This is a genomic window from Streptomyces sp. NPDC004609, assembly GCF_042873655.1.
In the GTDB taxonomy this organism is placed as follows: domain Bacteria; phylum Actinomycetota; class Actinomycetes; order Streptomycetales; family Streptomycetaceae; genus Streptomyces.
Genome location: NZ_JBIALS010000044.1, coordinates 1 through 55904, shown reverse-complemented (window position 1 = coordinate 55904; position 55904 = coordinate 1). Strand labels below are relative to the sequence as shown.

General features: G+C 73.5%; 49 protein-coding genes and 1 pseudogene (1 of these 50 running past the window's edge). 24 read left to right on the top strand and 26 right to left on the bottom strand.

Annotation, left to right across the window (positions count from 1 at the left end):
- Together ACFYT4_RS31490 and ACFYT4_RS31485 are read right to left on the bottom strand one after the other, a co-directional pair.
- Window positions 1-390, bottom strand: the 5' portion of a protein-coding gene (locus ACFYT4_RS31490; RefSeq protein WP_389276692.1) for a TetR family transcriptional regulator. It extends 453 nt beyond the left edge of the window; the window shows 390 of its 843 coding nt (coding positions 1-390); the start codon lies at window positions 388-390; its stop codon lies off the left edge, out of view.
- 157 nt (window positions 391-547) lie between these two features.
- On the bottom strand, window positions 548-2332 hold the full coding sequence (locus tag ACFYT4_RS31485; protein WP_389276689.1) for a 3-hydroxyacyl-CoA dehydrogenase family protein: 1785 nt from the start codon (window positions 2330-2332) through the stop codon (window positions 548-550).
- A gap of 408 nt (window positions 2333-2740) precedes the next feature.
- On the opposite strand from ACFYT4_RS31485, the gene ACFYT4_RS31480 reads away from it, so the two are divergent.
- Complete coding sequence (locus ACFYT4_RS31480; protein ID WP_389276686.1) at window positions 2741-3310, top strand: adenylosuccinate lyase; 570 nt, start codon at window positions 2741-2743, stop codon at window positions 3308-3310.
- A 387-nt stretch (window positions 3311-3697) separates the two neighbouring features.
- On the opposite strand, the gene ACFYT4_RS31475 is transcribed toward ACFYT4_RS31480, so the two are convergent.
- The gene (locus tag ACFYT4_RS31475) at window positions 3698-4288 is read right to left on the bottom strand and encodes a hypothetical protein (protein ID WP_389276683.1); all 591 of its coding nucleotides are present in this window, start codon (window positions 4286-4288) and stop codon (window positions 3698-3700) included.
- A 179-nt stretch (window positions 4289-4467) separates the two neighbouring features.
- On the opposite strand from ACFYT4_RS31475, the gene ACFYT4_RS31470 reads away from it, so the two are divergent.
- A complete protein-coding gene (locus ACFYT4_RS31470) occupies window positions 4468-6204 on the top strand; it encodes a helix-turn-helix domain-containing protein (RefSeq protein ID WP_389276680.1) in 1737 nt (578 codons plus the stop codon).
- 54 nt (window positions 6205-6258) lie between these two features.
- On the opposite strand, the gene ACFYT4_RS31465 is transcribed toward ACFYT4_RS31470, so the two are convergent.
- Window positions 6259-7314 (bottom strand): Rv2578c family radical SAM protein, encoded by a 1056-nt coding sequence (locus tag ACFYT4_RS31465; RefSeq protein ID WP_389276677.1) that lies wholly within the window; start codon window positions 7312-7314, stop codon window positions 6259-6261.
- Between the two features lie 160 nt (window positions 7315-7474).
- Between ACFYT4_RS31465 and ACFYT4_RS31460 the strand changes: the two genes are divergently transcribed.
- The 3 genes from ACFYT4_RS31460 to ACFYT4_RS31450 all read left to right on the top strand — a co-directional run bounded on the left by ACFYT4_RS31460 (window position 7475) and on the right by ACFYT4_RS31450 (window position 11300).
- Window positions 7475-7921: an SRPBCC family protein gene (locus ACFYT4_RS31460; RefSeq protein WP_389276674.1), complete on the top strand. Its 447-nt coding sequence runs from the start codon at window positions 7475-7477 to the stop codon at window positions 7919-7921.
- Between the two features lie 717 nt (window positions 7922-8638).
- Window positions 8639-10333 carry a SpoIIE family protein phosphatase gene (locus ACFYT4_RS31455; protein WP_389276671.1) on the top strand — a complete coding sequence of 565 codons (1695 nt, stop codon included), beginning with the start codon at window positions 8639-8641 and terminating at the stop codon, window positions 10331-10333.
- 142 nt (window positions 10334-10475) lie between these two features.
- Window positions 10476-11300 (top strand): class I SAM-dependent methyltransferase, encoded by an 825-nt coding sequence (locus tag ACFYT4_RS31450; protein ID WP_389276668.1) that lies wholly within the window; start codon window positions 10476-10478, stop codon window positions 11298-11300.
- A gap of 95 nt (window positions 11301-11395) precedes the next feature.
- Here ACFYT4_RS31450 and ACFYT4_RS31445 read toward each other — a convergent pair whose 3' ends face one another.
- Window positions 11396-11869 carry an Lrp/AsnC family transcriptional regulator gene (locus ACFYT4_RS31445; RefSeq protein ID WP_389276665.1) on the bottom strand — a complete coding sequence of 158 codons (474 nt, stop codon included), beginning with the start codon at window positions 11867-11869 and terminating at the stop codon, window positions 11396-11398.
- Between the two features lie 156 nt (window positions 11870-12025).
- Here ACFYT4_RS31445 and ACFYT4_RS31440 point away from each other — a divergent pair, with 156 nt between their 5' ends.
- From ACFYT4_RS31440 to ACFYT4_RS31415, 6 genes are all read left to right on the top strand, one after another.
- Window positions 12026-15550: an indolepyruvate ferredoxin oxidoreductase family protein gene (locus ACFYT4_RS31440; RefSeq protein WP_389276662.1), complete on the top strand. Its 3525-nt coding sequence runs from the start codon at window positions 12026-12028 to the stop codon at window positions 15548-15550.
- A 419-nt stretch (window positions 15551-15969) separates the two neighbouring features.
- A complete protein-coding gene (locus tag ACFYT4_RS31435) occupies window positions 15970-16803 on the top strand; it encodes a M55 family metallopeptidase (RefSeq protein WP_389276660.1) in 834 nt (277 codons plus the stop codon).
- Complete coding sequence (locus ACFYT4_RS31430) at window positions 16796-18166, top strand: M20/M25/M40 family metallo-hydrolase (protein ID WP_389276657.1); 1371 nt, start codon at window positions 16796-16798, stop codon at window positions 18164-18166. Before ACFYT4_RS31435 ends, ACFYT4_RS31430 begins: the two co-directional genes overlap by 8 nt.
- Window positions 18167-18177: 11 nt before the next feature.
- A complete protein-coding gene (locus tag ACFYT4_RS31425; protein WP_389276654.1) occupies window positions 18178-20181 on the top strand; it encodes a S9 family peptidase in 2004 nt (667 codons plus the stop codon).
- Window positions 20178-21110 carry an LD-carboxypeptidase gene (locus tag ACFYT4_RS31420; protein ID WP_389276651.1) on the top strand — a complete coding sequence of 311 codons (933 nt, stop codon included), beginning with the start codon at window positions 20178-20180 and terminating at the stop codon, window positions 21108-21110. Before ACFYT4_RS31425 ends, ACFYT4_RS31420 begins: the two co-directional genes overlap by 4 nt.
- 154 nt (window positions 21111-21264) lie before the next feature.
- Window positions 21265-21516, top strand: a complete 252-nt coding sequence (locus ACFYT4_RS31415; protein ID WP_389276648.1) for a LapA family protein — start codon at window positions 21265-21267, stop codon at window positions 21514-21516.
- Window positions 21517-21663: 147 nt separating this feature from the next.
- Here ACFYT4_RS31415 and ACFYT4_RS31410 read toward each other — a convergent pair whose 3' ends face one another.
- From ACFYT4_RS31410 to ACFYT4_RS31395, 4 genes are all read right to left on the bottom strand, one after another.
- A complete protein-coding gene (locus ACFYT4_RS31410) occupies window positions 21664-22302 on the bottom strand; it encodes a hypothetical protein (RefSeq protein ID WP_389276645.1) in 639 nt (212 codons plus the stop codon).
- A complete protein-coding gene (locus ACFYT4_RS31405) occupies window positions 22289-23590 on the bottom strand; it encodes an ABC transporter permease (protein ID WP_389276642.1) in 1302 nt (433 codons plus the stop codon). The genes ACFYT4_RS31410 and ACFYT4_RS31405 overlap by 14 nt, the downstream gene beginning before the upstream one ends.
- Window positions 23584-24360 carry an ATP-binding cassette domain-containing protein gene (locus ACFYT4_RS31400; protein WP_389276639.1) on the bottom strand — a complete coding sequence of 259 codons (777 nt, stop codon included), beginning with the start codon at window positions 24358-24360 and terminating at the stop codon, window positions 23584-23586. The genes ACFYT4_RS31405 and ACFYT4_RS31400 overlap by 7 nt, the downstream gene beginning before the upstream one ends.
- 66 nt (window positions 24361-24426) lie before the next feature.
- On the bottom strand, window positions 24427-24684 hold the full coding sequence (locus ACFYT4_RS31395; RefSeq protein ID WP_389276636.1) for a hypothetical protein: 258 nt from the start codon (window positions 24682-24684) through the stop codon (window positions 24427-24429).
- Window positions 24685-25241: 557 nt separating this feature from the next.
- Between ACFYT4_RS31395 and ACFYT4_RS31390 the strand changes: the two genes are divergently transcribed.
- Window positions 25242-26135, top strand: a complete 894-nt coding sequence (locus ACFYT4_RS31390; protein ID WP_389276633.1) for an arginase family protein — start codon at window positions 25242-25244, stop codon at window positions 26133-26135.
- 190 nt (window positions 26136-26325) lie between these two features.
- Window positions 26326-28296 (top strand): DUF5107 domain-containing protein, encoded by a 1971-nt coding sequence (locus ACFYT4_RS31385; RefSeq protein ID WP_389276631.1) that lies wholly within the window; start codon window positions 26326-26328, stop codon window positions 28294-28296.
- 400 nt (window positions 28297-28696) lie between these two features.
- Here the strand turns inward: ACFYT4_RS31385 and ACFYT4_RS31380 are convergent, their stop codons facing one another.
- The 3 genes from ACFYT4_RS31380 to ACFYT4_RS31370 all read right to left on the bottom strand — a co-directional run bounded on the left by ACFYT4_RS31380 (window position 28697) and on the right by ACFYT4_RS31370 (window position 31581).
- A complete protein-coding gene (locus tag ACFYT4_RS31380; RefSeq protein WP_389276628.1) occupies window positions 28697-29050 on the bottom strand; it encodes a VOC family protein in 354 nt (117 codons plus the stop codon).
- A 64-nt stretch (window positions 29051-29114) separates the two neighbouring features.
- Window positions 29115-29921, bottom strand: a complete 807-nt coding sequence (locus ACFYT4_RS31375; protein WP_389276625.1) for a class I SAM-dependent methyltransferase — start codon at window positions 29919-29921, stop codon at window positions 29115-29117.
- 148 nt (window positions 29922-30069) lie between these two features.
- The gene (locus ACFYT4_RS31370) at window positions 30070-31581 is read right to left on the bottom strand and encodes a bifunctional phosphatase PAP2/diacylglycerol kinase family protein (RefSeq protein WP_389276622.1); all 1512 of its coding nucleotides are present in this window, start codon (window positions 31579-31581) and stop codon (window positions 30070-30072) included.
- Window positions 31582-31939: 358 nt separating this feature from the next.
- Between ACFYT4_RS31370 and ACFYT4_RS31365 the strand changes: the two genes are divergently transcribed.
- Window positions 31940-33157 (top strand): aminotransferase class I/II-fold pyridoxal phosphate-dependent enzyme, encoded by a 1218-nt coding sequence (locus ACFYT4_RS31365; protein WP_389276619.1) that lies wholly within the window; start codon window positions 31940-31942, stop codon window positions 33155-33157.
- A 12-nt stretch (window positions 33158-33169) separates the two neighbouring features.
- A complete protein-coding gene (locus ACFYT4_RS31360; protein ID WP_389276616.1) occupies window positions 33170-34300 on the top strand; it encodes an MBL fold metallo-hydrolase in 1131 nt (376 codons plus the stop codon).
- Between the two features lie 315 nt (window positions 34301-34615).
- Here the strand turns inward: ACFYT4_RS31360 and ACFYT4_RS31355 are convergent, their stop codons facing one another.
- On the bottom strand, window positions 34616-35284 hold the full coding sequence (locus ACFYT4_RS31355; protein ID WP_389276613.1) for a DedA family protein: 669 nt from the start codon (window positions 35282-35284) through the stop codon (window positions 34616-34618).
- Window positions 35281-36051 (bottom strand): MBL fold metallo-hydrolase, encoded by a 771-nt coding sequence (locus ACFYT4_RS31350; protein WP_389276610.1) that lies wholly within the window; start codon window positions 36049-36051, stop codon window positions 35281-35283. Before ACFYT4_RS31350 ends, ACFYT4_RS31355 begins: the two co-directional genes overlap by 4 nt.
- A gap of 202 nt (window positions 36052-36253) precedes the next feature.
- On the opposite strand from ACFYT4_RS31350, the gene ACFYT4_RS31345 reads away from it, so the two are divergent.
- The 4 genes from ACFYT4_RS31345 (at window position 36254) to ACFYT4_RS31330 (ending at window position 39953) form a co-directional block, all read left to right on the top strand.
- Window positions 36254-36658 (top strand): hypothetical protein, encoded by a 405-nt coding sequence (locus tag ACFYT4_RS31345; protein WP_389276607.1) that lies wholly within the window; start codon window positions 36254-36256, stop codon window positions 36656-36658.
- A gap of 84 nt (window positions 36659-36742) precedes the next feature.
- A complete protein-coding gene (locus tag ACFYT4_RS31340) occupies window positions 36743-39178 on the top strand; it encodes a phage holin family protein (protein ID WP_389276604.1) in 2436 nt (811 codons plus the stop codon).
- A 180-nt stretch (window positions 39179-39358) separates the two neighbouring features.
- Entirely contained in the window at window positions 39359-39739 is a 381-nt protein-coding gene (locus tag ACFYT4_RS31335; protein WP_389276601.1) for a hypothetical protein, read from the top strand.
- Window positions 39740-39797: 58 nt separating this feature from the next.
- Entirely contained in the window at window positions 39798-39953 is a 156-nt protein-coding gene (locus ACFYT4_RS31330) for a hypothetical protein (RefSeq protein ID WP_389276598.1), read from the top strand.
- 78 nt (window positions 39954-40031) lie between these two features.
- Here ACFYT4_RS31330 and ACFYT4_RS31325 read toward each other — a convergent pair.
- Window positions 40032-40199: pseudogene (locus tag ACFYT4_RS31325) on the bottom strand (peroxiredoxin); the annotation flags it as partial.
- Window positions 40200-40450: 251 nt separating this feature from the next.
- Between ACFYT4_RS31325 and ACFYT4_RS31320 the strand changes: the two are divergent.
- Window positions 40451-40870, top strand: a complete 420-nt coding sequence (locus tag ACFYT4_RS31320; protein ID WP_389276595.1) for a hypothetical protein — start codon at window positions 40451-40453, stop codon at window positions 40868-40870.
- Here the strand turns inward: ACFYT4_RS31320 and ACFYT4_RS31315 are convergent.
- From ACFYT4_RS31315 to ACFYT4_RS31275, 9 genes are all read right to left on the bottom strand, one after another.
- On the bottom strand, window positions 40860-41672 hold the full coding sequence (locus ACFYT4_RS31315; RefSeq protein WP_389276592.1) for a helix-turn-helix domain-containing protein: 813 nt from the start codon (window positions 41670-41672) through the stop codon (window positions 40860-40862). The two genes, ACFYT4_RS31320 and ACFYT4_RS31315, sit on opposite strands and share 11 nt — an antisense overlap.
- A gap of 73 nt (window positions 41673-41745) precedes the next feature.
- Window positions 41746-42165 (bottom strand): SsgA family sporulation/cell division regulator, encoded by a 420-nt coding sequence (locus tag ACFYT4_RS31310; protein ID WP_389276589.1) that lies wholly within the window; start codon window positions 42163-42165, stop codon window positions 41746-41748.
- Between the two features lie 107 nt (window positions 42166-42272).
- Window positions 42273-42605, bottom strand: a complete 333-nt coding sequence (locus ACFYT4_RS31305) for a hypothetical protein (protein WP_389276586.1) — start codon at window positions 42603-42605, stop codon at window positions 42273-42275.
- A gap of 519 nt (window positions 42606-43124) precedes the next feature.
- Entirely contained in the window at window positions 43125-43982 is an 858-nt protein-coding gene (locus ACFYT4_RS31300; RefSeq protein ID WP_389276583.1) for an FAD-dependent oxidoreductase, read from the bottom strand.
- A complete protein-coding gene (locus ACFYT4_RS31295; RefSeq protein ID WP_389276580.1) occupies window positions 43979-45397 on the bottom strand; it encodes an MAB_1171c family putative transporter in 1419 nt (472 codons plus the stop codon). The genes ACFYT4_RS31300 and ACFYT4_RS31295 overlap by 4 nt, the downstream gene beginning before the upstream one ends.
- 3 nt (window positions 45398-45400) lie before the next feature.
- A complete protein-coding gene (locus ACFYT4_RS31290; protein ID WP_389276577.1) occupies window positions 45401-45970 on the bottom strand; it encodes a hypothetical protein in 570 nt (189 codons plus the stop codon).
- 186 nt (window positions 45971-46156) lie between these two features.
- Window positions 46157-47617 carry an FAD-dependent oxidoreductase gene (locus tag ACFYT4_RS31285; protein ID WP_389276574.1) on the bottom strand — a complete coding sequence of 487 codons (1461 nt, stop codon included), beginning with the start codon at window positions 47615-47617 and terminating at the stop codon, window positions 46157-46159.
- Window positions 47614-48801, bottom strand: coding sequence for an MAB_1171c family putative transporter (locus ACFYT4_RS31280; RefSeq protein ID WP_389276571.1), 1188 nt, complete (start codon window positions 48799-48801; stop codon window positions 47614-47616). Before ACFYT4_RS31280 ends, ACFYT4_RS31285 begins: the two co-directional genes overlap by 4 nt.
- A gap of 408 nt (window positions 48802-49209) precedes the next feature.
- Window positions 49210-49734 carry a toxin-antitoxin system, toxin component gene (locus ACFYT4_RS31275; RefSeq protein WP_389276701.1) on the bottom strand — a complete coding sequence of 175 codons (525 nt, stop codon included), beginning with the start codon at window positions 49732-49734 and terminating at the stop codon, window positions 49210-49212.
- A 231-nt stretch (window positions 49735-49965) separates the two neighbouring features.
- Here ACFYT4_RS31275 and ACFYT4_RS31270 point away from each other — a divergent pair, with 231 nt between their 5' ends.
- The 4 genes from ACFYT4_RS31270 (at window position 49966) to ACFYT4_RS31255 (ending at window position 54333) form a co-directional block, all read left to right on the top strand.
- Window positions 49966-51504 (top strand): ATP-dependent DNA ligase, encoded by a 1539-nt coding sequence (locus ACFYT4_RS31270; RefSeq protein WP_389276568.1) that lies wholly within the window; start codon window positions 49966-49968, stop codon window positions 51502-51504.
- 378 nt (window positions 51505-51882) lie between these two features.
- Window positions 51883-52188 (top strand): 4a-hydroxytetrahydrobiopterin dehydratase, encoded by a 306-nt coding sequence (locus ACFYT4_RS31265; RefSeq protein WP_389276565.1) that lies wholly within the window; start codon window positions 51883-51885, stop codon window positions 52186-52188.
- A gap of 286 nt (window positions 52189-52474) precedes the next feature.
- Window positions 52475-53476, top strand: coding sequence for a cupin domain-containing protein (locus tag ACFYT4_RS31260; RefSeq protein ID WP_389276562.1), 1002 nt, complete (start codon window positions 52475-52477; stop codon window positions 53474-53476).
- Window positions 53473-54333, top strand: coding sequence for a class I SAM-dependent methyltransferase (locus ACFYT4_RS31255; RefSeq protein ID WP_389276559.1), 861 nt, complete (start codon window positions 53473-53475; stop codon window positions 54331-54333). The genes ACFYT4_RS31260 and ACFYT4_RS31255 overlap by 4 nt, the downstream gene beginning before the upstream one ends.
- Window positions 54334-54520: 187 nt before the next feature.
- Here ACFYT4_RS31255 and ACFYT4_RS31250 read toward each other — a convergent pair whose 3' ends face one another.
- Both ACFYT4_RS31250 and ACFYT4_RS31245 read right to left on the bottom strand, forming a co-directional pair.
- A complete protein-coding gene (locus ACFYT4_RS31250) occupies window positions 54521-54976 on the bottom strand; it encodes an RICIN domain-containing protein (protein WP_389276556.1) in 456 nt (151 codons plus the stop codon).
- A gap of 217 nt (window positions 54977-55193) precedes the next feature.
- A complete protein-coding gene (locus ACFYT4_RS31245) occupies window positions 55194-55634 on the bottom strand; it encodes a hypothetical protein (protein WP_389276553.1) in 441 nt (146 codons plus the stop codon).
- Window positions 55635-55904: the final 270 nt, after the last annotated feature.

The following is a 55904-nucleotide window of genomic DNA, read 5'->3' as shown; positions in this document are numbered from 1 at the left end:
CACGGACACCGCGGGGGAGGAGGCGTACATCCGCATGACCTCCTTGATGCCCCGGCACACGGTGTCGAGCGGGTGCTCGTGGGGCGGCGCCGCGTTCAGCACGGCCTCCGCGCGCACGAGCGTGTCGTCGTGGTCCGGGAAGATCGCCTCCTCCTTGGAGCGGAAGTGGCGGAAGAACGTCCTGCGGGCCACCCCGGCCGCGGCCGCGATCTCGTCCACGGTCGTCGCTTCGTACCCCTTGGTCGCGAACAACTCCATGGCCGCCGCCGCCAACTCACGGCGCATCTTGAGCCGTTGGGCGGCGGCGCGATTGCCCGCGGCACTTTCCGGGGCGTCCGGAGCGGTCTTGGGACGGGAAGATCGACGACTGGGATCAGCGGGCTGGGCCATGCCCCGAACGTACTGCATCCGTGCAGGAGAGCGCGCCTGCGGGGCGGCCGGGCCGATGGCCGGAACAGGGTCCCGGCCGCCGGGCGGAGCCGCCCGGCGGCGAGGGCGGCCGGGGCGGCCCGCCGGGAGGTCCGAGCAGCCCGCCCCAGCCGGCCGATCAGCGCCGGGCATATTCGCGGAAGCCACGCCCCGTCTTGCGGCCGAGGCAGCCAGCGGCGACCAGATGCTCCAGCAGCGGCGCGGGCGCCAGGCCCGGGTCGCGGAACTCGCGGTGCAGCACCTTTTCGATCGCGAGCGACACATCGAGCCCGACGACGTCGAGGAGCTCGAACGGACCCATCGGGTATCCGGCGCCCAGCTTGATCGCCGCGTCGATGTCGTCGACGGTCGCGTAGTGCTCCTCGACCATCTTGATCGCGTTGTTGAGATACGGGAACAGCAGCGCGTTCACGATGAATCCGGCCCGGTCGCCGCAGTCCACCGGGTGTTTCCCGATCCTCGCGGCCACCGCGCGGACGGTGGCGTGGACGTCGTCGGCGGTCAGGACCGTACGGACGACCTCGACCAGTTTCATCGCGGGGGCCGGGTTGAAGAAGTGCATCCCGATCACGTCCCCGGGCCGCGAGGTCGCCCGCGCGCAGGCCACGACCGGCAGCGAGGAGGTGGTGGTGGCGAGCACCGCGCCCTCCTTGCAGACCTTGTCCAGTGTCGCGAAGATCTGCCGCTTGACCTCCAGGTCCTCGGCGACGGCCTCCAGCGCCAGATCGACCTCGGCGAACGCGTCCAGCGAGTCCGCCGGCGTGATCCGGCCCAGGGCCTCCTCCCTCGCGCCGGCCGACATCCGGCCCTTGTCGACGGCGCGCGCGAGGGACGTGCCGATCCGGGCCTTCGCGCTCTGCGCCTTCTCCGGCGAGCGCGCGGCGATCACCACGTCATAGCCGGCCCTCGCGAACACCTCCGCGATCCCGCTCGCCATCGTGCCGGAACCGGCCACACCGACCGACCGGACCTCCCGGCCCGCCGCCTCCCCGGCCGCCTCGGGCGGCGGGGTGAGGGCGTCCGGCACGACGTCCGGGGTGTCGGGGGCCGCGTAGGTGTAGAAGCCACGGCCCGCCTTCCGCCCGGTCAGCCCCGCCTCGCTGAGCTGCTTGAGGATCGGGGAGGGCGCGTGCAGCCGGTCCCGGGACGCGGCGTACATCGCGTCCAGGACCGTCCGCGCCGTGTCGACGCCGATCAGGTCGAGCAGCGCCAGCGGCCCCATCGGCAGCCCGCAGCCCAGCCTCATCGCCGCGTCGATGTCCTCGCGGGAGGCGTACTTCGCCTCGTACATCGCGGCCGCCTGGTTGAGGTAGCCGAACAGCAGCCCGTCCGCGACGAAGCCGGGCCGGTCGCCGACCGCGACGGGCTCCTTGCCCAGCTCACGGGCGAGTGCGGTGACCGCGTCGACGGCCGCCGGCGCGGTGAGCACCGAGGAGACGATCTCGACCAGTTTCATCGCGGGGGCCGGGTTGAAGAAGTGCATCCCGAGCACCCGCTCGGGGTGGCGGGACTCGGCGGCGAGCCTGGTCACCGAGAGCGCGTTGGTGCCGGTGGCGAGGACGGCCGTGGGGCGGACGATCGCGTCCAGCTCGCGGAAGACCTGCTGCTTGGTCTCGTACGACTCGGACACGACCTCGATCACGAGATCGGCGTCGGCGGCCGCCCGGAGGTCGGAGAAGGTACGGAAGCGGGCCAGGGTGTCGGCGCGCTCCTCCTCGGTGATCCGCCCGCGCGCGACGGCCCGGGCGGTGGAGGCTTCGAGCGAGGCGACGGCCCGGCGGGCGGCGGCCTCGCCGACGTCGATGCCGACGACCTCCCGGCCGGCGCGGGCGAGCACCTCGGCGATACCGGTGCCCATGGTGCCGAGGCCGACGACGGCGACGGTGTGGAGAGGGGTGTCCATCGGGGGACTCCAGGGTGAGTGACGACTGGTGGGGCCGCACGCGCGACGGGAGAGACGGACGAGCGAGAGGCGCACGGGCGGCGGCAGCGCGGGAATCGAGCGCCGGAAGGCGCACAGCGCGCACCGAATGCGGGTCGTGGGTACTGGGCCGGCGGGCTCCGTCCCGAGCCGCGCCGTACGCGGTGCGTGACCGACTCACGCACCACTGTGTTCGCCGAACCGACTGCACTCGCGGTGGCTGCGTCACCAGGCCACCGGGAGCCGCGGGGGTAACCCGCTCACATGAGATTAACTGGTGAGTAATGAGCGCGCCAGGCCTCGACCGGTGTGATCTGGATCGCGCGGCCGCGCACCGGGGCGCTCCGGGGCCCTTCCGGGGCACTTCAGGGCGCCGATACGCTGATCGTCATGGACGAGGAGCTCCGGTCGCTGGCCGAACGTCTGCGGGGCGAGTCGGGCGGTTCACCGGCGTACGAGCGGCTGCTGGCGACGGAGGACCGGGAGGAACTCGCGGGTGTCCTCACCGAACGGGAACGTCCGCTGTGGGCGAGGGAGACGGCCGCGTTCCGGCTGGGGTGCGCCGGGGACCGCCGGGCCTTCGAGTCGCTGGTGCTGCTGCTCAACCACCGTGACCCCGAACGCTGTGTCGCCGCCGCGCACGCGCTGTCCGAACTGGCCGACCCCCGCACGCCCCGCGCCGCCGCCGCGCTCGCCACCAATGAACTGCGCGTCGCCTACGCCCTGGTGCCGGTCCGGCTGCTGACCCGGCTGCGGGCGCCCGAGTCCGTACCCGCCCTGATCACCGTGCTCCGCCGCAGGCTCGCTCCCGGCGACCCCCACTGGCGGGTCGCGCTGGCGTGCGTGGAGGGGCTGGGCGCGCTCGGCGACGAACGGGCCGCCGGCGTACTGGAGTCGGCCCGGACGCATCCCCGGCTGTCGGCGGCGGCGGGCGCGGCGCTGGCCCGCCTGGCGGTCTGAGCCGGGGGCGGCCGGGCGTCCCCGGCGGCGGAAGGCGGCCGGGCGGCATCCGGACGGCGCGGAGTGAGCGGTACGCACCCGTGCGCAGTGAGCCGTAGGCACCCGTGCCAAGCGCCGCCGGGGCCCGTACCCCTACCCGGCCCGCACCCGCACCCGTACCGGGTCGGCTCCCGGACCCGGCCCGCGCTCTACCCGTACGGCCCCGCGCCCGCCCGGGCGGGCAGGCCCGGGGTGCCGGTCCGGACCGGGTCCGAACAGCGCCGCGGGCTCCGGGCCAGGAAGGTGCCGGCTCCGGAGCCCGCGGCTCCCCCCGTGTCCGCCCGCCGGCCTCCTGAAATGGCCGCTGCCGGACACTCGTATCGGTCTTCCGCTGTACCGTGCCGCCGCTCAGTACAGCTTGTTGACCGCGGTCTTCGTGGTCGTCCTGAACCCCGCGAGCGGTGCGCCGTCGAGGTCGCCCATCTGGCCCCAGCCCACGACGGTGACCGTCCGCCCGTCACGGCCGACCGAGTAGAGCGCGATGTCCGTCGAGCCGACCTCGGGGTCCGAGGTGTCGATGCTGTAGACGTGCGCGCCCTCCTCGACATTGAGCCGCCCGTGGTAGAACGCCTCGCCCTCCAGCCCCGGGTACTGCTGCTGGAGCCGGCCGAGGCAGCTCTCGATCGAGGCGCGGAGCTTGGTGACGAGGGTCTTCGCCTTGGCCTCGGTGGTGGCGACCGTGATCGTCTGCCGGGCGCCGGCGTCCAGTTCGGTCGTGAAGAGGCGGTGCTTGCTGGACGCCTTCGGCGCGGTGTTCCCGGTGCAGAAGTCGCTGGGCAGACCCGCCTTCACCGGGCCCGCCGTCCAGGGCGTCGGCGCGGCCGGCAGCTGCGAGGCCGAGAGGAACTTGGGAGCGGGTGCGGCGTGGGCCGTGGCGAAGGAGGCGACGGTCAGGCCGACGGCCGCGGCGGTCACGGCGGCGGTACGGAACATCTTCATGGAAGGGCATCCCCGTTGCTTGGTGGCTGGTCGAGCGATCACCAGCTTCGGCAGCTCACGGCGCGGACACAAGCACCCCGGCCATCTGTGGAACGGTGGAACCATTCCACCCCCGCTGACGTGGCATTACCCGAAGGGGTGGAACGCCGCCCCGGGACGGTCGGAGAGCTGGAACGGTTGTGAACACATCACGAGATTCCGAGCCCGGTGCGTTCGCGCGGCGATTGAACGAGCTGAGGGAGGCGTCGGGCCGCAGCTACGGCGCGCTCGCGCGCCGGGTGGGGGTGAGCGCGTCCACCCTCCATCGCTACTGCTCGGGCCATACGGTCCCCATGGAGTTCGCGCCCATCGAGCGCCTCGCCCGCCTGTGCGGTGTCGGGGGCGAGGACCTGGTCGCCCTGCACCGACTCTGGATCCTGGCGGACGCGGACCGCCGCCGGCGCCAGGAGGCGGCGACGGGCCCGGCCGCGCAGAGCGCTCCCAGGGTCCCCTCGGACGCCCCGGATCCCTCCGGTCACTCAGGTGCCGCGCACCGCACCAGCACCTCGCACCCCGGGAACACCCCTGGCGCCCGGGACACTTCGGCTCCCCTCGGCGGTGCCATGTCTCAAGGACACGACACGGCCGGGGATTCCGGCGGGATCCGCCCCCCGGCGGACGGCGCGGGAAAGCCCGCCGCGCCCTGGGGGACGGGCACCTGCGCGGCGGGGGAGAGCACCCGCTCCGGCGGGCCCGCCGACGCCACCCGCTCTCCGCACGACCCGCCGCCGGACGGGGGCGCCGGTCCCGAAGTCACCGTCGTCCTGGGGGAAGGGCGCGGCGCCAAGCCCCCGCCCGCCGGACGGCGCCCGGCCGGAACCGCGCGCCGTCCGTGGCGACGGCGGCGCCTCGCCTACGGGGCGGGCGTCGTGGCGAGCCTGCTCACCTTCGTCCTGCTCGTGGCGTTCGACCACTCCCCGCTCCGGCCGGGCGACGGCCGGCGCGCCGCCGCACAGCAGCCGGGTGTGGGCGGCACCGGCTCGCCCACACCCGGCGCGCGGGGAACGGCCTCCGCGCGACCGGCGTCGCCGAGCGCTTCGCCCTCCGGCACGCCCTCCGCGGCCCCGGGTTCCGGCGGCGGTCGGCGGGCTCCCGGGGTGACCCCCTCGCGGTCCGCCGGAGCGCCGAAGTCCCGGGGCACCGGTACGCCGTTCACCGTGCGCGTCAATCAGCATGTCTGGGCCAACGGCTGCGACCACGGCTATCTCGTCGACCGTGCTCCCGCCGCCGTGCCCCCGCCGCCGGGCGAGGCCGACGCCGCGCCCTGGGCCCGGGCCGTCGGCGCGGTGCACAGCGGCAGGACCGGGGTGCGGATCACCGTGCAGGGCAGGACCGACGAGGCGGTGGTGCTCCAGGGGCTGCGCGTCCGGGTCGCGGCCCGGCGTGCCCCGGCTCCGGGGAACGTCTACCAGATGAGCCTCGGCTGCGGCGGATCGCTCACTCCCCGGATGTTCGACGTCAACCTCGACAAGTCCCGCCCGATCGCCCGCTCGGTGAGCGGCCACGACGAGAACGGACCCCTGCCCGCCGTCGCGTTCCCCTACCGGGTCTCGGCCAGGGACCCCGAGATCCTGCTCGTCACCGCCACCACGGCCGGCTGCGACTGCGACTGGTATCTGGAGCTGGAGTGGAGCAGCGGCGACCGCTCGGGCACCGTACGCGTCGACGACGGCGGCAGGCCGTTCCGTACGAGCGGCGTCGGGGGCAGGACCTCGTACGCGTACGACACGGGCACCGGCCGCTGGATCACGGACGGCCCCTCGCCCCGGTCGGACACCGGCACCGACGGCGGAACAGACACCGGTACCGGCACCCCGGCCCGGACCCGTACCGGCGACGGCGGCACCGATGCCGGTCCCGTGACCCCGGCGTCCTGAGCACCGGAGCCGTGAGTACCGGCGCATCGGCGCACAGGGGGTCGAGCCCCGGGGTCAGAGCAGGGTGAGCTGCGTCGGCTCCGGCCCGAGCCGGATCGCCGGCTCCGGCTCCGGCTCCGGCTCGGGCCGGATGCGCCGCGGCAGCCCCCGGCCGGCCGGGCCGATGCCGAACTCCGCCGCCAGTTCGTGGACCCGCCGGGTGATCCGGCGCTGGTACCACGTGGGCGCGTACGCCCCGTCCGCGTACAGCCGCTCGTAGCGCCGTACGAGATGCGGGTGGTGCTCGCCGAGCCACGCCATGAACCACTCGCGCGCGCCGGGACGCAGATGGAGGACGAGCGGCGTCACGGAGGTCGCCCCCGCCTCGGCTATCGCGCGGACGGTGGCGCGCAGCTGGTCGGGGTGGTCGCCGAGGAACGGGATCACCGGTGCCATCAGCACCCCGCAGCCGATCCCGTGTCCGGTGAGGGTGCGGACGGCATCGAGGCGGCGCTCGGGGGAGGGGGTGCCCGGCTCGACCGTGCGCCACAGGGCCCGGTCGATGAAGCCCACCGAGACGGAGATGCCGACCTCGGTGACCTCGGCCGCCTGGAGCAGCAGGTCAAGATCGCGCAGGATCAGGGTGCCCTTGGTCAGGATGGAGAACGGATTCGCGTGGTCGCGCAGGGCGGCGATGACGCCCGGCATCAACCGGTACCGTCCCTCCGCCCTCTGGTAGCAGTCGACGTTGGTGCCCATCGCGACATGCGCGCCCTGCCACCGGCGGGACCCCAGCTGGCGGCGGAGCAGCTCGGGCGCGTTGACCTTGACGACGATCTGGGAGTCGAAGCCGAGCCCGGTGTCGAGGTCCAGATAGCTGTGGCTCTTGCGGGCGAAGCAGTAGACGCAGGCGTGGGTGCAGCCCCGGTAGGGGTTGACGGTCCATTCGAACGGCATCCGCGAGGCCCCGGGGACCCGGTTGAGAATCGAACGCGCCCGGACCTCGTGGAAGGTGATGCCCCGGAACTCGGGGGCGTCGAAGGTCCTGGTCCGCACCGCGGACGTCCCGAACAGCGCGGCCTCCCCGGACTGCGGCGTCGACGGGGTCTCGGCCAGATGGTCCCAGCGCATGGTCGCCTCCTCGGTAGCTCTCGGAGCAGAATAGAACACATGTTCCCTTGATCGCTGCATGGGCCATGCGTCGGCTTCGCCCGCCCGCCGATTTGGGCCCTCGCACCCGAGGTGGTTGGCTATCGCCGACCCCGAACAACCGAGTGCTGGAGGAACGGCAATGGCGCAGGTCGAGGCCACGACGGAACGAATCATCGCTGCGGACGCGGAGACGGTGTTCGACACACTGGCCGACTACGAGAACTCCCGCGCGAAGCTGCTGCCGGAGCACTTCAGCGAGTACGAGGTCCGCGAGGGCGGGGACGGCGAGGGCACCCTCGTCCACTGGAAGCTCCAGGCCACGAGCAAGCGGGTCCGTGACTGCCTGCTCGACGTGACCGAGCCCACCGACGGACAGCTGGTCGAGAAGGACCGCAACTCCTCCATGGTCACCACCTGGACGGTCACCCCCGCCGGCGAGGGCAGGTCGAAGGCCGTCGTCACCACCGTCTGGACCGGTGCGGGCGGCATCGGCGGATTCTTCGAGAAGACCTTCGCCCCCAAGGGCCTGGCCCGGATCTACGACGCCCTGCTCGCCAAACTGGCCGCCGAGGTCGAGAAGAAGTGACCGGAGGCCGGGGGAAGTGACCCCGTGTCCGCAAGGATGACCCCGTCCGGCGGCAGGGCGCCGAGCCCGTCGCGGTCGCGGTAACACTCACCGTTTCGAGTGGCTTTCCCCGCGGTGTCGTGCTGCGCCCCGCGCACCACGGGCCGCGGGAAAGCCCCAGCCGAGCGCCCAACGCGCCCCTGACGCGCCGGGGCACAGCGGTCGGACCGATACCCGGGCGCATCGGGACAACGCACACCTCCGCACATCGCACACGTCGGTACGCCGAACGCATCGGCCCATCGCACGCGTGAGCGCATCGGGGCATCGGCCTCGGGGGCGGGCCCGTGGGCCGCACGCGCACGGCAGGCGCCGGAAGCCGGCCCGCCCGCAACGGAAGCGCGCGTTCCCTCCCCGGGCATCCGGGCCGGGTGGTCCACACCCGTACCACCGGCCCCTGGGGAACCTTCCGCTTCGTCGGCCTCGCGCCGGAGGGACGCTCGGGCGTCGCCGCAGGTTACCCGCCGGTCGCCACCGTTCCGCGGCCGTGGGTGACGGACGCTTCGAACGCGGTTCCGGCCCGGGCATACGGACGGGATCATTCCCCCAACAGTGCGAAGGAACAGCGGATTCACGCGGGCGCACGACCTATTCAGCCGTTGCCCCGCGCACGCCGTCCCGAGCGCCGTACCGTGGAGCGAGCCGCGAATCCAGGCGCGGGAAAGGAGCCTCCCACCCATGGACAGTGGTGTTCCGCCGAGGGTGCCGCGGCAGTACGCCGTGTCCGGCCGGATTCCGCTTGCCGTGGTCGTCGTGGACGGCGCCGGCCTGGTGTCGCACTGGTCGACCGGTGCGCGGCGGCTGTTCGGCCCCACTCGCGAGGAGGCGGTGGGCAGGCCCGCCGCCGATCTGCTTCCGGTCGCCGGGGCGCTCCCGGACGGTCCGCCCGACGCCACCACGATGTGGCACCTGGTCGCCGTCGAGCATGTGGACGAACCGGGCCGCTGGGACGACGTGGTGCCGGTCGGCGAGTCCATGGCGTTCCCCGAGCACACGCCCTTCTTCCGGTGCGTGACCACCGGCGATCCCGTGCTGGTGCCCAGGATCAGCGAGCAGCTGGGCACGGCCATCGCCTCGCAGTTCGAGAAGCGGGACATCAGGCCGCTGATCAACGGCCGTTCCCTGCTGGTGGTGCCGCTCAAGGCCCGCGATGTCGTCCTCGGGTTCATGATCCTGCTCCGCCACCCGCGGCGCCCGGCCTTCAACGACATGGACCGGGTCACCGGGGCCGAACTGGCGGCCCGCGCCGGGCTCGTCCTCGACAACGCCCGGATGTACACCCGGCAGGAGCTGGTCGCCGAGACCCTCCAGGACTCGATGCTGCCCCAGGTCACCCCGAGATTCGCCGGGTGCGACACGGCCACCCGCTATCTGCCCGGCACCCGGCGCGGCCGGGTCGGCGGCGACTGGTTCGACTCCGTCGAACTGCCCGGCTCACGGGTCGCGCTGGTCGTCGGCGATGTGATGGGCCACGGCCTGCACGCGGCCGCGATGATGGGCCAGTTACGGACCGCCGTACAGACCATGGCGGCCCTCGATCTGCCGCCCGAGCGGTTGCTGCGCCATCTCGACGACCTCGCCCGGCGCCTCGGCGAGAACTATCTCGCGACCTGTCTCTACGCGGTCTACGACCCCATCGGCCATGAGCTGGTGATCGCGAACGCGGGCCATCTGCCGCCCGTGCTGGTCCGTGCCGCCGACGGCCGCGGCGAACTGCTCGACCTGCCGACCGGGGCCCCGATCGGGGTCGGGCAGGTCCCCTTCGAGAGCCGCCGGGTGCCGGTGGCGCCCGGTGACCGGCTGGTGATGTGCACCGACGGGCTGGTGGAGGTCAGGGGCGAGGACATCGGTCTGGGGCTCGCCGCCCTCTGCGAATCCGCCGCGCACCTGGCCGCGTCCATGGACGACGCCTGCGACACCGCCATCCGCGCCCTCGGCGCCCGGGGCGGACGCAAGGACGACGTCGCCCTGCTGATGGCCCGCCTGGGCGGCATCCCCGCCGACTCCGTCGCCTCCTGGGAACTGTCCCTGGAACCGGGCGAGGCCGCCAGAGCGCGGCGGCTGGTCGCCGGACAGCTGCGCCGCTGGGGCCTGGCGGCGGTGGGGCCGACCGTGGAACTGCTCGTCGGCGAGGTGGTCGCCAACGCCGTACGGCACGCGGGCGGCGACCGCGCCGAACTGCGGCTCGTACGCTCCGGAACACTGCTGTGCGAGGTGTCGGACGACGACCACACCCTGCCGGTCCTGCTGGACTGCGGCCCGGACGACGAGCGCGGGCGCGGGCTGAGAGTGGTCGGCTCGCTGGCACGGGAGTGGGGCGCGAGCCGCACCGCCGGGGGCAAGACGGTGTGGTTCGAGGTCCCCCTGCGCTGACCGGCCGCCGGGCAGCGCCGCCCGGATCCGGCACGGCGGTGCGGCGGTTGTCACACCGAGGGCGCCCCCGGCCGCTTGCCGTGACAACTCATGCGCGATAAACCGATCTTGACGTGATGTCATTCACCCTGGGGAGCTGGTCATGAGCGTCACACATCGTTACAGGGAGGCCTGGGAGGGCTTCTGGAACGAGGCGACCGGTGAGCCCGGCGAGGTCTTCTGGGACACCGAACCGGCGCTCACCGCCGGACCGCATCTGGCGATCTACGAACCGTATGTCGACGCCCCCGCGCTCCCCCTGCTGGATCTCGGCTGCGGCAACGGCACCCAGACCCGGTTCCTGGCCGACCGCTTCCCCCTGGTGGTGGGCATCGATCTGTCGTCCGCCGCGATAGAGCTGGCCAGACGGCAGGAGAAGCACCAGAGCGAGCTGCGGCGAAAGCGGCGGGCCGAGTGGCGGGAGAAGACGTCCGGCGGGGGCACTCCGGCGGCGCGTGCCCCGGGCGGGCACCTCCCGTCCGGGGAGATACGTTTCCGTCAGCTCGACGCCGTGGACCCGGACGCGGTGGCCCGGCTGCACGGGGAACTGGGCGACTGCAATGTCTATATGCGCGGGGTCCTCCACCAGTGCGACCCCAAGGACCGGCAGCCGCTCGCCGACACGATCGCGGTCCTGGTCGGCGAACACGGGCGCGCCTTCGTGGTCGAGCTGGCGGAGGCGGCCGGTCCCCGGCTGGCCCAGCTCGCCCAGGCGGAGTCCGGCCCGCCCGCGAAGCTGCTGCCCGTCTTCCGCCACGGCGTCGTGCCCGGAGCCGTACCCGACGCCGCTGTGGCCGACCTCGTCCACACGGCGGGTCTCTCCGTCCTCGCGAGCGGCGATCTGCCGCTGACGACGACCGAGTACGAGGAGAACGGCTCACGGATCGAACTGCCCTCCACCTGGCTGATCGTGGGCCGCAACACCTGAGCCCCACCGGGAGCACACCGGAACCCCCGCCTCCGCGACGGGCGGCGACACCCCCCGGCGACGGCTCCCGGGAGCCGCCCGGGAGCGGCGCGCGGTCAGCTCCCCGCCACGGGCCGGCCGGGCCGGGCCACCAGCGGCAGGACGCGGTAGCGCACCCGCTCCGACAGGATGACCTCGGTCTTGGTGCGGACGACGCCCGGCACTCTGACCAACTGCTGGATGACGTACTCCAGATAGGCGTTGTCCTTGGCCGCCACCCGGCACACAAGATCACCCTCGCCCGCGATGGAGTGCGCCTCCAGCACCTCCGGGAGCGCCTGGAGCGAGCCGATCACATCCTCCAGCCGGCCCTGCGCCACATGGAGGTGCACCAGTGCCAGGACGGGGTAGCCGAGCATCGCCGGGCTCAGCTTCGGGGCGTAGTCGTCGATCACCCCGTCCCGCTCCAGCCGGGTGAGCCGGGCCTGCACGGTGCCCCTGGCGACGCCCAGGACACGCGCGTATTCCCGCATTCCCGCCCTGGGTTCCTCCACGAGAAGCCGCAGCAGTGAGACATCGAGGTCGTCCATGGGTGTACCGATGGCCCTTCCGTGTGTCGGACACCGGATGAGTGCTGGGCCATTGGCCCAGTGATCCGCTCATCTCATTGACCGAAGTATGGTCCCTACTCCTAGCATCTGTGCCAATTGAACAGTATGCCGGGCCGGTCTGAGTGAGGCGATCGCATGACTCCAGTGGATGCTCCGACGGATCCGACGGGGACGTCGCACGGATTCACCCTTGAGGACCGCTATCTGCGTGAGGACGGCGGGATCTATCTCACCGGGGTGCAGGCCCTGGTGCGGCTGCTGTTCGACCGGATCCGGCACGACCGGCGCACCGGACTCGGCACCGCCGCGTTCGTCTCCGGATACGAGGGCTCGCCGCTGGCCGGATTCGATCTGGAACTCCTGCGCCGGACCCCCCTGCTCGACGCACACGACGTGGTGTTCCGGCCGGGCCTCAACGAGGAACTGGCCGCCACCTCCGTCATGGGAAGCCAGCTCGCGGGCGAGGTGGGCCGGCTGCGCTCCGACGGCGTCCTCGGACTCTGGTACGGGAAGGCCCCCGGACTCGACCGCGCGACCGACGCCCTGCGCCACGCCCATCTCGTCGGCACCGCACCCCGCGGCGGCGCGCTCGCCCTCGTCGGCGACGACCCCGCCGCCAAGTCGTCCTCGGTGCCCTGCGCCTCCGAACTGGCCCTGGCCGATCTCGCCGTGCCCGTCTTCTATCCGGCCGACTCCCAGGACATCCTGGACCTCGGGTTCCACGCGGTCGAGCTGTCGAGAGCGGCCGGGGTGTGGACGGCCATGAAGGTCGTCGCCAATGTCGCCGACGCGGCCGGCAGCGCGGTCGTGCGCCCCACGTGGACTCCTCCGGTGATGCCCGCCCGCGCCTACACCCACCGCCCCAGCGGACAGCTGCTCGGCAGCTCGCTCGCCGCGCTGGAGCGCAGCCTGATGACGGTGCGCCTGCCGCTCGCCGAGGAGTATCTGCGGGTCAGCGGGGTCAACCGGATCCTCGCGAGCACCCCGGACGACCGCGTCGGCATCATCACCGCGGGCAAGTCCCATCTGGATGTGATGCAGGCCCTGCGCGGCCTCGGTCTGGACGAGGCGGGACTCGCCCGGTTCGGGGTCAGACTGCTGAAGCTGGGCGCCATCCACCCCGTGGAGCCCACCGTCGTACGCGAGTTCGCGGCCGGACTGCGCGAGATCGTCGTCGTGGAGGAGAAGCGCGCCTTCGTCGAGGCCGCCGTCAAGGAGATCCTCTACGGAATGCCCGGCGCGCCCTGTGTGCACGGAAAGCGCGGCCCCGACGGGTCGGCGCTGTTCAGCGCGATCGGGGAGCTGGGCCCCGAGACCGTCGCCGCAGGCCTCGCCCGCAGGCTGTCCGCGTACGGGGAGGTGGCGCCCGCCGAGTCCTCGCGCCGGCGCGGCCGGATCGATCTGCCGCTGCTGACGAGGACCCCGTACTTCTGCTCCGGCTGCCCGCACAACTCCTCCACGAAGGTCCCCGAGGGATCGCTGGTGGGCGCGGGGATCGGCTGCCACACGATGGCCGTGTTCATGGAGCCCGAACAGGTCGGCAACGTCGTCGGAATGACCCAGATGGGCGGCGAGGGCGCCCAGTGGATCGGCATGGCCCCCTTCATCGAGGACGACCACTTCGTCCAGAACATCGGTGACGGCACCTTCACGCACTCCGGCAGCCTCGCCGTCAGGGCCGCCGTCGCCGCCGGGGTCAACATCACCTACAAGCTGCTGTACAACTCCGCCGTGGCGATGACCGGCGGCCAGGAGGCGGTCGGCGGCCTCCCGGTCGAGAAGGTCGCCGCCCTGCTCCTCCTGGAGGGAGCCGGCAAGGTCATCGTCACCAGCGACGCGCCCGAACGGCTGCGCGGGACCCGGCTGCCCAAGGGCGTCGAGGTCCGCCACCGTGACCAGCTGATCGCCAGTCAGGAGGAACTGGCCGCCATCCCGGGTGTCACCGTGCTCATCCACGACCAGGAGTGCGCCGCCGAGAAGCGCCGCAAGCGCCGGCGCGGCAGGACCGAGACCCCCACGACGAGGGTCGTGATCAACGAACGCATCTGCGAGGGCTGCGGCGACTGCGGCACCAAGTCCAACTGTCTGTCGGTCCAGCCCGTCACCACCGAGTTCGGCCGCAAGACGATCATCGACCAGTCCTCCTGCAATCTGGACTACTCCTGCCTCGACGGGGACTGCCCCTCTTTCATGACCGTGACCCCCGGCGGGCGCAAGGAGCGGCGGACGCTGCCGGACCTCGCCGCCGCCGAGCTGCCCGCGCCCGCCGGGCCGAAGGGGCACGACCGCGAACAGGCGGCGGACCGGGGCGAGTTCACCCTGCGGATCGCCGGGGTCGGCGGCACGGGCGTCGTCACCGTCGCCCAGATCATCGCCACCGCGGCCGTCCTCGACGGCAAGCGGGTCCGTACCCTCGACCAGACCGGCCTGGCGCAGAAGGGCGGCGCCGTCGTCTCCGACGTCAAGATCACCTCCACGACTGTGGAGCAGGCCGCGAAGCTCGCCGACGCGGAGTGCGACCTCTACCTCGTCTGCGATCTGCTGGTCGGCGCCGAGAGCAAGTACCTCGCCGTCGCCGATCCCGGCCGTACCGTTTCCGTGGTCTCCACGACCGAGGTCCCCACCGGCCGCATGATCGTCGACACCGCCGTCTCCTTCCCCGGCCAGGACCGGATCAGGGACGCCATCGGGGCGGCGAGCGCCCGCGCGTACTACCTGGACGCCCGGGACCGGTCCGAGACGCTGTTCGGCGCGGACCAGTACGCCAACGTCCTCCAGCTCGGCGTGGCGTACCAGAGCGGAGCCCTGCCGGTGACGGCGGAGTCGATCGAGCGGGCCATCACCCTCAACGGCACGGCGGTGGACGCCAACATCCAGGCGTTCCGGCGCGGCCGGCAACTGCTCGCCGACCCCGACGCCCTCGCCGCCGCCGTCCCGGCGGCCCGTCCCCGCACCCCGCGGCCCGCCCACCCGGCGACCGCCCGGGTGAGGTCCCTCGTCGCCGCCGAGCCCGGCAGCGAGCTCGCCCGGCTCCTCGACATCAGGGTCCCTGACCTGATCGCGTATCAGAACGAGCGCTACGCCCGCGACTACGCCCGGTACGTCGAGCGGATCCGCCGCCTCGATGACGGGACCTGCGAAGTCACCGAGGCGGTCGCCCGCAACCTCTACAAGCTGATGGCCTACAAGGACGAGTACGAGGTCGCCCGGCTCGCGCTCGACGAGAGAGTCCGTGAGGAGATCGAGTCGCAGTTCGGCGCGGGCTCCCGCGTCACCCACCGCCTCCACCCGCCCGTTCTGCGGGCCCTCGGCGTGCGGCGCAAGATCGGGCTCGGCCCATGGGCCCGCCCGGTGTTCCGGATCCTGCACGCGATGCGCGGTGTACGCGGCACCCGGCTGGACCTCTTCGGGTACGCGCAGGTGCGCCGCGTCGAGCGCTCCCTCGTCGACGACTACCGCGCCACGCTCCTGCGGGTCCTCGAAACGGGCGAGCCCGACCTCCGGCTGGCGAAGGAGCTCGCCGAACTGCCCGACACCGTGCGCGGCTACGAGGACATCAAGCTCCGCAGCGTGGCCGTCTACCGGCGTCGGCAGGCCGGGCTCCTGGCCGGGCAGGACCTCCCGGCCGCCGGCGGCAGCAGGCTTCCCGCCCAGAGGTGACGGGGCGCGCGGGGACGGGTGTGGGGACCCGGGGGGCGTATTCAGCTCGGCGGCACCGGAAACGTGTGCGTCCACATCCGGCCCCTGGAGGGCCCCTCCTGACGGTCACCCCTCGGGGTGACCACGGGCCGGGCCGGGCGGACCGTGCTCGGCGCCGGCGCCGGTACTCCACCGCCCGGCGGACGTGCTCGTCGTGCCGCGCCCCCGGGGTTCCCCGCCCCGGGGGACACCGGCCACGGACGGCCCCGTCGGCACACGGGTCTTCCGGGCGGGCCTCGTCACCCCGGAACCCTTCCGCGCCGCCTGCGTCCCGGCGGCGGTCCGCCGCCGGAACGTACGTGGCGCGAGCCGCCCGGCAGGCGCCGTCCCCGCTCTGACCTGGGGAGGTTCACCGGGATCGGGCAGGGTTAGAGTGAGCTATGAAAATCCTCATCAGCGCCGACATGGAGGGCGCGACCGGAGTCACCTGGCCGGCGGACGTGCTGCCGGGCACCCCTCAGTGGGAGCGCTGCAGAAGCATGTTCACCTCCGACGTGAACGCGGCGGCGCTCGGCTTCTTCGACGGCGGCGCCGACGAGGTACTCATCAACGAGGCGCACTGGACCCAGCGCAACCTGCTCCTGGAACACCTGGACGAGCGCGTGGAGATGCTCACCGGGCGCCACAAGCCGCTCGCCATGGTGGAGGGTGTGCAGCACGGCGACGTCGACGGCATCGCCTTCGTCGGATACCACACGGGAGCGGGCAGCGAGGGAGTGCTCGCCCACACCTACCTCGCCAACGCGATCACCACCGTCCGGCTGAACGGCGAGCGCGCGAGCGAGGGCCTGCTGAACGCCCACGTGGTCGCGGAGTACGGCGTTCCGGTGGTACTCGTCACCGGGGACGACCTCACCTGCGCGGACGCGGAGCGCTATGCGCCCGAGGCCCGCAAGGTCGCGGTGAAGGACCACGTCTCGCGGTACGCGGCGGTGTGCCGCACCCCCGCCCGCACCGCCGCCGACATCCGGGCCGCGGCCGGGAAGGCGGCCGGGCTCGCCGTCCGGCACGACCCGGTCAGGGGCGGCCCGTTCACCGTCGAGCTGGAGTTCGACGCCGACCATCTCGGGGCCGCCGCCACCGTGGTGCCCGGGGTCGAGGCCACCGGCGAGCGGACGGTCGCGTACACCGGTGAGACCATGTACGACACCATTCGCACCTTCAAAGCGGTCACGACGATCGTCTCGGCGGCGATGGAGGAGCAGTATGGCTGATGTGACCACAACCAGCGGAGGCCCGGCGCTTCCGGGCGAGGTGACCCCCGTCGACCGTCAGGCGCTCGACGAGGTGGTCACCTTCACCTCCGAGCTGATCCGGATCGATACCACCAACCGGGGCGGCGGCGACTGCGCCGAACGGCCCGCCGCCGAGTACACCGCCGAGCGGCTGGCCGCCGCCGGACTCGACCCCGTGCTGCTGGAGCGCACCCCCGCGCGGACCAACGTCGTCGCCCGGATCGAGGGCACCGACCCCTCGGCCGACGCCCTCCTCGTCCACGGCCATCTCGACGTCGTCCCCGCGGAGCCCGGCGACTGGGCGGTGCACCCCTTCTCCGGCGAGGTGCGCGACGGCGTGGTCTGGGGCCGGGGCGCGGTCGACATGAAGAACATGGACGCGATGATCCTCGCCGTCGTCCGGGCCTGGGCGCGCGCCGGTGTCCGGCCCCGCCGGGACATCGTCATCGCCTTCACCGCCGACGAGGAGGCCAGCGCCGAGGACGGCTCGGGCTTCCTCGCCGACCGGCACCCCGGCCTCTTCGAGGGATGCACCGAGGGCATCAGCGAGTCCGGGGCCTTCACCTTCCACACCGCGGACGGTCTGCGGCTCTATCCGATCGCCGCCGGTGAGCGCGGCACCGCCTGGCTGAAACTCACCGCCCACGGCCGGGCCGGACACGGCTCCAAGGTCAACCGGGCCAACGCGGTCAGCCGGCTCGCCGCCGCCGTCGCCCGGATCGGCGACCACTCCTGGCCGGTGCGCCTGACCCCGACCGTGCGCGCCGCCCTCGCCGAACTGGCCCGGCTCCACGGCATCGACACCGACGTGTACGCCGAAGGCTTCGACCCGGACGCGCTGATCGCCTCGCTCGGCCCGGCCGCCGCCCTCGTCGAGCCGACCATCCGCAACAGCGCCAACCCGACCATGCTCGACGCCGGATACAAGATCAACGTGATCCCGGGCCATGCCACCGCGTACATCGACGGACGGATGCTCCCGGGGACGGAGGACGAGTTCCGCGAGACCATGGACCGGCTCACCGGACCCGATGTGGAGTGGGAGTTCGAGCACCGCCAGGTGCCGCTGCAGGCCCCCGTCGACTCGCCCGCCTTCCGCGGGCTGGCCGCCGCCGTCGAGCGCTTCGACCCGGACGGCCACGTGGTCCCGTACTGCATGGCGGGCGGCACGGACGCCAAGCAGTTCTCCCGGCTCGGCATCACCGGTTACGGTTTCTCCCCGCTGAAACTGCCCTTGGGCTACGACTACGCGGCGATGTTCCACGGAGTCGACGAGCGGGTCCCGGTCGAGGCCCTCCACTTCGGCGTCAACGTCCTCGACCACTACCTCCGGTCGGCGTAGGGGAGTCGGACATGGTACCCACGGGAGCGTACGGAACCTGGCCGTCGCCGATCGGCGCCGGGCTCGCCGCCTCGCACGACGGACGGCCCGAATACCTCGGCCTGGTCGGGGACGAGGTCTGGTGGACCGCGCCGCGCCCCGCCGAGGGCGGCCGGCGGGCCCTGGTCCGCCGCCGCGCCGACGGAGCGGAGGAACCGGTCCTGCCCGCCCCCTGGAACGTCCGCAGCCGGGTCGTCGAGTACGGCGGACACCCCTGGGCGGGCGCGACGGACGCCCGGGGCAACCCGGTCGTCGTCTTCGTCCACTTCCCCGACCAGCGGCTGTACGCGTACGAGCCGGACACGCCCGGCGCCCGTCCGCGCCCCCTGACCCCCCTCTCCGCCGTCGGCGGCGGACTGCGCTGGGCCGATCCGCAGATCCGGATCGAACACGGCGAGGTCTGGTGCGTCCTGGAGGAGTTCACCGGGGAGCGGCCGACCGACGTACGCAGGGTGATCGCCGCCGTGCCCCTGGACGGCTCGGCCGCGGGCGACCGCGCGGCCGTACGGGAACTCACCGACGACCGGCACCGGTTCACCACCGGTCCACGGCTCTCGCCGGACGGACGGCACGCCGCCTGGATCGCCTGGGACCATCCGCAGATGCCGTGGGACGGCACCGTCGTGATGCTGGGCGAGATCACCGGGGACGGGCCGTTCACCGGCGTACGCCCGCTCGTGGGCGACACCGACGAATCGATCTGCCAGGTGGAGTGGGCCCCGGACGGCTCCCTGGTCTTCGTCTCCGACATCGGCGACTGGTGGGAGCCGCACCGCATCCGGCCCGAGAACCTTGTGCCCGGCGTGGTGGCGAGCACCCTCCTGTGCCCGGGCCGCCGCGAGGAGTTCGGCGGACCCCTGTGGAAGATCGGCCTGAGGTGGTTCCAGCCCCTGGCGGACGGACCGATCGCCGTGATCCACGGCCGGGGCGCCACCTCGCTCGGCATCCTCGACCCGGACACCGGCGAGGTCGTCGACGCGGCCGGTCCCTGGACGGAGTGGGCGCCCGACCTCGTCGTGCACGGCGAGCGGGTGATCGGCGTCGCCGCCAGCCCGCGCAGCGCGTACGAGATCGTCGAACTGGACACCCGGACCGGCCACACCCGGGTCATCGGCTCGGCCCACGACGACCCGGTGGACCCCGTGTACTACCCCGAGCCCCAGATCCGGACCTTCGGCGGACCCGACAACCGCGAGATCCACGCGCACGTCTACCCGCCCCACAACCCCGACCGGGCCGCCCCCGGCCATGAGCTGCCGCCGTTCGTCGTCTGGGCGCACGGCGGACCCACCGGCCGGTCCCCGCTCGTCCTCGATCTGGAGATCGCCTACTTCACCTCCCGGGGCATCGGTGTCTGCGAGGTCAACTACGGCGGCTCCACCGGATACGGCAAGGAGTACCGCGAACGGCTGCGCGAACAGTGGGGCGTCGTGGACGTGGAGGACTGCGCCGCCGTCGCCCGCGCGCTGGCGGCCGAGGGCACCGCCGACCCGGCGCGCCTCGCCGTCCGCGGCGGCAGCGCCGGCGGCTGGACCACCGCCGCCTCGCTGGCCGGCACCGATGTCTACGCCTGCGGCACCATCAGCTACCCCGTGCTGGACCTGCTGGGCTGGGCCGGCGACGGGACCCATGACTTCGAGTCCCGGTATCTGGACTCCCTGATCGGACCGCTCGACGAGGTCCCCGCCCGCTACCGGGAGCGCTCACCGCTCGAACACGCCGACCGGATCAGCGCGCCCTTCCTGCTGCTCCAGGGCCTCGACGACGTGATCTGCCCGCCGGCACAGAGCGAACGGTTCATCGCCCGGATGGCGGGACGCGGTGTCCCGTACGCGTACCTCACCTTCGAGGGCGAGGGCCACGGCTTCCGCAGGGCCGACACCATGGTCCGCGCGCTGGAGGCCGAACTCTCCCTGTACGCCCAGACCTTCGGTATCGAGCGCCCCGACGTCCCCCTCCTGGAAATGAAGCGATGAGCCTCGCCCCCCTGGCCCGGGCGCGGCGGCTCACGCCCGGGGACCGGGTCGCCGTGGTCGCGCCCAGCGGGCCCGTGCCCGGTGAGCGCCTCGACGAGGGCCTGGGCGTGCTGCGCGGCTGGGGTCTCGACCCCGTCGTGATGCCGCACGTGAGGAGCGAGCGCCCCCGGCTCGGCTATCTCGCCGCCGGTGACGAGGAGCGCGCCCGGGATCTGACGGAAGCCTGGTGCGACCCCGCGTACGCGGGCGTGATCTGCGCGCGCGGCGGCTACGGCGCGCAGCGCATGGCCGATCTGCTCGACTGGGCGGCGATCCGGGCGGCGGGGCCCAAGGTGTTCGTCGGATACAGCGACATCACCGCGCTGCACGAGGCGTTCGCACTGCGGGCGGGCTTCGCCACCCTGCACGGGCCGATGGCCGGTACCCCGGCCTTCCTCAAGGACGAGGCCACCCGGGAGTCCCTGCGGGCCACCCTCTTCGAGCCCGGGACCGTCCGGGTGCTCGGTCTCGGGACCGCCCGCGCGATGGTTCCCGGCCGCGCCCGGGGCGTCACCTTCGGCGGCTGCGCCAGCCTCATCGCCGCCGACGTGGGCACGGAGCACGCCCGGCCGTCCGGGCGCGGCGGGCTCCTCCTCCTGGAGGACGTCGGCGAGGAGGACTACCGGCTCGACCGCATCCTCACCCAGTTGCTGCGCTCCGGCCTGCTCGACGGTGTCGCGGGCGTCGCCCTCGGCTCATGGGTGGGCTGCGGGCCGTACGAGCGGATACGGGAGGTCCTGCGGGACCGGCTCGGCGGGCTGGGCGTACCGGTGGTCGAGGAACTGGGCTTCGGGCACGGTGACACCCATCAGACCATTCCGCTGGGGGCGGCGGCGGTGCTGGACGCGGACGCGGGGACGCTGACGCTGGAGGAACCGGCACTGCTCTGAACCCGGCCGCCCGCCGGCGCCGGTGCCGAGCGCACGCGCCCCGGCCGCGGGTGCCACCCGGGCGGACGTCGGCGCCGGAGCGGCCCGGGTCTCTCTCACCCGTACGGCCGAGTCCACTCCGCCCCCGGGGCCGCCGCGAGCCCATCCTGGTCACATGATCTCAAAGGAAGCACCGAGAGTGCGGAAGAGCGGCAGGGGCCGCGCCGGGGCCTGGTTCACCCCCGCCCGGACCACGGTCCTGGTGCTGGTGGCCCTCGCGATCGTCTTCATGGCCGAGAACACCCAGCAGGTCAAGATCCGGCTGATCGTCCCGCTGGTCACCATGCCGCTCTATCTTGCGCTGCTGCTGATGTTCATCATCGGTGCCCTGTGCGGGGGGCTCTTCTTCCACCGGCGGGCCCGGTAGGCGGCCGGGCACCGGGCCGGGGGATCGTCGGGGGCCGGGGAGTTCGAGGACGCCTCCGCACGGACCTCCCGGTCCGCTGGCACACCACCCCGCCGCCCCGGCCAGGAGACCGAGTCCGCGGCACGGACAAGAGGACCCGTTTCCAGCTCATCGTGAGGGTCTCTCTCCACTTGGCGAGCCCTGCCCGCGGAGGAAGGCTCTCCTCCGCCAGGGAGTCGCCGCGGTCGCGGCCACTCCGACGGACAGAGCGATCGCGGCCACAGCCCAGCTGAAGAGGTCAGTGGACGGGTTGGCCGTCCAGTCCCACCAGTTGTGGGGATACCAGATCAGGAAGAAGGCCGAAGCCAGGGGGATGCTCCAGCCGAGTTGGTGCCCCAGCAGCCTCACCGACAGCAGGGCGAGACCGAACCAGATCAGCAGGGACCGGACGAAGACGACTCCGGCCTGTGCGCCGACGGCGAGTGCCTCGGTGCTGAAGGAGAAGGCGCAAGCCACCAGTGTCAGCGCGACGCAGTACGCGACGCGGGACCGGTGCATCGCGGATGTCCCCATGTCGTCATGTGCCGACATGGCGCCGTCGAGTGTCGCCGTGAGGAAGACGGCCGACAGAAGCGGGAGTTCGTGCCGGAAGGGCACGCCGGTGGTGACTCCTCCGGAGCCGATGGAGGGAAGCGCTACATGGGTGCCGCCGAAGAATGCCGAGAGCAGGGCGATAGCGGCCGTTCCCGCCAGGACTGGCGCTCCCCGGTGGACTCTTGCATACCGGAGCAGGTCAGAACCGGTCATCAGGCTTGCACCAGGAGGGGTCCCGAAGAAGGTGGCCGCGCTCCTGAGCGAGCCATTTCCGCTGCCCGGTCTCGGGCATCCGTGCGGCCCTGGTCGCCTCGCGCTGGGCGGCGGAGACACCTTCCATGTGGAGTCCCTCGTCGGCGACAGCCGGGTCCTGGCCCGTGGAGCGGTACTCGAGCCAGTGGCGGATGTTGTCCATGGCCCGCCGGGCGCGGCTCTCCTCCCGGGGAGGAAGGCAGCGGCCCAGCGACGTGGTGAACACCAGGTCGGCCATGGCGATCGCCGCGGTACGTACATGCCCTTCGGCGATGTCGAACCCGCGGTCGCCCCACTTGGTTCGCCGCAGCCCGAACTCGTGGAACACGTCGGGTGACTTCAGCCAGGGCTGAGCGGACCGGCCCAGGCGCTGGGCCATGCGAGTCAGTTCCGGCAGGTACTTGCGGTGCTCGGGCCACACGCACACCCGCGGTGCGCCCCTCTCGGCGCGCTCGCACAGCGGAGCCGTCGCCGGCACCGGGCGCTCGACGCGCAGTTCACCGGCGGCCGGTGCCGCGGCCAGTGCGATGAGGGTGGCTGCTGCCGATCCGATGGCGGCACCGCGGATGTGCGGGGGTGTTCCGTGGCGGGGCATCTGGCGCTCGGCGCTCCTGCGCAGCGGTGGTGCCGTCACCGCCAGCGCTGCCAGGGCGAGTGCGCACAGCAGGCGCACAGCGACCGGCAGCGGGCGCAGGTGCTGGTCCGGCGGCCCCGCGAGGACGTTGAACTTGAACGGGAGCGCCAGCATGCTGATGAAGCAGCCCAGGGCGCAGACGACGGGGGTGAAGGCCGCCGAGGGCCACCACCGTCCGGCGAGATGGCCCACGGACGCGAAGATGATCAGGGTGGAGGCGCCCAGCAGGAGGTAGGACGGCCACAGGAAGCCGGGGCCCGCGTCGCCGAATGAGACGGCCGTGGCGGTCAGGCAGCCGACCACGTACGCGAGGAAGCCGAGCGTGAGGGTGGCGGCCAGCCGTGCGGCCTGGATTCGCCAGCCGGGCCGGGCGGCCGCGAGCAGGCTCTCGGGCATCCCCGCGCGGGAGGACCGTCCGGCCTGCCAGGCGGAGACGCCGGCGAGCACGGGCCCCAGGAACAGCGTGACGACCTGGGCTGCCACGCTCGCCTCGGGCCACACGCCGATCCAGTACCGGGACCGCCCGAAGAGCACCAGCAGGTCCACCGCGATCATCACGGGGAACGCCGTCAGAAGGGGTGAGCGACGCAGCTCGATGCGGTAGGCGGTCAGCACGCGGCTCCCTCGTTCGGCCGGCGGCTGCCGAGCACCGTCATGTAGCCGCGCTCCAGGGGACTGTCGCCCGGAGCCGCCGGCGCGGCCAGCTCCGCCAGCTGCCGCGGGGTACCGCTGTGACCTATCCGCCCGTCACTCAGCACGAGGACGGTGTCGCAGGCCGCACCGATGTCCTCCACCAGGTGCGTGCTGAGGACGACGGCCGTCCCCGCGTGGGCGAGGGAGCGGATGAGCTCGCGGAAGTCGAGGCGCTGCGCGGGGTCGAGGCCGACGGTCGGCTCGTCGAGCAGGAGCAGGGGAGGGGCCCCGACGATGGCGGCGGCGATCCCGGCCCGTCGGAGCATGCCGCCGGACAGTGACTTCATACGGTCTCGGGCGCGGTCGGCCAGCCCGACGGCAGCGAGCGCCTCCCTGGTCGCCGACTCGGCCTTCCTGGAGGGAACCTCACGCAGCCAGGCGCAGTAGCGGACGAAATCCGTGACGGAGAACGCGGGGTAGTAACCGAAGTCCTGCGGGAGGTAACCGATGCGACGACGGGCTCGCCGCGCCTGCCGTTCGCCGGTGACGGGCTTGCCGAACAGCTCCAGCCGCCCGCTCCGCGGCGGCGCGATGGTGGCGAGGGTCCGGAAGAGCGTGGTCTTGCCCGCGCCGTTGGGGCCCAGCAGCCCGGTGACCCCCGGCCGGATGGACAGGTCGAGATCTTTGATGACGCGCCGGCTGCCGTACCCTTGTGTGAGGGACGTCAGTCGAGCGGCAGGATATGTCGTCATTGGCGGAATTCCCCAAAACGCGGGGTGGGCCCGCCGTGTCGGCGGGCCCACCATAGTGCTGGTTGGTTACACACCCAGACCCACATGTGTCTTGTTGATCTTGAACGTGCACTCGTGGGTGTCGTACTTGCCCACGTACCCCCTGTAGAGCTTGTCGTAGTTCTGCGTATCGATCTCGGCATTGCAGTCGTAGGTCGTCCAGTACCCGTAGGACGGGAAGTTCGTTGCGTCGTAGCAGTAGCCGTGGCCGGACGTGGAGTACCAGTAGCCCCGGCATCCCTCGTTCCAGTTCTTCTCGTTGGAGGCGCTCGATACCGGAGCCATCAGGCCGATGGCCGCAGTCGCCAGAGCCGGCGACCTTCGAGCCCGCTGTGCGCGTAGCAAGAGAACTCATTTGTCTTTCCCCCCTCGGGAACAGAGAAATACAGTCACGGAAAAGTCGTCCCTCGACGGCAAAACGCGACGGTAGCTGCTGCCCCTCGACTGCAGAACAGGGAAATGAGTCGCCCCCGAGTGGCTTCTGACTGAAATCGAGGGGCCCATCGAGATGCTTCGCGAATCTCGCTCATCAGCAAACCTGTTGAGCGGTTTGTGCTGTTCGGTGCGGTCCACTTGTGCGGGGCCCGGTTGGTACAGGGGCGGGCTTTCCTCGGCCCCGCCGAGCTTCACCTCAGCCGAACCGGGTACTGCGAAGTTGAGGGGCGCGGGCCGGGGGGAGTGCGGTCATCGAGAGGTCGGGAAAGCTCGCCACGATGGTGGTCATGTTCGTGGTTCGGGGTGTCCGGCTCGCAGGTCTCGGTGAGGAGGACCTCGTCGGCGCCGATGGCGTGTCGGAGGCCCGGGGATTGAGCGTCCGGGGCCGCCGGGTGAGGATGGCACGCATGCGGAACATCGTCGTCGTCGACGCACCCTCCAACCTGGGGCTGCGGCCCCCCGCCCCGGGAACCGTCCCCGGCTGCTGCAAACTCGCCGGAGCCCTGCGGGAGCAGCGGATCCTCCAGCGGCTGAAGGCGTCCGAGGGCGGGGTCGTCGTCCCGCCGCGCTACGACCGGGGCGGCTGGCAGGAGGGCGACGGTGTGTTCAACGCCGCCGCCATCGCCGCGTACACCCCCCGGCTGGCCGACCGCGTCGAGCGCCATGTGCGGGCGGGCGACTTCACCCTCGTCCTCGGCGGCGACTGCTCCATCCAGCTCGGCGCCTCCCTCGCGCTGCGCCGCCTCGGGCGCTACGGACTCGCCGCGATCGACGCCTCCGCCGACTTCCGGCACACCGGCAACTCCGACCGGATCGGGGCCGCGGGCGGCGAGGAACTGGCGATCGCGACCGGCAGGGGCCAGGACGACCTGGCCGATCTGGAGGGCCTGAAGCCCTATCTGCGCGACGAGGACGTCCGTCTCATCGGCATCCGGGACGGCGACGAGGACCTGGCGGAACTGGCCCGGCTGAAGATGCCGGTCCTGACGGTGGGAGAGGTGCGGTCACGGGGGCCCGCCGACGCGGCGGCGGGGGTCGTGCGGAGTCTCGGATCCGACGCCCTGGACGGCTACTGGGTCCATCTGGACGCCGATGTGCTGGACCCCACCGTGATGCCCGCCGTCGACAGCCCTGACCCGGACGGGCTGCTGCCCCGCGAACTCACCCCGATCCTCGGCGCCCTGGTGCGCTCACCGCGCTGCGTGGGGATGAACGTGACCATCTACGACCCCGATCTCGACCCCGGTGGCACGGCGGGAGCACTGCTCGCCGACCTGATCGTCGACGCCTTCGCCCCCTAGGCCAAGGATTTGCCGAAGACCGGCGCGCGGAGAGGCCGTTCGGCGGGAGGATGACTGTTCGACGGCCCTCCGGCCGGCCCTGGCGCCCCGCGCGCCCGGCCGGACGGCCCATGCAGACCACCGTGGACACATCCGTGAACACATCCGGGAACGAAGCTGCGAACAACGCTGCGAATGAAGCGAGGTTGCCTTGGCCACGACCGTGCGGCGCACCGTACTGACCCTTCCCGCGGCTCCGGTGGGACCGGCGAATCCGCTGCCCGCGCTGCGCACGCTCGACGAGACGCACGCCATCGACGAGCGCTCCAGAAGGGACCTGCCGCGCGAGATGGCCCGGCAGATCGGGTACGAGCCCCTGCGCACCCTGCTGCCCGAGCGCGTACGCGACGGCTACGGCCGTGAACGCACCCCCACCGGACTCGACGCCATCGTCATCGAGAACGACCGGCTGCGCGCCACCGTGCTGCCGGGACTCGGCGGCCGGGTCCACTCGCTCGTCCACAAACCCGCCAACCGGGAACTCCTCTACCGCAACCCCGTGTTCCAGCCCGCCGATTTCGCGCTCAACGGCGCCTGGTACTCCGGCGGCATCGAGTGGAACATCGGCGCGACCGGCCACACCGCCCTGTCCTGCGCCCCCCTGCACGCCGCCGTCGTCACCGCGCCCGACGGCGGGGAGATGGTCAGGCTCTGGGAATGGGAACGCCTGCGCGACCTGCCGTTCCAGGTCGACCTGTGGCTGCCCGCCGACTCCGACTTCCTCCATGTCGGCGTACGGATCCGCAATCCGCACGAGCGGGCCGCGCCGGTCTACTGGTGGTCCAACATCGCGGTCCAGGAGGACCGTACGACCCGGGTGCTCGCCCCCGCGGACGAGGCATGGCACTTCGGCTACGAACGCTCCCTGCGCCGGGTGCCCGTACCGGAGTTCCGGGGCGAGGACCGGACGTACCCGCTGCGGACCGAGCACCCCGCCGACTACTTCTACGAGGTGCCCGTCGAGGCGCGCAAATGGATCGCCTCGCTGGACGAGAGCGGACGCGGGCTCGTCCAGACGTCGACCGATGTCCTGCGCGGGCGCAAGCTGTTCGTCTGGGGCTCCGGGCGCGGCGGACGGCGCTGGCAGCGGTGGCTGACCGAACCGGACACCCCCGGATACGCCGAGATCCAGGCCGGGCTCGCCCGCACCCAGCTGGAGCACGTACGGCTGGAGGGCGGCGAGGAGTTCAGCTGGCTGGAGTCGTACGGACCGCTGGCCGCCGACGCGGGCACCGTCCACGGCGACAACTGGGCGGCCGCCTGTGCCGAGGTGGAGACCCGGCTCGCCCGCGTCCTGCCGAGGGACGCCGTGGACGCGGCGTACGAGGCATGGCGCCCGTGCGCCGACGCCGAGCCGGTCCGCACCCTCGCCACCGGGTCGGGATGGGGCGCGCTCGAAGTCCTGCGCGCGGGAGTGAAACTGCCCGGCACGCCCTTCGACGAGTCCGCGCTCGGCGACGAACAGGCCCCCTGGCGGGAGCTGCTGACCACGGGGGTGCTGCCCGCGCCCCGCCGGGTGACGCCGCCCGGCCCCTCACTGGTCTCGCCCCCCTGGCGCGACATGCTGGAGACCGCGCCCGCCGATCCCCTCACCGAGTACCACCTCGGGGTGGCCCAGTGGCACGCGGGCGATCTGGCGCAGGCCGTGCGCAGCTGGGAGCGCGGGCTCGAACTCGCGCCCTCCCGCTGGCCGCTGCTGCGCTGCCTCGCCGTCGCGGACCAGGAGGGCGGCCATCCCGAGCGGGCCGCGGAACGCTATCTGGAAGCCTTCGAGGACCTGTGCCAGGAGCGCCGCGACGACGGCGAGAACTGGACGGCGGCGACGGCCGCGCTGGGCCGCGAGGCGATCGAGTCCCTGCTCACGGTCTCGCGCACGGTCGACGCCCGTTCGGTCTGGGCGCGGCTGCGCCCGGCCGTCCAGCAGCGCGGACGCTTCCGCCTGATCCACGCCAGGCTCCTCCTCGCCGAGGGCTACCACGACGAGGCCCGGGCCATCTTCGACGCGGGGTTCGAGGTGGCGGATCTGCGCGAGGGGGAGGAGAGTCTCAACGAGGTCTGGGCCCGGCTGACGGACGAGCCGATCCCGGACGCGTACGAGTACCGGATGCGGCCGGGGGAGTGAACCCCCGCGGCCCGGGGCGGGGGTGACCGTCGGCCCTGGCCGTCCGGCCAGGGTCCGGCCCGGCCGGACGGGCCCGGTACGGGGCGCCGATCGCCCTGGGGCTGTCAGCGGTTCGGGTTCCGGCGCTCTCGGGCGTATGCGGTGCGGGGCGTCGTTCCGCCGGATTCCGCCTCGCGGCACGGATGCCGCCCGCACGGTGGAGAGGGTACGGACACCGTCGTCCCCGGCGGGGCCTCCCGGCCGGGAGGGACCCCTCATCCGAAGGCAGGTTGGTGACCTGGGGTTTTCCGGCCGGGCAGGCGTGACCGGGGGCCTGCTTCCCGAGCCGGGGAAGCGGCCCGGACCATGTCGCGGTCGGTCGGGGGCGCCGCCCGCCGCGTAGGCTCCGGGCGTCCCGTCCTCAGCCCGTGGGTCTGCGGTCCACGTACTCGAAGACCGAGCCGTCGGGATGCACGGCGATCAGATTGCGGCCCCCCGGGGTGGAGACCGGGCCCGCGATCACCTTCGCGCCCGCCGTGGAGAGGGTGGCGTACGCGTCCTCCACATCGTCCACGGCGATCGTCGCGGTCACCTTCCGCAGCACCTCCAGCTCCGACTCCGGGCCGCTCATCAGCAGAAAGCAGCCGACGGCCGCCGCCGAGACCCCGCCGCGGTCGAATCGCTGCGGGGTGCTGCCGGTGAGCCGCTGGTAGAAGGCCGCCGCGGCCTCCAGGTCGTCGACGCAGATGCGCAGCGTCGTTCCGAGGATCTCCATACGGAGAAGGGTAGTTCGCGCGAGCGAGCGGCGGAATCCGTTCCGTTCGGGCCCCGGGCCGGGCTCAGACCCGGCAGAGCAGTTCGCCGTGCGGGACCAGGAACCAGCCGTCCTCCTGACGGCCCCACGCGCGCCAGCCGTCGGCGATCGCCGCCAGTCCGTCCGGCGTGGTGTGGCCGCCGTCGACCGCCAGCCTCGCGTACACCGACGCCGTCGTGCGGTCCGCCCACAGAGCGCTCCACCACGCCCGGTCGTCCGGGGTGGCGAAACACCAGGTGCCCGCGGTGGGGACGATGTCGGTGAAGCCCGCGGCCCTGGCCCAGGACAGCAGCTTCCGCCCGGCGTCGGGCTCGCCGCCGTTGGCGCGGGCCACCTTGCCGTAGAGCCCGCGCCAGGTGTCGAGCACCGGGGACTCGGGGAACCAGGTGAACGCGCCGTAGTCGCTGTCGCGCACCGCGACGACGCCGCCGGGCCGGCAGACCCGGCGCATCTCGCGCAGCGCCCGGACGGGATCGCCGACGTGCTGGAGCACCTGATGCGCGTGGACGACGTCGAAGGAGTCGTCCGCGTACTCCAGGGCGTTGACGTCGGCCGTGGCGAACTCCGTGTTGTCCAGGCCCCGTTCTGCGGCGTGCGCCCGAGCCCGGTCCACGATGTCCGGCGCCAGGTCGACGCCCGTGACACCGCCCCGCGGGACCAGCGCGGCCAGATCGGCGGTGATCGTGCCCGGTCCGCAGCCGATGTCCAGGATCCGCGTGTCCGGCTTCAGCTCGCCGAGCAGATACGCGGCGGAGTTGGCGGCCGTGCGCCAGGAGTGCGAGCGGAGCACCGACTCGTGGTGTCCGTGGGTGTAGACGGCGGTCTCACGCATGGCGGGTCCTCGCTGTCGCAGGGCTGTCCGGTGAGGGACACCGTAGGACACCGTGGCCGCATAATGAGACCCCCATCTTGCCATGTGGACGATCGTGGCGGGTCGTGGTGTGAGGTCTCCGGGGCGTGCGTCCGCCGCGGCCGGGGTGTCAGAGCAGTGACTGCGGGCGGTAGACCGTGAGTGCCGCGACCGCCTTGTAGACGGTCAACTCCGGTGGTGCCTCGGTCACTTCGCCGTCGTACGCCAGTGGGGTGCCCGGTTCCAGGCCGGTGACCCGGATCCGGTGCAGCTGCTCGGCCGCGTGCACGGGGGAGCGGCTCAGCGGCCCCGCGAGAGCCGCCGCCAGCAGCCGCAGCCCGGGGAAGCGCCCGCCGTGCACCACCCGTACGTCCAGCAGGCCGTCGGCCAGGTCCTGGCGGTTGCCCGCGGCCGGGCCCACCGTCCGGTAGACGCCGTTGCCCGCGAACAGCAGCCACATCGGGCGGCGGCGGCCCTCGACGTCGGCCTCCAGCGGGCGGCCCTCGTGCAGCACCTTCACCGCCGCGAGCACTCCGGCGGACCAGCCGCCGATCCGCGGGGACCAGCGCTCGCGGATCCTCACCAGCTCCGGGTAGACGCCCAGGCTGAAGGTGTTGAGGAAGTGGCCGTGCTCCGCCCGGCCCGCCGGCGTGAGCGGGCCCGGGGTGAACCGGCCCAGATCGACCCGCACCGCGTCGCCGCGTCCGAGCGCCCGGCAGGTGTCCTGGACCGACTCGACGCCGAGGTCGTAGGTGAAGTGATTGAACGTACCGCCGGGGAACACCGCCAGCGGCAGCCCGTGCGCCAGCGCCACGGCCGCCGCCCGGTTGATCGTTCCGTCGCCGCCGTGGACACCGAGCACCCGGCCGCGCAGCGCCGCCTTCTCCAGCGCGTCGTCCAGCTCGGCGGGGCCGCATTCCACCAGCTCCGCCTTCGGCAGCGCCCTGCCCACCTCGGCCACCGAATCCGCCGAGCCCGCGTACCGGTTGGCGACGACCACCAGGCCCTCGCCGTCCGGGAGCGCGGGCGCGTCCGCGTGCGGGCGGCCCGGCGGGGGCAGCCGTGAGCGCGTCGGCACCAGCCCCCGTACCGCGAAGGCCGCTCCCACGCCGAGCGCCGCGCCCACCAGCACATCACTCGGATAGTGCACACCCGTGTAGATCCGCGAGAACGCCACCGAGGCCGCCACCGGGGCGACCACCGCGCCCCAGCCCCGGGACTCCAGGGCGACTCCCGTGGCGAACGCGGCGGCCGACGCGGCATGCCCCGAGGGGAAGGACGTCGTGAACGGCTGCCGCTTGAGCCGCCGCATCACCGGCACCGCCTCCAGCAGCGGGCGCGCCCGGCGCACCGACCGCTTGCCGACCGTGTTGATGACGGCGGACGCGAGCGCCAGCGAGGCCACCCCGCGCACGGCCGCCCGGCGTGAGCGGGCCCCGCGCCCCAGGCCGGCGATCCCGGCCGCCGTGGCGAACCACAGCACCCCGTGATCGGCCGCCTGACTCAGCCTCGGCAGCACGGGATCGGCCCCGTGCCAGTGGCGGGTGGCCACGGTCCGGAACACCTCCCGGTCCAGCCGGCTGAACAGCCGCGAGACCCGGGCCCGGTGCCGGGGGTCCTGTCGTGCGCGCACAGTGGACATGGGGCGCGGGTACCCGTACTCCCCGGTTCCACGCTGCCGGGACTCCGATCGGCGTACCCGCCCGGGTCCACCGGCACCCGCCACCCGCCATCCGGTCCGGGGCGCGCAGCGCACCCCCGGGGCCGCAGCCCCGCCATCCGGTCGCGCGTCCCGGCACCGTCACCCGGTCACCGTCACCCGGTCAGGGGCGTCTTCAGCGGCATCGGAACGCAGGCCACCGGGCCGCCGGGAGGCCCAGGACCGGCTCTCCCGGCGACCCGGCGGTGTGTCACCGTCGGCCCTCCCGCACGAGCGAACCGGGTGAAATCTTCGTATAAAGGGCAGGGGAGTCGGGGGTGCCAGCGGCGGAGGTGACCGAATGCGGCGGAACGGCCCAGAAGGACACGGGCCTGTCCGGTTCGGCCCGACCGCGCCCGAGAGCGGGCTCCCCGTCGTGGCGGAACTCGCCGACGTGCTGGCCGCCGCGGCGGAACGGTCCACCGGAGAACCGTCCGGCGGCGGCCCCGAACTGCGGGAGGCCGCCTGCGGCTACTGGTGGCGGCGGGGCCTGCGCGGCCGCGACGACCAGGTGATCGCCGCGCCCGGACCACAGCCCCTGCTGTTCGCCCTGATCGCCGCGCACGGCGGCGATGTCCTGATGCCCCGCCCCTGCCCGGCCTGGTGGACACCGCAGGCCCGGCTGCTGGGCAGGCCCGCCTACCATGTGCCGACCCCCGCCGAGTGCGGTGGCGTACCCGATCCGTACGCCCTGCTGGAGACCGTGCGCAGAGTACGCGCCGAGGGCGGCGAACCCCGGCTGCTGATGATCTCCGTCGTCGACGACCCCACCGCGACCGTCGCCCCGCCGGAGACCGTGCGCGAGGCGTGCGAGGCCGCTGTCGGGGAGGGCCTGCACATCGTCAGCGACGAGACCTGGCGGGACACACTCCACCGGCCGCGGGAGTCGGTGCTGCTGAGCCCTGCCGAGATGTGGCCCGAGGACGTCACCGTCATCAGCGATCTCGCCGGGGCCCTCCTGCCCTCCGCATGGCCCGTCGCCGTCGCCCGCTTCCCGCCCACCGCCGAGGGGGCGGCCCGGCGCGCCAGGGCCCTCGACATCCTCACCGCGCTCGGCGCGGCCGTCGCCGAACCCCTCGCCGTCGCCGCCGCCCACGCCCTGGACGAGCCCGGCCCGGTCGTCGTCCGCGCCGAACGGGCCGCCGCCCTCCACGCCACCGTTGCCGCCGCGGTCCACCGCACGGTCCTCGCGGCCGGCGCGCTCGCGAGGCCGCCCCGGGCCGGCCGCCATCTCTACGCCGACCTCGGCCCCCTGCGCTCCCGCCTGGCCGGACTCGGCGTGAACGACTCCATGGAGCTGGAGGAGTATCTGACCCGCCGCCTCGGCACTCCCGTTCCCGGCGGCCACCGCTTCGACGACGAACTGGGCGCGCTGCGGGTGCGGCTGGCGACCGGACCGCTGCTCGGAGCAACTCCGCAGGAGCGGCTGGAGTCTCTCACTGCGCCGGCGCCCCTGGAATTGCCGCACGTCGCCGGTGCGTTGAGCAGTCTCGGCACGGTCTTCGACGAACTGCGGTGAACGGAGCCCCGGATGACGGACCGTACGACGGAACGGACAGCAGTGGAACGGACCGCCGCGGAGCGGTCCGCGGCACCGGCACCGACGGAGGGGAGTACCCCGCAGGAGAGAGCCGCGGAACGGACCGGGGCCGCGGTCCCCGTGACCGGCGCGCCACCGGGGACGTCGGGCGGGACCACGCGGGTCACCCGCCCCCTCGGCGAACTCCGCCACTGGCCCCGCTCCTTCGCCGACCGCCTCACCGCCCCCCTGCCCGGACTGCGAGCCATGGCGCGCCTCGCCCGCGAAGGCGCGGTCCGCCCCGGTCCCGACGGCCTCCGGGACATCCCCCGGCTGCCGTTCGCCCCCGGACCGCTGCCCGTCGTGAACTCCACGACCGTCGCCGTCACCTGGGCCGGACACGCCAGCTGGGTGCTGAGCGTGGGGGGCCTGACCGTGCTCACCGACCCGGTGTGGTCACGCCGTATCCTCGGCACCCCGGCCCGGATCACGCCCGTCGGCGTGCGCTGGGAGGATCTTCCCGCCGTGGACGCCGTGGTCATCAGCCACAACCACTTCGACCATCTGGACGCCCCCACGATCGGGCGGCTGCCGCGCCGGACGCCCGTCTTCGTCCCGGCGGGCCTCGGCCGCTGGTTCCGCCGCCGCCGTTTCACCCGGGTGACCGAACTCGACTGGTGGGAGGGGGCCGAGCTGAACGGCGTCCGTTTCGACTTCGTCCCCGCCCACCACTGGTCCAAGCGCACCCTGACCGACACCTGCCGTTCGCTGTGGGGCGGCTGGGTGCTGACCGACGGGCTCGGGCAGTCCGTCTACTTCGCGGGGGACACCGGGTACGGCCACTGGTTCGGGGAGATCGCCCGCCGCCATCCCGGTCTCGACCTCGCCCTGCTGCCGATCGGCGCGTACCGGCCGAGGTGGTGGCTCAGGGATGTGCACCTCGATCCGGAGGAGGCGGTACGGGCCTTCGTGGACCTCGGCGCACGGCACATGGTCCCCATGCACTGGGCGACCTTCGTGCTCTCCGCCGAGCCGGTGATGGAGCCGCTCACCCGGGTACGGGCGGCGTGGGAGGGCACCGGGCGCCCACGGGAGGGGCTGTGGGATCTGGCGGTGGGCGGTTCGCGGGTGCTCGGGGGCTGAACGAGTGTCGTGTCCCGGCCGGGACGCCTTTCGGGGGGCCGGTGAGTCCGTGGGGGCGGCCCGTACAGATGTCCGTGTACCGAACCGCGGGTTCGCCGGCGAGTGCCCGACGCTGTGCGGCGATCCTGAGCCGGGGGACGGCCGGCCGGGCTCTCCCGGAGACTGGGGTGCGTTCGGTCCTGGCGCGCTGGCTTCGGCCCCGGTGGATCGCCGGCGTCCCGTCCGCAGAGTGCCGTCGTCGTGCCCGGCGACCGCGCGGGCGGGAGCGGGGCCGTGCCCCCGGGGTCCCCCCGGCGGTACGGGGCCGTGCGCGGGCTACGCGGGGCCGCCCGCCGAGCCCGGCCGCCCCTGCCGCAGCCGCCGCCACAGCGCGGGGGCACCGCTGATCACCACCGTCAGCGTCACCGCCAGCACCACGCCCTGCCAGGGCTTGTCGAAGACCGACCCGCCCACGATCCCGATGAGCTGGTACGTCGCCGCCCACGCCAGACACGCCGGTACGTCCCCGCGGACGAACGTGCGCAACGGCATCCGGGCGAGCAGACACGCCAGCATCACCGGAATACGGCCCGCGGGTATCAGCCGGGAGAGGACCAGGACCAGCACGCCGTGGTCCTCCAGCTTGCTCTGCGCCTGCGCCAGCCGGTCGGGCGCCGCGCGACCGCGCAGCTCGGCCAGCCAGCGGGAGCCGTTCCGGGAGCGGACACCCCGCTGCCCGAGCCAGTACAGCGTCACATCCCCGAGGAACGCGGCGAGCGACGCCACCAGGAAGACATAGAGCAGCGACAACGGGTTCGACTGATGGAGCGCCACGACCGCCGCGGAGCTCACCACCGCGCCCGTCGGCACCACCGGCACCAGCGCTCCCAGGGCCACCAGCAGAAACAGCGATGGATAGCCGACCGCCTGCTGGGTGGACTCCGGCGGCAGCCGCCCCACCGTGTCCGACAACCGCCCGAGCACCTCAGACAGCCGTGAACTCACCGGGCGGCCTCCGGCCTGCACCGCTCGCCGTGGCCCAGCCGGTGCACCGCGACCCGCGGAGCGAGCCGGGCGGCCTTGCGGACGAACTCGTCGCCCGGCGCGTAGAACTCGTGCGGCCGGACCCCGTCCATCCCGATCGGCCAGTACGTCCCGTAGTGCACCGGAACCGCCGAGCGCGGCGCCAGCGCGGCGAGGGCCTCGGCCGCGCGGCCCGCGTCGAGATGGCCGTGCCCGAGATAGGGCCCCCAGCCGCCGACCGGCAGCAGGGCGACGTCGACCGGACCCACCTCGTCGGCCATCGAGTCGAACAGACCGGTGTCCCCGGCGAAGTACGTACGGGCCTCGCCGTCGATCACATAGCCCAGCGCGGGCGAGCGGCGCGGCCCGAGCGGCAGCCGCCGCCCGTCGTGCAGCGCCGGCACGGCCCGTACGGCCAGCCGCCCGATCCGCACCTCGTCACCCGGCGCCACCTCGGTGACCGGCAGCCCCAGCCGGGCCAGCCCGGGCACGGCACGGGACGCACCGCTCGGCACGATCAGCCGGGTGCCGGGGGACAGCCGCGCCAGTGACGGCAGATGCAGATGGTCGGAGTGCAGATGGGACACGAGCACGGCGTCGGCGACCGCCGCCTCGGGCGGCGGCACCTCACCGCGCCGGCGCCGCAGATGCGCCAGCCGGCGTACGAAGAGCGGATCGGTCAGCACCCGTACCCCGGAATCCTCGACGGTGCAGGTGGCATGACCCCACCAGGTAACCTCCACCGGCACGCGTCCCCTCCTCGCCCGGACCGCCTCCGTACGACAGTTCTCCGTACGAGCCTATGGCCTGTGGCCCCGGTACCGCCGGGACCCGGGCCCGTCCGGGGCACGAGGCCCCGGGCCCGGGCGGCGGCCGGGAGCGGGACCGGCGGGCGGAGGCGGCGGCCGGGGTAGGGTCGGGCGCGACCGACAACTGCAGAGGGGACGGGCCATGGGCGGCTTACGAGTGGCGGCGATCGCCGGTCTGACACCTCTTGAGGAACTCGACCGGGACCCCTTCCTCGTCGACACCCGCGGCCAGTACGTACTCTGCGAGCGCTGGGCGGCCGAACACGGCCATGTGGTCACCCGCCGGCTCGTCCTCCACGGTCTGCGGCCCGACCACCGCGGGCTGTGGACCGATGTCACCGCCGGTGAGATCGATCTCTTCGTCGCCGCCGCCGAACGGGTCCTCGCCCGCGCCCTCGGCTCGGTGCCCGGCTTCGCCGCGGAGTGCGCGCGCCGGGGCGTCGGGCTGCGGACGACGGGCCTGGACGAGCCCGTCTACGACGCGGCGATGAAGGCGGACGTCCACCGCAGGCTCTCCATGCCGACCGCGGGCTACGGCGGCGGCTGAGCCGGTTTGTCCACAGGCTGCCGGGTTCCGCCGCACCGCTGTGCCACGCTGGACCCCTGATCCGACGGATGGGGTGAAGGCGGCGTGACCGAGGGGCGATGGCGCAGGGCGGGCAGTGCCCTGCTGCGAGTGATCGTGGTGTGGGCGGTCTCCACACTGACGATGCTGGCGCTCGCCGGCGCGCTGCCCGACTTCCGGCTCCAGTCGGCCGACGGGGACAGCGTCACCCGGACGGCCCTGACCGCGGCCTGGGGCGCGGGGGCCTTCGGCCTGCTGACCGCGCTGGTGTGGCCGCTCGTCGTGCGGGCGCTGCTGCTCGTTCCGGCGCTGGTGCTGGGCCTGCTGGTGTTCTTCCTGAACGGGTCGCTGCTGCTGGTCGCGCTCCGGCTGATCCCCGACGGGCGGGGGGACGCCGGGCCCGAGACCGCGGTCGTGGTCGCCGCGGTGATGTCCGCCGTGGCCTCCGCCACCTCCACCGCGCTCGCCGTCCGCGACGACAACGCCTACCGGCGCCGGCTCTCCCGCCTCGCCACCCGCCGCCGCAGGAGACACGGCGACCAGGACGTCGGCGCGGACTGCTACGGCATGGTCTTCCTCCAGCTCGACGGCGTCGGACACGAGGTCCTGCTGCGGGCGGCGAAGGACGGTGTGATGCCGACCGTCGCCGAGTGGATCGGCACCACCCACCGGCTCACCCCGTGGCGCACCGACTGGTCCAGCCAGACCGGCGCCAGCCAGCTCGGCATCCTGCACGGTTCCAACCACGACGTCCCCGCGTTCCGCTGGTACGAGAAGGACACCGGCCGGATCATGGTCAGCAACCGGCCCGCGAGTGCGGTCGAGCTCCAGCGCCGCGCGATCGAGCGCACCGGCGACGGAGGACTGCTGACCGTGGACGGCGCGAGCCGGGGCAACCTCTTCAGCGGCGGCGCCGACCAGGTCGCGCTGGTGCTGTCCGTGGCCGCCCGCCGCGGCCGGGCCAACCGCTCCCGCGCGGGATACTTCGCCTACTTCTCCGACCCCGCCAACGCGGTGCGCACCGCGGTCTCGTTCTTCGCCGAAGTCGCCCGCGAGATCAAGCAGTCCATACGGGCCCGGTTGCGCGGCGAGACACCGAGAGTCAGGCGCGGCGGGCTCTATCCGTTCATCAGGGCGTTCGCGACCGTCGTCGAGCGGGATGTCGTGGTCGCGGCCGTCATCGGCGACATGCTCGCCGGACGCACCGCCGTCTACGCCGACCTCGTGGCCTACGACGAGGTCGCCCACCACTCCGGCCCGCACGGCCGGGACGCGGCCCAGGTGCTGGAGCGGCTCGACCGCGCGCTCGCGCTGATCGCCAAGGCCGCCGAGCACGCGCCGCGCCCCTACCGGATCGCGCTGCTGTCCGACCACGGCCAGAGCCCGGGGGAGACCTTCGAAGGCGCGTACGGGCTCACCCTCAAGGATCTCGTACGGGCGGGCTGCGGGCTGCCGGTGCCCAGGCGGGCGGGGCGTTCCAAGAGCGGATCGGAGGCGCGGGACGCCGCGGGCGTCGCCCTGCGGAACGCGCTGCACCGGCGGATGGCCGACGGTGCGGACGAGCCGGCCGAGCACCCCGGACACGGCGCGGTCGGTCCGGAGTCCGGATCCGACCCGATCGTGCTCGCCTCGGGCAATCTCGCGCTGATCTCCTTCCCCGATGTGCCCGAGCGCCTCAGCCGTGAGCAGATCGACGCCCGCCACCCCGCCCTGCTCGGCACGCTCGCCAACCACCCCGGCATCGGGTTCCTGCTGGTGCGCAGCGAGAAGCACGGCTCGGTCGTGCTCGGCGCGGGAGGGGCGGAGGTCCCGGTCGCCGAACTGTCCGACGACGGCCCGCTCGCCGGTTTCGGCAAGGGCGCGGCCGACGCCGTACGCCGTACGGACTCCTTCCCCCATGTCGCCGACATCATGGTCAACTCGATGTGCGACCCGGAGACCGGCAGCGTCCATGCCTTCGAGGAGCAGATCGGCTCCCACGGGGGCCTCGGCGGGGAGCAGTCCCAGCCCTTTCTGCTCGCCCCGGTGTCCCTGTCCCGCCCGGTCGACGACGGCGCGGAGCTCGTCGGCGCGGAGCGGGTGCACCGGGTCCTGCGCCGCTGGCTGCGGGAGTGCGCGGGGCCCGAGGTCCCCATCGGGCAGAGCGGGCCGGAAGGCGTGGCGGGGGGCGCGGTCGCCTGCCCGGAGGGTCCGGCGCGGTCCGGGGGGCTCTGTGCCGCCTCTCCCGAGGGCGCGGCGGGGACGGACGTCGTCCGTGTTCCGCCCGTGGACGGTTCGGCACGGTCCGGGAGCGGCCGGGTGCCGGCGCCGGAGTGCCGTGGACCGGCCCAGGACGGCCCGGTCGCGACCAGGGAGTGCCGCGGGCCCGCCCAGGATGACCAGGCCCGGACCCCGGACGGCTGTGTTCCGGTCCGGGACGGCTGGGGGCGGGGGCCGGAGGGGCAGGAGGTGCCGGCGCCGGAGGGACCGGCAGGGCCCTCGGACAGGCTGGACGCGGTCTGAGGCAGGCCCGTCGGCCCGCCCGGCGGGTGAGCGGTGCGGTGCCGGGGCCTCGGTCAGTCGGGTGACCGAGGGCCGGAATCCGGCGTAACCCGTGTCCTCCGGTGGGGCGGATTCCCGCGCCGGGCTGTCGTGTCGGGCGTGAATCCGGGGACCTGGATGCATGTCCAGGAGGTCGCGCCCATGAAACAGCCCCGGGTCGCCACGGTCACCGACACCGCAGGCGTCACCACCGGCGTCACGGCGCGCGGTGCCGCGTGGCGAGGCGCCCTGGTCGTGGTGGCGCTGCTGGCGCTGCTGGGCCTGTCCACGGGCTCCGGGACGCCCGGGGCCGAGGCCGCCGAGCCGAGGACACCCGCCTCCGCGCCCGCCGACCCGGGAGGGCCCGGCCAGTCCGAGGAGGCCGGCCCCCACGCGGCCCCGCTCGCGCGTGTCAGGGCCGCTGCCGGGCCGTATGCAGCCGGCCGCCCGGAGGTGCCGGGAAGCGCCCGCCCCGTCCCGTACCGCGAGGGGCGTCCGCCGCCCCCGCGTGTCGCGGTCCGCTCCGAGGTGCTGCGCTGCTGAGCCGTTCCCGGCTCCAGCGACAGCAGACCGTTCCCCGGACACACAGAGGTGCGACACCATGCCCATCGACCCCTTCGCGGCACTCAACGCCATGCTCCGTGCCGAGGCCACCCGCTCCGGCGAGCCCGTAGAGCAGCCGCACACCGCCGAGACCGAAGGCGAGAAGGCCCCCGAACCGAGGGCGCTCGCCGCCGTCGACGAAAGCGTCGCCTGAACACCCGCGGCGGCCGCGCCGCACTCCCGAGTGCCCCTGTGGGCCCGCGTACCGGTGGCCGTGTGCCCGCGCGTACGGCTACCGGAACGCGGCCAGCTGTTCCACCAGCGTCTCGCCCGACCGGAACGTCGCCCCGAACAGGGCGACGTGCTTCCAGTGGAGCGTGCCGTCCGGGGCGAGGACGAACACCGCGCGCCGCAGGCCGATACCGGGTGCCGCGACGCCGAACGCCCGCGCCACCGCCCGGTCCGTTCCCTCACGGCGGCCGTGCCGGTCGCTGTGAGGGACGGGGCCCCGACTCCGGACCGCCGGTCCCGTCCAGGCCGCCCCGCTGCCCGGCGCCCGCCCGCGTCGCCCCGCCTCGTCATTACCTCTCGCGTAATCGACCCGCCCCCGCCCCCGCAGGCAGTCTTACGTCACCGGAACCCGGGCGGCGCACTCCGTCCGGGCTCCGGCCACCAGACCGACCGTATGACTCCGCTGGAGGCTGATCCGCCATGTCCGCCACGTTCCTCACCGGTATCGCCCGCACCACCGAGCCCCGCGTGATGCTCCGCCGCTTCCTCGCCCTCGACGCCGTCGTCACCGGCGGCAACGGACTGGCGTACGCGGTGGCCTCCGGCCCCATCGGCCGGCTCCTCGGAGTCGACGACCGGCTCCTGCTGGGCCTTGGTGTCTTCCTCACGGTCTTCGGCCTCGCCGTCGGCGCGCTCGCCGCGCGCCAGGAGCCGCCCGCGTTCGCCGTCAAGGTCATCGTCGACATGAACGTGGTCTGGGCGGTCCTGAGCATCGCCTCCCTCGCGATCTGGCTGAACCCGAGCACCGCCGGAGCCGTCTGGATCCCGATGCAGGCGCTCGTCGTCGGCGGCTTCGCGGCACTCCAGTGGGCGGCCCTGCGGGCCGGCGCTAGGACGTGAGCGACCGTAGGTAGTCGACAGTCGCCGGATCGGCCGGGAGGAATGCCTCGATGGCCAGCTCGGCGACCGTCACATCCATCGGGGTGTTGAAGGTGCAGATGGACGAGATGAAGGTCAGCATCTGGCCTCTGTGCTCGATCACCATCGGAAGCGCGAAGTAGGGGTAGCGCGCCGGAGTCTCCTCCGTGCCTTCGAGGTCGTCGCAGCCCTCCGGAAGGGGGTAGGCGGCGACCTCGTCGTACACCTGCCGCAGCGCCTCGGACCGGGCCAGGGCCATCTGACGCTCCATCTGATGCAACAGATGGCCGCGCCACTCACAGAAGTTCCGGATCCTGCGGGCCATCCCCTCGGGGTGGAGCGTGATCCGCATACCGTTGAGCGGGGGTGTGAGCAGATGCTCCGGCACACCCTCGATCAGCCGGGTCATCCCGAGGTTCGCGGCGACGATGTTGTACGCACCGTCCACGATGACCGCCGGGTACGGTTCGTATCCGTGCAGCAGTTGCTGCATTCCCTCCCGCAGCGTGCTCATGGAGGGATCGTCGAGGTCGGTGGCGCTGAAGCGGGGCGCGAATCCGCCCGCCACCAGCAGCGCGTTCTGTTCCCGGACGGGGATCTCCAGATGCTCCGACAGGCGCAGGATCATCTCCTCGCTCGGGCGGGAGCGGCCCGTCTCGATGAAGCTGATGTGACGGGCCGAGGAGTCTGCGCGGAGCGCCAGGTCCAGCTGGCTCATCCGCCGGCGCTCGCGCCAGTCGCGCAGCAGGGGGCCCACACCGGTTTCGGACACGAGTGTTGTCATACCCAGACCGTAATACAGCAGGTGGGGGGCGTAGCGAGCCGAATTCCACCTGTCCGGTGTCCGTGACTCCGGTTCAGCCCCGGGTCTCCCGGAGCAGCGCGGCGAGACCGCCGTCGATGTCGATGGCCCGGGTCTCCAGCTCCGCCGGGACCGTCGCGTACGAGTGGAGCAGGAAGTGCCGCAGCCGGGCGGTGCCGAACCGTAGCAGCGCCACCCCCTCGGGTGAACGCAGTTCCACCGTCGTGGTCTTCGGCCCGCACGGCCGGATGTGCACATCGCCCGTGCCGGACGGCGCGGCCAGCCCCGCATCCAGCAGTGTCCGGGCGAACGCCCAGGTCACCGTGGTGCCGCTCAGGGAGGCCGAGGGCGGGAAGACCATATGGACCGCGAGCGGGTCGTCCGCGCTGTAGGTGAAGCGGACCGGTACGGCGACGGGCTGCGGGGCGCCCCCGAGGAGGCGGCCCGGGACTGTCTGCTCGACGGTGGGGAACATGAGGTGCTCCTTCGCGGCTGCCGACTCGGTTCCTCGTGCTCTACGACGCGGCCCGGCTCCGGCCCACTGCGCGGCAGCCGGAATCAGTTGATGTGATCCGGGTCACATTACGTGATGCGGTCGTCGTCCGGCGGCCCGGCCGGCCTCCCGGGCCGGGTCCCGAGACGGTCCGCCTCCGGCAGCGGCGGCCCGTCGGGCGTCGCCCGGCCCGGCCCGCGCAGGGTCCCCAGCACGATGCCCGGGCGCAGCCACGACGTCACGGGCTCGGACAGGGTGAGTACGGCGAAGAACGCCCCGGTGACCCGGGCGCGCCCGGTCGCCGCAGCGGACAGCCGGTTGACATAGCGGTTCATCAGCGCGGAGCCCCTCCGCGCGGGACGGCCCACCGCCCCCGGGTAGAGGATGTCCTGGGAGGTCGCCAGTTCCCAGGCCAGCCCCACCGGGCCCAGGGCGCTTCTGATGGGTCTTGCTGGGCTCGCGTGCCCTGGTACCGCGCTCCCCCTGGGCCTGGCGGCCCGGGAGGTACCCCCACGCCGCGTTGTCGTCAGTCGCCCATGGCCCCCTGTGCCCTGCGGGCACGGGGGTACCCCCACCGCAGTGGCTCTCCCCCGGAGCTTCGCCCGGGAGGTACCCCCATCCTCCGCCTTGCGATCCACGGCACCAGACCCCGCTCACTAACCCAGCCTGACCCATCAGAAACGCCCCAGCCAGCCCTCGCTGGATCCGGCGCGCGAGTCCCGGAGCGCCGAGGCGGTGCCGGCGCAGGGCGTCCCTCAGCTCCACCAGCCCCTGCGCGGCCACACTTATCCCCTGTGCGTAGACCGGGTTGTACGTGGCCACGGCGTCGCCGACGACGATGAACCCGTCCGGCCAGGCGGGCGCCCTCTCGAAGTAACGGCGGCGGTTGACCGTACTCCGCGAGAGTGACACGCCGTCCGACAGCGGGGTCGCCCGCGCGATCAGCTCGCCGACGACCGGGTGGCGCACCGAGCGCGCGAACCGCTCGGAATCCGCCGGATCCGACGAGGGATCACCGCCCCGGGTGCCCGAGAGGGTGACCAGCCGGCGCCCGTTCTCCACCGGAACGATCGTCGCCGTCCTGCCCGGCACCGGCTCGCGCGGTCGGCCTGGACGTTGACGAGAGGGAAGCCCTCGCCGCCGTCGGGCGCGCGGTAGAGCGGACTGGCGTACACCAGCCCCGAGTCGACCTCGGCCACCTCGATGCCGCCGAACCCCAGGGCCCCGAGCCAGTCGGTGGCGCGTGAGCCCCGGCCGCCCGTGTCGACGACCAGATCGGCGTCGAGGGACGGCTCGGCCCCCTCCGGCGTCCGCACCCGGACGCCCATGACCCAGCCGTCGCCTGCCGGCCCCAGCAGCTCGTGCCGCTGGCGCAGCCTGATGCCGGGGAGCCGCAGCACATGCTCCCGCACCACCCAGTCCAGCAGATCGCGGGTGCAGACGATCATGTACTGCATCTCGTGCGGCCGGCGCCGGACCCAGCCGTGAGCCGTCAGCGACACCAGGCCCGCGGGCAGCGGGATCCGGCGCGCCCCGGCCGCCGGCCGGCGGTCCGTGATGCCGGGCAGCAACTCCTCGAAGGCGCGGGCGCCGCCGGACCACAGCACATGCACATGGCGTGCCTGGGGCAGCGAGGTACGGGGCTCCGGCCCGGCCGGGAGCGTGTCGCGCTCGACGACGGTGACCTCGTCCGCGTGCCCCGACAGGACCGCCGCCGCGAGCATTCCGGCCATACCGCCGCCGATGACGACGGTCCGCCGGGGCCGGGCGGAGGGGCGCGCCGGGGCCGGGCGGGTCATCTCGGGCCGCTCTCCGTGGGCGGCTCGGCCGCCAGGGGCCGCTCGGCGTTCACGGGCCGGGCCCCGGACGCCGTGGCGCCGCCGATGGCGGAGGCGGGTGAGCGCACGGAGGCCGACGCAGCTCTGGTGGTGTCCGGTGCGGCTCCGGCGGCGGCCGGTGAGGTGGTGTCGGGTGCGGTGGTGTCCGGTCCGGGGGGAGGCACGGCGGGGTTCGCGCTCCGGGGTCCGGCCGTCTCCTCGCGTACCGCGTCCGCGAGATGGGGCGACCGGAACGCGCCGGAGAGCCGTACCAGCCGCTCGCGCCCCGGGCTGAGGGCCGCGGTGAGGGCCTCCGCACCGGCCCGCGCGTGGACGGCCGCCTGCTCGTCGTCCTCCGGGACCCGGCCCGCGCGGCGCGCCTCGACCGCGGCGACCACCATCGCCGCGACGCCCACGGTCCGCGCGTGCTCCGTCGCCGCGTACCCGGCGAGCGCCGAGTCGTACGCCCGCCGGCGCACCCGGTCGTCGAGATACGGCTGGAGCCTGAGCAGTTCGTCGTGGATCACCGTCTCCCGGACCGTCAGCCGCAGCTCGGGCGAGGCCCACCAGGGAATCACCGGCAGCGGGGTGGCCTCGCCCCGCACCGGGCGCAGCCGCCGCCACAGCACGCCGAGCCGGGCATGGGTGAGCCACGCGCGCCGGATGTCAGCGAGCTGCGGGCCCAGCAGCGGCAGCAGAAACCCGACGGTCGTGAGCAGACCGCCGGCGGCGGCCAGCGGCGGCGCCACCGCCGAACTGAGATGGTCCCAGTCGGCGCCCGTCCACCGGGCCACGACCGCCGTCAGCTTGGCGATCCCGAAACCCAGATTGAGGACGAAGCCGATCACGAGCACGACCAGACCGACCCGCAGCCACTGCCGGACGGCCCGCGCCCACCGCAGACACAGGAACGTGGTCACCCCGGCCGAGGTGATGTGCGCCGCCAGATAGATGACGATCATCTCGCGGATGAACGGGGTGTTCGCGTAGTACGTGTCGAGGTCCCGCAGCCGCTCCACCGGGGCGTCGCCCAGCACGAAGAGGACCGGCACGGCGGCGATCGCCGTGCCGTAGGCGGCGATCCACCGCCGCGAACTGCGCCGTACCCGCGCGGCGGGCCCGCCCCGCCAGTTGACGATGAGCACCAGACAGGCGCAGCTGAAGGCGCACATGATGCAGTAGACCAGCGGGCCCGAGATGTTCGGGGTGCCGGTGATCCGGTTGACCGCGGTGATGGTGGGAGGGGCGGCGAAGAAGAAGCAGACCGCCGCGGTGAACAGCAGGAAGTGGACGCAGCGCACCAGCGGGTCGCGCCAGCCCCGCCGCAGCGCGGGCAGCTTGACGACGAAGGCGATGCCGAGGGCGATGGCGGGAACGTAGTAGTCGCTGTTGCGCATCCGTCAGCCCCGGTGGGGGTGGCCGAGTGAGGTGTGGATGCGCAGAGCGACCCCGCTGAGGGGTTCGGCGGCGGCGGCCGTGCCGTCCAGCCACTTCCGCAGCCTGTTCCCCAGATGCAGGCCGAAGGTCTCCGCCTCGGTCTCCTGGGTCTGCCGGAAGTCGGTACGGGCGGCCGGAATCTGTACGGCGGTACGCGGCTTCCGGCCGCCGGGACGGCCGTGGCCCGCCGGTGCCGCCGGGGCCGGATGCGCAGTCGGTCCGGTGGGAGCCGCGGGAGCCGTCGGAGGGGCGTGGTGTCCGCTGTGACCTGCCACCATGTGCCAGACCTCATGGCCGAAGATGACCAGTTGATGGAACGGGTGGGTGCTCGCCTGGACACAGATGATGTCCCGGTCGGCCATGTCCAGATAGAGCCCGCTGGCGGTCTGGGGCGGGAACTCCACCAGATGCAGCTCCACCGGCCTGCCCCGGCGCTCGCACAGCCGCCCGCACAGCGTGGCGAAGACCTCCCGGGGCGTGGTGGGCCCGGCCAGTTCGACGGCATGCGCCAGATCGTCACGGAGCTCGCGCATGGCGCTCCTGGTGCTCACATCGCTCCCCCCGGGTCGACGGCTGTCGTGGACCGCGGTGGCGTGAGCCGCGAGCCTGGCACCACACCGTACCCAGGGTTCTGTATACGGGGGCCGGGTCGGGCAAGGTGACGCTTTTTTCGGACAGGGTTGCGTAATGATCCGGCGAGGGCGTGGGCATCCCCCGGCTCAGCCCTGATCCGGGCCGCCGTCGGCGTGTCCGTCCCGGGTTCCCGTGCCGCCCGGTTCGAGGAAGCCGCGTTCACGGGCCGTCAGAGGCGGCCCCGGCAGCGGAGGCCGCAGCGGGCCGCGTACGGCGCCGACGAGCACGTCCGGACGGATCAGCCGGCCGAACCCGGACTGGAGGGTCATCACATCCGTGAGCGCCCTGGCCATGGTGTACGAGCCCGTGGACGTCTCCACCAGCCGGTTGACCCAGCGGCTGACCAGCCGGTCGGCGGCGCCCGGGCTCCGGCCGCGCGAGCCCGGGTAGAACACGTCCTGGCCGGTGGCCAGCCCCCAGGCCACACCCGTGGGCCTCGCGATCGCCCGCCGGACCCGGCGCCCGAGGCCCGGAGCCGTCATCCCCGACCGCCGCAGCTCCCCGCGCAGCGCGAGCGCGCTCCGCGCGGCGACCGAAAGACCGTGCCCGTAGACCGGATTGAGGGCGGCGACGGCGTCACCGATCGCCAGGAATCCCTCCGGCACCCTCCCGCCTCTCTCGTACAGCCGCCTCCGGTTGGCGGTGCTGCGGGTCACCGCGATGCCGCTCAGCGGCTCCGCGTGCGCCAGGAGCAGCCCCACCAGCGGGTGCCGTACGCCCCGGGCGAAGTCCACAAAGGCGCTCTCGTCGTCCGTGGGCCGCCCGCCCCGGGTGCCCGAGAGGCTCACCAGCCACCGCCCGCCCTCGATCGGGACGATGGTGGCGACCTGCCCCGGCCCGGGCCGCCGGGGATCGGCCTGAATGGTGAAGACCGGGCACTCCCCGGAGTTCTCCGGGGCACGGTAGAGACGGCTCGCGTACACCACACCGGCGTCCACGGTCAGTTCGCGCACCGGGCCCGCGCCCAGCCCGGTGAGCCACCGGGGACCGCGCGACGAGCGGCCGGAGGCGTCCACGACGAGATCGGCCCCGATCCGGCGTACCGACCCGGTCGCCGTACGGATCCGCACCCCGTCCACCCTGCGCGGGCCTCCCGTCAGCCCCAGCGCCTCGGTGCCCGACACCACCCGGACCCGGTCGTCGCGCAGCACCAGGTCCCGTACCGCCCAGTCCAGCAGATCCCGGCCGCAGGCGAGGGCGTAGTGCGACTCCGGCCAGCGCCGGTACCAGCCCCCGGGCGACAGGGACACCATTCCCGTGGGCAGGGGGACGCGGTGGGCGCCCGCGTCCAGCAGCCGGCCCGTCACCCCGGGCACCAGCGCCTCCATCGCGTCCGCCCCGCCCGACCACAGCATGTGCGCGTGGCGCGCCTGCGGCAGTCCCCGGCGGGGAAGCGGACCGTCCGGCAGCACATCGCGCTCCACCACGATCACCTCGTGCGCGAACGCCCGGCACGCCGCCGCCGCGAGCATGCCCGCGAAGCCTCCTCCGACGATGACGGCCCTGCGGCGGGAGCCGGTGCGGGGGAGTACCAGGGGTTCGCTCATGGGCTGCTGCTCTCGGACACGGCCGCACGGCGGCGCGCTGGACGGACAACGGGCGAGCGGCGCAGCGCGAGGGAGATCCGCACCAGGTCGTCCGCCCCGGTGGATGGCCGGCCGGACTCCCCGCCCCCGGCGGTGGGGGCCGTCCGTCCGGGGGCGGCGTCCCGGGCCGCCGCCGCCGCCGCGATCATCGCGGCGTCGGCGACGATCCGGGCCCGCGCGGGGGAGTGCCCCCGCGCCAGCGCCGTGGACTCGGCCCGGGAGTGGACCTCGTCGTCGAAGTACGGCCGCAGGGCGATGATCCCGTCGTGGATGGCGGCCTCGCGCTGGGTGAGCCGCAGCTCCATCGAGGCCCAGGGGCCGATCGCGACCCCGGCGCCGCCGCGGCCCGCCGGACCCGCGAGCCGGTGTGCCAGGGTCTTCAGCCGCCGGTGGCGCACGGCCGTACGCCACGCGGCGCGGACCCGATGGGTGATCAGTGGGAAGACGAATCCCCCGCCGATCAGAAACGCCGACGCCGACGCCATCGGCCGGGCCGCACGGGTGCTCAGCCAGTCCAGATCGTGTCCCGTCCACCGGCCGGCGACGGCCGTGAGCTTGGCGGCGTCGTAGCCCAGATTGAGGAGATAGCCGCAGACGATCAGCGTCAGACCCGCCCGCAGCACCCCGTGGACGCGCAGGGACCAGCGCCAGCACAGGACCGACGTCACCAGGGCCGCGGCCGTGTGCGCCAGCAGATAGAGCACGATCATCTCGCGGATGTACGGGGTGTTGGCGTAGTACGTGTCGAGGTCCCGCAGCCGCTCGACCGGGGCGTCCCCCAGCGCGAACAGCACCGCCAGAGCGACGATCACCACGCCGTAGGCGGCCAGGCACCGTACGCAGGCGCGCCTCGTCCGCTCCGTGGTGCCGCCCCGCCAGATGATGACCAGCACGATGCAGACCCCGCTCAGCGCGCTCAGGACGCCGTAGACGAGGGGCGCGGCCAGATTGGGGACCCCGGTGAGCCGGTTGATCGCGGCGAGCACGGGGACGGCGGCCAGCAGAAAGACCAGGCTGCCCAGCAGAAGCAGCGCGCAGACACACCGCAGGAGCGCGTCCCGCGGGTTCCGGCGCAGTGCGGGGAGCTTCAGCAGAAAGGCCCCGAACAGCAGTGCGCCCGGAACGGTCATCGTCAGGTCGCCCATCGGCCACCGGCCTCCAGCGTGCTGGTTCGTCGTGGATCGGGTCCGTCGCCGGTCCGCGTCACGGGGAGCCGGGTCCGTGCGGTCGTGCCCCGGTGGGCGACGGACGGTGGTCTCGGGATCGGCGGTTCCGGGATCGCCGGGCTCCCGGCCGGTGAGCCGCGGGCCGGTGGTCACCGGACCGGGCACACCGGGGCGGCGGTCACGGAACCGGTGCCGCGGGTGTGCCGGCCGCGGAAGCGCCGTCCACGGACGCGTCGGTCGCGGGCGGCCCGGCCGGAGGTGGCCCGGTCGGGAGCGGCCCGGCCACGGCCGTATCGGCGACGGGCGCATCGGTCACGGGCGCATCGGTCACGGGCCCGGCTCCCGGCAGCCCGTACCGGTGAGGGCCGCCTCTGGATCCGTACATCCTCAGCCCACGGCCCTGCGGCGCCCCAGGGACGCGTGAATACGCCCGGCGAGCCCGTGCTCCGGCGGTCCGCCGGGGCGGGCCTCCAGCCACGGACGCAGCTCGCTGCCGAGCATGATCCCGAACCGCTCGGCCGCCCGCTCCTGCGCCGTCGCGAGGTCGCCGCGGGCCGCGACGGCCGCGGCCACCCTCCGGAGGTCCGTGGCCGACGCCGGCGCGCGGGCCGCCGCAGTGGCGCCGGACGCGTGCCCGCCGCGATCACCGGCGTGCAGGTGCCAGATCTCGTGCCCCAGGATGACGAGCTGGTGCTGAGGCGGCGCGCTCTCCTCGACGACGATCAGATCGCCGTCGTCCCCGTCCAGCCAGATGCCGCTGACCGTCCCCGGCGGGAACCGCAGGAAGCAGAGGCGGACCTCACGGTCGCGCAGGCCGCTCAGCGCCCCGGCGACCGCCGCGAACAGCTCGCGCGGATCGGTGGGCGCGGGCAGCCGCAGGCTCGCCGACAACCGTGCGCACAACCGGCGCATCTCCTTGCTTCTGCCGCACACAGCACCCCACCCTGTCCGACCCGAACCTGCGCGGGCCCGAAGGAACCCCGCGTTCCGCAACTGCCCCTCGTACGAACGAACTTCGGCCCGGCCGGGCCACGGTGATCACACAACCGTGCAACCGTACTTCGTACATGTGTGCCCAGGGAATCCCCCACCCCCCGCCCGGCCGAGGGTGCGGCCTCGCTCCGCCCGGTGCAGGATGGCCGCATGCTCCTGGCACGAGTCGCCGAAGTGTCCCGGGACGTGGCCGCCACCTCCGCGCGTTCGCGCAAGACCGCCCTGCTCGCGGACCTGTTCGCCGACACCGGGCCCGCGCAGGTGGCTCTGGTCATCTCCTATCTCGCCGGCCGCGTGCCGCAGGGCCGGATCGGCGTCGGCTGGAGTTCCCTCAAGGACCCGCCGCCGGCCGCCGGGACCCCCGCGCTCACCGTCGACGGGACCGACAGGGCCCTCACCGCGCTCGCGGGCCTCCGCGGCCCCGGCTCGGGGAGCGAGCGCCGCCGGCTCGTACGGGAGCTCCTGGCCGCCGCCACCGAGGAGGAACAGCGGTTCCTCATGCGGCTGCTGATGGGCGAGGTACGACAGGGGGCACTGGACGCGGTCGCGCTGGAAGCGGTCGCCCGGGCGGCGGACGCGCCCGCCGACGCCGTGCGCAGGGCGGTCATGCTCGACGGTTCGCTGCCCCGCGTCGCCGCCGCGCTCCTCGCCGACGGGCCCCCGGTGCTCGCCCGGTTCCGGTTGCGGGTCGGCAGCCCCGTCCTCCCCATGCTCGCCCACACCGCGGCATCGGTCACCGAAGCCGTGGCGACCCTGGCCGTCCCCTGCGCCGTGGAGGAGAAACTCGACGGCATCCGCGTCCAGGTGCACCGCGACGGCGACGACGTCCGGATCTACACCCGCTCGCTCGACGACATCACCGGCCGGCTGCCCGAAGTGATCGACGCGGCCCGTGCCATGACGGGCGACCGGTTCATCCTGGACGGAGAGGTCATCGCCCTGGACCCCGCCGGGCGGCCCGTCACCTTCCAGGAGATCGCCTCCCGCGTCGGCTCCCGGACCGATGTGAGCGCGGCCCGCGCCGCGCTCCCCGTGACCCCCGTCTTCTTCGACGTCCTCGCCGCGGACGGCGAGGACGTCCTCGACCTCCCGGGTGCCGAACGGCACACCGTGCTGGCCCGGCTGGTGCCCGAGCCGCAGCGGGTACGGCGTACCGTCGTCGCCGATCCCGCCGACCGCCGGCAGAGCGAGGCGGCGGAGGCGTTCCTCGCGGCCACCCTGGGCCGCGGCCACGAAGGCGTCCTGGTGAAGGCGCTCGACGCGCCCTACGTCGCCGGCCGCCGGGGCCGCTCCTGGCTCAAGGTCAAGCCGGTCCACACGCTCGACCTGGTGGTTCTCGCCGCCGAGTGGGGCCACGGCCGGCGCACCGGCCTGCTCTCCAATCTGCATCTGGGCGCGCGGGCCGCCGACGGTTCCTGGGTGATGCTCGGCAAGACGTTCAAGGGGCTCACGGACGAGATGCTCCGCTGGCAGACGCGGCGGCTCGGTGAACTCGCCGTGGCGGACGACGGATTCACGGTACGGGTCAGGCCCGAGCTGGTGGTGGAGATCGCGTACGACGGCGTTCAGCGCTCCTCGCGTTACCCCGGCGGGGTCGCCCTGCGGTTCGCCCGGGTGCTGCGGCACCGGCCCGACAAGGCGGCGCGGGAGGCGGACACCATCGAACGGGTCCTGGAGTCCCGGGGCTGAATCCGCGGCTTCCCGGTCCCGGGTCCGGGTTCCGGTCCCTCTCCCGGCTCCCGGTTCCGGAGTCCGGGTCGCGTCCGGGCCTGGGCCCGGTGCCCCGCTCCCGGGGGGCCGGGATTCCCCGGGCGTGTGCGGGGCCGGGGTACGCCGGGCCCGGTTCCCCGCGGCCCGGACGACCATCGGACGGCCCGGAAGAGGCGTCGGCTCCGAAGAGGCGTCCGCCCGGATGACGTGTCCGCGCCCGGATGGCCCGTCCGCTCGGGGGACGCGCCGTCCGGGGCGGCTCCCGCGGGTGGCTTCCTCCGGAAGGGCGTACACACCGGCCCCGGAACGGGCACCCTCCTGTGGGGACACCACCGCGTACCGAAGGGATGTCAGGCCATGGCCACAGAGCCGCTGTCGCAGAAGGAGATCGAGGACCGCCTGCGGGAGCTTCCCGGCTGGTCGTTCCAGGGCGACCGCATCACCCGCGCGTACCGCCTCTCCTCGCACTTCGCCGCGGTCGCGCTGGTGGTGCACATCGCCCGGGTCCAGGACGAGCTGAACCACCACTCGGACCTGACGCTCGGCTACAACACGGTGTCGCTGAGCCTGCGGACGCACGACGCGGGGGGCGTGGTGACCGAGAAGGACATCCGGCTCGCCACCCGGGTGGAACGGATCGCACGGGCCCACGACGCCGAGTAGCCCCGGCGGGGGCGGGGTGACCCGCCGCGTCGTCCCCCTCGGCAACGGGCGCCCGCCGGGGGATCCGCAACGGCCCGGTCTCAGACGGGGCGGGGCCGGATCCCCCGGACCGTCCGGCCCACCCGTACCGGCTATCCGCCCCAGGCATCGCGGGCGAACGTCGCCGCCGTCACCAGCACTGTTTCCTGCTTCGGATTCTCCGTCATGGCTCCAGCCTCGCCCAGCGGGTGTGGACTCTCCATGAGTGAAAGGCGCATTGTCATACGCGTGCGTCTACGCTGGGCCCATGGATGCTCTCGCCGGCCTGCTCGACGGTCCCCGCGCCCGCGGCGCGTTTCTGCTGCGGATGGTCATGGAGCCGCCGTGGGCCGTCCGGGTGGAGGACCGCGCCCCGCTCGCGCTGATGTGCATGACACAGGGCGAAGCCTGGATCACGCCCGAGCGGGGCGACCCCGTGCTGCTGCGCCCCGGGGACGTCGCCATCGCGCCCGGCCCGGCGCCGTACACCCTCGGCGACGGCCCGCGGACCGAGCCGCTGGCGTTCGTCGGACCCGGCGGCGACTGCCGCACCCTGGGGGGTGAACCGCTCGCGGAGACCATGCGGGTGGGGGTGCGCAGCTGGGGGAACGACCCCGAGGGCTCGGCGGTCATGCTGGTCGGGACGTATCAGATGGCGGGTGAGGTCCAGTCGCGGCTGCTGGCCGCGCTGCCCGATCTGCTGTATCTGCCCGCCGACGGCTGGACCTGCCCGCTGCTGCCGGTGCTGGAGGAGGAGCTGATGCGCGACGACCCGGGCCAGAGCGTGGTGCTCGACCGGATCCTCGACCTGGTGCTGGTCACCGCGCTGCGCGCCTGGTTCTCCCGGCCGGGCGCGAGCGTTCCCGGCTGGTACCGGGCCATGGGCGACCCGGTCGTGGGCCGCGCGCTGAGGCTGATGGAGGACGCTCCCGCCCGGCCGTGGACGGTCGCGTCGCTGGCGGCGGAGTGCGGGGTGTCCCGGGCCCAGCTCGCGCGCCGGTTCCACGAACTGGCGGGGGAGCCCCCGATGACGTATCTCACCCGATGGCGGCTCGACCTCGCCGCCGATCTGCTGCGCACAACGGACGCGACGGTGGATTCCGTGGCGCGCAGGGTCGGCTACAGCGGCTCGTTCGCGCTGAGCGCGGCCTTCAAGAGGGTGCGCGGGATCAGCCCGCGGGAGTACCGCACCCGGCGCGGGGATTCCGTTTTGCCGGAACCGCAACTTTCCTCGCCGCCGGCGCTCCGCCGGATGACTCTGGTGCCATGAGTCATCACCACCACACGCCAGAGTTCGACTGGGACGCCATGGGGCCGCTGCTGGAGCGCGGAGCCGAACTGCACGGCGCCCTGTACCGGCAGGCCGCCGCATGGCTGAGCGGGCTGACCCCGGCGGCCGGTGTCCGCCGGGTCCTCGACATCGGCAGCGGTCCCGGTGTGCTCGCCGTTCTGCTCGCCGAGGTGTTCCCGTACGCCGAGGTCGTCGCCGTGGACGGCACCCCGCGGCTGCTGGAGCGGGCCCGCGCCCGCGCCGACCGCGCCGGGGCCGGCGACCGCGTACGGACGCTGCACGCCGAACTCCCCGGTGATCTCGCCCGGCTGGGCGAGGCCGATCTGATCTGGGCGGGGGATTCGGTGCACCACATCGGTGACCAGCGCGCCGCGCTCGCCGGGTTCGCCGGACTGCTGCGGCCCGGCGGGCTGCTGGCGCTGGTGGAGGGCGGACTCCCGGCCCGCCATCTGCCGCGTGACATCGGGCTGGGGCGTGCGGGCCTGGAGGCCCGCCTGGACGCCGCCACCGCGGACAGGTTCGCCACGATGCGCTCCGAACTGCCCGGCGCCAGGGACGAGGTGGAGGACTGGCGGGCCCTGCTGACCAGCGCGGGACTCGCCCCGGGCGGGACGCGTTCCTTCCTGCTGGACATTCCCGCGCCCCTGCCGGTCGCCGCGCGCGAACAGCTCATGGCCACCTTCGCCCACCGGCGTACCGCCATGGACGGGGTGCTCGACTCCGGCGATCTCGCCGTGCTGGACCGGCTGATCGACCCCGAGGACCCGGAGGGCCTGATGCACCGCGCGGACACGTATCTGCTCACCGCGCGCACGGTGCACACGGCGCGCCGCTGACGGCAACGCCCTAGGGCGTGTATCGAAAGTCCCGCCTGGCCTGCGACGCCCAGCACGCACACTCGCTGCGTTGTCGGGATCGCCCAAGTACGTCCAGTACGAGGGCGACCCTCCGCCTTGCGACTGCACGCACCGGACGCCGCAGGCCCCGCCCTCCGGGCGGACGGCGCTACTTTCGATACACGCCCTAGCGGCAGGGTTCGAGCCGCCACTGCTGGCCGGGGGAGTCGGTGTCCTCCCACTGCTGGACGCGTGCGCCGTCCTCCGTGGAACCGTCGGCGACCTCCAGCAGCAGACCGCTGACGAAGCTGACGACGGCGACGGTGCCCGGCGCGTCCAGATGGTGTTCGATGATCCACTCCTGGGCGCCGAAGTTGTTGGGCCGCCACTGCTGGACGCGTGCGCCGTTCTCGGTGGAGGCGTCGGCCACATCGAGCCGCTTGCCGCTGGCCACGCTGACGAAGTGGTACAAACCGCTCCCGTTCGGCACGGGGTCGATCTGCCACTGCTGGGCGGCGGTGCCCTTCTCCTTGCCCTGCTGGACGACGGCACCGCTGCCCCTCACCCCTCCGTACACCTCCAGGAGCAGCCCACTGCCGACGTTGCGCACCAGATAGCGGCCAGGTGTGAAGGCCCCGCTCAATTCCCGTACTCCTTCGTCCGTGTGACCGGTCGTGTCGCCGGTCCGTCGCGACGGCCGTGCGCGTCGGCGCGCACGGTCACCGCCGGGTGATCGTACGAGAGGGGTCCGACAACCGGGCGGAGCGGGCCGGACCGCACCGAACGCGCAAAAGCCCCCGCCGACCGCGTGCGCGGTGACGAGGGCTCTGTTCCCGGGATCCCCGGGATCCCGGACCGGATCAGCGCACGGTCACGGTGAAGGGCGCCGAGGCCGTGCCACCGCCCACGATCCGGAGCGTGTTGGTGCCCCTGAGGCCGAGAAGGACCCGCATCCTGTACGTCCCGTCGTGGCCGGTGCGTACGGACGCGGGCAGGGTCACCCAGCGTTTGCCCTGCTTCTGCTGGAGGGTGATCCTCGTGCCGGGGCGCAGTTCCTCGACGGCCCCGTACACCCGGAACTGCTGCCAGGCCCGTACGCCCTGGGCCGTGGCCCTCGCCGTGATGGGCTCGGGCCGCTCGTTCCCGGCGATCTGCCCCGCCGAGGTGGTCTTCGAGGGCTTGGCCGGGACCGGGGCCGGGGCCGGGGCCGGGTCGGCGGCGGCCAGGGCGACGCCCATCGAACCCGCCAGCAGGGCGGTGGCGGTGATTGCGGTGACGGCCGTTCGTTTGATGCGCTCCATCGCGCTGCCTCCACGGGTGCGGGAAGTAGGGAAGTATCGAGCGACAAATTAGGCATATATCCACTCAATATGATGAAACGCCACGCGATGGAGGAACGTGATTGCCCCGACCGGCGGTATCCGATCGGTGCGGGAGTGCGGAGTGGGTACGAAGAGGGGGGGGGGGGGGGGGGGGCCCCCCCCCCCCCGGCCGGCCCGCCCCCCCCCGCCCCCCCCCCCCCCCCCCCCCCCCGCGCCGGGGCCGCCCGCCGCGCGGCGCGCCCCCCCCCC

Excerpts from the sequence above, each read along its gene's own strand:
- ACFYT4_RS31485 (WP_389276689.1), bottom strand. The coding sequence starts at position 2,332 with ATGGACACCCCTCTCCACACCGTCGCCGTCGTCGGCCTCGGCACCATG.
- ACFYT4_RS31480 (WP_389276686.1), top strand. The coding sequence starts at position 2,741 with ATGGACGAGGAGCTCCGGTCGCTGGCCGAACGTCTGCGGGGCGAGTCG.
- ACFYT4_RS31475 (WP_389276683.1), bottom strand. The coding sequence starts at position 4,288 with ATGAAGATGTTCCGTACCGCCGCCGTGACCGCCGCGGCCGTCGGCCTG.
- ACFYT4_RS31465 (WP_389276677.1), bottom strand. The coding sequence starts at position 7,314 with ATGCGCTGGGACCATCTGGCCGAGACCCCGTCGACGCCGCAGTCCGGG.
- ACFYT4_RS31460 (WP_389276674.1), top strand. The coding sequence starts at position 7,475 with ATGGCGCAGGTCGAGGCCACGACGGAACGAATCATCGCTGCGGACGCG.
- ACFYT4_RS31455 (WP_389276671.1), top strand. The coding sequence starts at position 8,639 with ATGGACAGTGGTGTTCCGCCGAGGGTGCCGCGGCAGTACGCCGTGTCC.
- ACFYT4_RS31450 (WP_389276668.1), top strand. The coding sequence starts at position 10,476 with ATGAGCGTCACACATCGTTACAGGGAGGCCTGGGAGGGCTTCTGGAAC.
- ACFYT4_RS31445 (WP_389276665.1), bottom strand. The coding sequence starts at position 11,869 with ATGGACGACCTCGATGTCTCACTGCTGCGGCTTCTCGTGGAGGAACCC.
- ACFYT4_RS31440 (WP_389276662.1), top strand. The coding sequence starts at position 12,026 with ATGACTCCAGTGGATGCTCCGACGGATCCGACGGGGACGTCGCACGGA.
- ACFYT4_RS31435 (WP_389276660.1), top strand. The coding sequence starts at position 15,970 with ATGAAAATCCTCATCAGCGCCGACATGGAGGGCGCGACCGGAGTCACC.
- ACFYT4_RS31430 (WP_389276657.1), top strand. The coding sequence starts at position 16,796 with ATGGCTGATGTGACCACAACCAGCGGAGGCCCGGCGCTTCCGGGCGAG.
- ACFYT4_RS31425 (WP_389276654.1), top strand. The coding sequence starts at position 18,178 with ATGGTACCCACGGGAGCGTACGGAACCTGGCCGTCGCCGATCGGCGCC.
- ACFYT4_RS31420 (WP_389276651.1), top strand. The coding sequence starts at position 20,178 with ATGAGCCTCGCCCCCCTGGCCCGGGCGCGGCGGCTCACGCCCGGGGAC.
- ACFYT4_RS31415 (WP_389276648.1), top strand. The coding sequence starts at position 21,265 with ATGATCTCAAAGGAAGCACCGAGAGTGCGGAAGAGCGGCAGGGGCCGC.
- ACFYT4_RS31410 (WP_389276645.1), bottom strand. The coding sequence starts at position 22,302 with ATGACCGGTTCTGACCTGCTCCGGTATGCAAGAGTCCACCGGGGAGCG.
- ACFYT4_RS31400 (WP_389276639.1), bottom strand. The coding sequence starts at position 24,360 with ATGACGACATATCCTGCCGCTCGACTGACGTCCCTCACACAAGGGTAC.
- ACFYT4_RS31395 (WP_389276636.1), bottom strand. The coding sequence starts at position 24,684 with ATGGCTCCGGTATCGAGCGCCTCCAACGAGAAGAACTGGAACGAGGGA.
- ACFYT4_RS31390 (WP_389276633.1), top strand. The coding sequence starts at position 25,242 with ATGCGGAACATCGTCGTCGTCGACGCACCCTCCAACCTGGGGCTGCGG.
- ACFYT4_RS31380 (WP_389276628.1), bottom strand. The coding sequence starts at position 29,050 with ATGGAGATCCTCGGAACGACGCTGCGCATCTGCGTCGACGACCTGGAG.
- ACFYT4_RS31375 (WP_389276625.1), bottom strand. The coding sequence starts at position 29,921 with ATGCGTGAGACCGCCGTCTACACCCACGGACACCACGAGTCGGTGCTC.
- ACFYT4_RS31370 (WP_389276622.1), bottom strand. The coding sequence starts at position 31,581 with ATGTCCACTGTGCGCGCACGACAGGACCCCCGGCACCGGGCCCGGGTC.
- ACFYT4_RS31365 (WP_389276619.1), top strand. The coding sequence starts at position 31,940 with ATGCGGCGGAACGGCCCAGAAGGACACGGGCCTGTCCGGTTCGGCCCG.
- ACFYT4_RS31360 (WP_389276616.1), top strand. The coding sequence starts at position 33,170 with ATGACGGACCGTACGACGGAACGGACAGCAGTGGAACGGACCGCCGCG.
- ACFYT4_RS31345 (WP_389276607.1), top strand. The coding sequence starts at position 36,254 with ATGGGCGGCTTACGAGTGGCGGCGATCGCCGGTCTGACACCTCTTGAG.
- ACFYT4_RS31335 (WP_389276601.1), top strand. The coding sequence starts at position 39,359 with ATGAAACAGCCCCGGGTCGCCACGGTCACCGACACCGCAGGCGTCACC.
- ACFYT4_RS31330 (WP_389276598.1), top strand. The coding sequence starts at position 39,798 with ATGCCCATCGACCCCTTCGCGGCACTCAACGCCATGCTCCGTGCCGAG.
- ACFYT4_RS31320 (WP_389276595.1), top strand. The coding sequence starts at position 40,451 with ATGTCCGCCACGTTCCTCACCGGTATCGCCCGCACCACCGAGCCCCGC.
- ACFYT4_RS31315 (WP_389276592.1), bottom strand. The coding sequence starts at position 41,672 with ATGACAACACTCGTGTCCGAAACCGGTGTGGGCCCCCTGCTGCGCGAC.
- ACFYT4_RS31310 (WP_389276589.1), bottom strand. The coding sequence starts at position 42,165 with ATGTTCCCCACCGTCGAGCAGACAGTCCCGGGCCGCCTCCTCGGGGGC.
- ACFYT4_RS31300 (WP_389276583.1), bottom strand. The coding sequence starts at position 43,982 with ATGACCCGCCCGGCCCCGGCGCGCCCCTCCGCCCGGCCCCGGCGGACC.
- ACFYT4_RS31295 (WP_389276580.1), bottom strand. The coding sequence starts at position 45,397 with ATGCGCAACAGCGACTACTACGTTCCCGCCATCGCCCTCGGCATCGCC.
- ACFYT4_RS31290 (WP_389276577.1), bottom strand. The coding sequence starts at position 45,970 with ATGCGCGAGCTCCGTGACGATCTGGCGCATGCCGTCGAACTGGCCGGG.
- ACFYT4_RS31285 (WP_389276574.1), bottom strand. The coding sequence starts at position 47,617 with ATGAGCGAACCCCTGGTACTCCCCCGCACCGGCTCCCGCCGCAGGGCC.
- ACFYT4_RS31280 (WP_389276571.1), bottom strand. The coding sequence starts at position 48,801 with ATGGGCGACCTGACGATGACCGTTCCGGGCGCACTGCTGTTCGGGGCC.
- ACFYT4_RS31275 (WP_389276701.1), bottom strand. The coding sequence starts at position 49,734 with ATGCGCCGGTTGTGCGCACGGTTGTCGGCGAGCCTGCGGCTGCCCGCG.
- ACFYT4_RS31270 (WP_389276568.1), top strand. The coding sequence starts at position 49,966 with ATGCTCCTGGCACGAGTCGCCGAAGTGTCCCGGGACGTGGCCGCCACC.
- ACFYT4_RS31265 (WP_389276565.1), top strand. The coding sequence starts at position 51,883 with ATGGCCACAGAGCCGCTGTCGCAGAAGGAGATCGAGGACCGCCTGCGG.
- ACFYT4_RS31260 (WP_389276562.1), top strand. The coding sequence starts at position 52,475 with ATGGATGCTCTCGCCGGCCTGCTCGACGGTCCCCGCGCCCGCGGCGCG.
- ACFYT4_RS31255 (WP_389276559.1), top strand. The coding sequence starts at position 53,473 with ATGAGTCATCACCACCACACGCCAGAGTTCGACTGGGACGCCATGGGG.
- ACFYT4_RS31245 (WP_389276553.1), bottom strand. The coding sequence starts at position 55,634 with ATGGAGCGCATCAAACGAACGGCCGTCACCGCAATCACCGCCACCGCC.